The organism is Streptomyces sp. NPDC051364, from assembly GCF_040682115.1.
Lineage (GTDB): Bacteria > Actinomycetota > Actinomycetes > Streptomycetales > Streptomycetaceae > Streptomyces.
On the sequence record NZ_JBFBAH010000033.1, the window covers coordinates 1 to 53,842 of the forward strand.

Here is a 53,842-nt window from a genome sequence, read left to right on the forward strand (position 1 = left end):
CAGCGCCGACGCCGTCAACACCGGCGATGCGACCGCTGTGGGCGGAGACGGCACCGGCACCGGCGGCCAGGTGAACAAGCAGACCATCAAGGACCAGCTCAAGGACGAACTCAAGGCGAAGCTCGGCAAGTGAGGACGGACAACCCCATAGCTCCCCGGGCACACTCCACGGGGAGCCGCCCGACACAGCGGACGCGGACGCCGGAGAGGCGCACAACCTCTCCGGCGTCCGCATGCCCTGCCGCGACCCCCCACATGCAAGGGTGCTCGGGGCCGATGATTTCACCACCCGCCGAGCGCAGTTTCGAAGGGCACGAGTCTGTCTGCCTGCTTGCGTCCCGTGCCGGCGAAAGGTCGGCGCCGCGCTGGACGGGCGCCGCCGCGGCGGCGTGGAGGGCGGCCGTGCGCAGTTCGCGGCGGGCGGTCTCGGCGTCACCCGGCAGGACGGTGCAGGCAGCGGCACCCTGCGTGGCGTCCAGGAGCAGGGCGATGACGTCGGGGCCGGGCTCCGAGTGGGTGCGTACGTGAACGCCGAGCAAGCGCGGTACCCACCTGGCGAGCTGGTTCCGGATGTCTTCGCAGAGCCGGGATCCGGCGTCGTCGGGCGCCGCCCGGACGATGATGTCGTCCATGCCTGCCATGGTGGCTGCCCCCACCGACAATGCCACGGTCCGCGGCCTGGCACTCCTGATGGTCGGGGCGTGGCCGTCAGGAGGTCAGGGTGCCGGGGTAGGTGTCCCCGGCGAGGTGTGCCTGCATTTGGGCGATCGGGCCTGCGACGCGTCAGCGGTTGAGGCGGGCGCGCCGGGCGGCGGCGAGGTCGAGCACATCGTCGATGGCGGTCCGGGGCGGACTGCCGAGGTTGACGGTGTGGCTGCGCAGCATCGAGACCAGGTGCCGACGGGGATTCGGCGGGGATGCCTCGGTCGAGAGCGGCGGCGAGCATATCGGCGAGCTCGCGCGTGTGGTGGGCGAGGGCGTCGGCGGCCTGCCGGGCGGCCTCGGCGGGGCGGTTGCGGCGCGTGAGCTGCTGGGTGAGGGTGGCGAACGCTTCCCCGGGTAGGGCGCCGTGGAGTTGCTCGGCGTCGAGCTCGTCGGCGAGGCGGCGCAGCATGGCGGCAGCGGTGGCCCGCGGGAGATTCGAGCGGACGTCGGCGGCCGGCGCCACTTTGAAGCGGCAATGGCACATCCGTAAGCGGAGCGGCCTGCACGCCCTCCGCTCCGAGTGACATGAACAGCGGAATCGTCAGGACTGCCGCGCCGATCCATGCCCGTAATCGCTTCATTTGTCGCCTATCTGGATTCGTTGACGATCTTTCACGCCACTGCCCACTCTGCCCTCTTCGCCAAACGGGCCGTAGCATCGACCGATGCGGAAGATCGACACGCTGATACCGGAGCGGGGGCAGCCTGACACCGTTGCCCTGCACGCCCACGACCCCAACGCAATCGCCCGCTACGTCCTGGACACCGGCAACGCCTGGTGGCGCCGCCGGATCTGCGCGCACGCGCTCGTCGGCCGGGTCCCGGAGGCCCGAGTCCCCGGCCTCGTCGACCGGATCCGGGACGAGGACGAGACGGCCGAGGTGCGCATCGCGCTCCTCGACCTCCTCGCGGGCCGGACGGAGCTCCTGCCCTGGCTGCTCGACAAGGAGCAGCGGGGGGACGATTCGTGCGGCGTCGCGGAGGCGGCCCTGAAGGCCCGTGGCCTGCTCGGCGACCGAACCGCCGCCCCCGGCCTGTCCACGCTGGCGGCCTCGTCCTGGCAGCGGTGGCGGGAGATCGGGGAGGCCGGCCTCGACGGTCTGGTGGGGCACCACGGCGCCGAGGCGGTCCTGGCCGAGCTCGGCGAGGACCGGCCCGAGGACCGCCGCTTCGCGCTCCGGACGTGGCACCACGCGGGGCAGGACGTGACGCCGTACCTGGCCGACCCCGACCGCGGCATCGCGCACCTCGCCCAGTCGCTCGTCGCGGCCCCCGGCCGACTGCGCGCCTTCCTGGACGAGGGCCCCGCCCCCGAGGCCGCCGTACGGGCCGCCTGCGCCCTCCATCAGCTCACCGAGGACGCCGCGGAGACCCGCCGGATCGACGAGCGGCTCGGCAGCCCGCGGACCGAGGTCGACGGCCTGGACGAGGAACTGCGCCAGGCGATCGTCCACGAGTACGCCCCCTGGTGCGAGCGGCAGAGCGATCCCCGATGGCTCCTCGAGGCCCTGTGCACCGAACCGCCCGGCCGCCCGGACCTGCCTGACCAGCTCGCGCGTGCGACCGCCGCGTTGACCGCGGCCGCTCTCGCCCCGGACCCGCCGGTCTCCGCCGGGGACCACCACCAGCAGGGCGACGGCACCTATCACGTGATCTCGTGCGGCGACGAGGACATCTACGTCAGCACCCTCGGGCGCTTCGTCACGGGCCACGACGACCGGCACCCCGCCCGCCGGGCACTGGAGGAAACCGGTTTCCGCTGGATCGACGGAACCACCGGCCGCATCCGGGTCACCGACCTGTGCGTGTACTACTTCGGCAGACGCGAGCCCCTCGACGTCGACACCCTGCTGTTCTACTGGCAGGACTGAGCCGACAGGACCGAGAAGGCTCCGCACACCGGATCCGGGGTGCGGAGGGTGCGGAGCCTCCTCGGACGTCCTACCCGCCGAGACCTACCGCAGGCGGGCCATCAGACGTGCCAGACCAGGGTGATGAGCCCACTCTTGGCATCAGAGCGCAGTACCCACCTCCGGGCGCAACGCAAAAGCCCTCCACAAAGGCATCCAGGCCCTGGCGCAGCACAACGAGCCGGAAGAGCGACCCGTCACCAGCCCCGCCACGTCAAGCCCGTCACCAGCACAAACGACACTCCCCGGCCAGTGACAACAGACGGCTCCCCAGGGACAACAAACTGCAGATTCGCAGTGAGTCGGTCGTGACACCTTGACCTGCAACGACTGAGTTGCGTGACAGCATCTGAGCGCGCGATGGGCCGAGTTGAGTGCTGTGGGGTCACAGGCCGTGGGCGATGGGGTGCAGCGGTTCGTACAGCGGAAGTTCGGCGCCGCTGGGGAGTCGGATCGCAGTCAGCTTGCCCCAGCGCTGTTCGCTGACCGGGCGGGTGATCTCGACGCCCTTGGTGCGGAACTCGCCGAGCTGGGAATCAAGGTCGCCGCACATCAGGTAGAACTCGTGCTGGGGCGGACCATCGGTCGGGTGCACGGCGACTTCGGCCGGGGGCAGCTTGAAGATGAGCCAGCCGCCGCCCGCGTCGACGCCGGGAAAGTCGAGGACGTCACGGATGAAGGCACGGTCCGCCTCGGCGTCCTGGCTGTAGAGGATGACATGTGCACCGCTGATCATGGCTAGCCCCTGTCCATCGACGTGCTGACGGTCGTGTCCCCGGCATCCTGGCACGCCAAGGTCAAGAAGATCCTCGGCTGGGTTCGACGACACGGCGACTGAGTTGAATGTCAACGGAGTGCGCCACGAAGTACCACGTAATCGAGTGGAGGTGAAAGGCCGGCACCGCCGGGCCGTCGCAGCGGTCTGGTGAAGCTGGGGCAGCCTGATCCGGGGAACGCCGGGAAGGGTGGCAAGCGGCCCCGACAACGGCGGGACGTACTGGGACCACCGGACGGCGCGGGTCTGTGGAGCCGTGCCCCTCCTGCCACGTCCGTAATCAGGCCAACCGTCAGGTCAGGGGTGTGGAGCGGAAGGCGTCGAGGCCGGCGGGGGCGGGGCTGCGTTCCGGGTCGGGTTCGAGGTTGGGGTGTCCGGCGCCCAGTACGTACACGGGGGTGCGGGATGTGTTGTTCAGGCCGAGTCGTTCGACGACTGCGGCGTCGTGGAAGGCGCCGGTCTGGAACGGGCCCAGGCCGAGGGCGGTGGCGGTCAGCGCGAAGGTGTGCCCCAGGTGTCCGGCGCCCAGGAGACTGACGCGGTAGCAGCGCGGCGAGCGGTACTTAACGCGCATGCGCTCGATCACAGCGACCAGGAGGACCAGGAACGCGGCGCCGCCGAAGTGGTCCTGGCCGGCGCACAGGTCGATCGTGTCCTGGCGGGTGAAACCCTTGCTGAGCAGTTCCAGGCTGTGTTCGAGGCTGTTGTAGTGGTACATGCCGGCGGGAATGCCGGTGACGTTGGTGATGGCCATAGGCGTCGAGTTCCTGGCGGGCGCCGCCGGCAGGGCTGGTGCGGCGGACCACTGCGCCGAGCTCGTCGGAGTCGACGTAGTCGACCGGGGCGAAGCAGACCTGCAGCAAGGTGGCCAGGGTGGGCAGGGTGACGGGGCGTCGTCGAAGTCGCGGTGGGTGCGGCGACTGTAAAGGGCTTCGCCGAGTGGGGCGGTCAGGTGGACGGGGTAGCGGGGCAGCAGGACGCGGTCGGCATCGGGGTAGGCGGTGAACAGAGCGGGTAGCTTGTCGATCTCTGGCGGGTCCTGGGAGGCCAAGCTCGCGGCGGTATGAGTGTCCTGCGTGGCGTAGTGGAAGAAGGTCGCCTCGGGTTCCCAGGATCGCCACTGGTGGACGATGCGGGCGTCACGGTCGGCCTCGGCGCTGTGCTCCTCCAGCAGGAGCCCGTGCTCGCGCAGGGCGGTGACGGCGTGCGCGACCGTCGTGCTGTCCAGCGTGGTCGTAGGCCTGGGCAGCCACCGTCGTTCCCTCACAGGACCGCGGGCGCGGCAGACTTACTGACCAGCCACTTCGGGCAGGCCACACGTCAGCCCGGAGCACTTTCACCGGAATACACCCTTCCGGCAGAGCAGCCATGACGCCCACTCTGCATGCCTGCGATCATGGAAGATCCAGAGAGGGCATGACCAGGGGCCATCTCCATGGTCAGGCAGCCGTCCAGGAGTCGTCGAGGCGGCGCCGTCGATGACCCGGATGGCGCGGCGGAGCATGCGGTCCACGACGCCAGGGACCGGTTGACGGCGCCGAGTCGATCCCACGACCGCGTGGCCGGCCGGGCCGGAGGGGTTCGCAGGCGCGCTGCCCTGGACAGGATCGACGCATGTACTCCGTGAAGACCGTCCTGACGGCCACCGCCGCAATGCTCCTCGCCCTCGCCGCTCCGGCCGCCGCAATCCCCGCGGCCCCCACCACCCCGGCCCGCCCCTCCGTGTCCGCCGCGCCACGCCCCTGCGACGGCGCCGCGACCTGCTACGTCAACGTGACGGTCGCTCAGGTCTGGGTGAGCCCCGGACAGGTCCGGCCCGTGGACGCTCCGGCGACCACCAATCCCGCCGACATCCGAGGCTGGTTGACAACCATGTCCCTGGACGAGCGGCGTGAGGTCGCCGGGGAGACGCAGGCTCTCCACGGCGTCCCGGTGACCGTCGACCGCACCGAGTGGCACGGCGGTCTGCTCTGGGACCACGTATGGGTGCACGGCCAGCCCACCCCAAGGGACGAGGCAGGACGGGGCGCCTACCCCGGCTGGATTCCCGACCGGCAACTGACCTCGGAGCACCGGCGCCCGCCCGGCGGTACGCACGAGGAACGCGTTGCCCGCCCCACGGCCCGGGGCTTCGCCACCGCCCAGGCCGCGCTTGCCCGCCGTCAATCCGGGCAGGCGGGCGAGTACTCGTACAACACCTCCTTCCCGGTGAAGGCCGGTCCGCTGCCCGGAGTCGTCACCGCCTACTCCCCCAGCGGTGGCCCGCTGTTCTTCCGAGCTGACGACCTGGCGAGGGTGCCGGCCGCACCGAGCGGCGCGGACGTGGTCGCCGCCGCACGCGCCTTCCTGGGTCTGCCCTACCTGTGGTCGGGCACCTCTGGATTCGGCTACGACTGCTCCGGTCTCACCGGCCAGGTCTACTCCGCCCTCGGCGTGACGGTCCCCCGGGACGCCCAGCCGCAGTTCGAGGCGGGCGGCGGGCAGGTACCTGCCGGCTCGGCCGCGGGGGTGCGGATCACCGGTACGGAGGACCTCAGGCCCGGCGACATCGTCGCCTTCCGCCCCGCCACCGGCACCGAGGTCACCCACGTCGGCATCTATTCGGGGACGAGGAACGGCGAACCCATGATGATCAACTCGCCTCGGACCGGTGACCCGGTCAAGGAGGAGCCCATCGGTTCCACCGGCCGCGTCTACGTGGGCGCCACCCGCTTCCTCACCCGCTGACGCGCGTACGGCACTGCCGTACGGCGAACCCTGGTTCGTCGTACCACTCCACGATCTGCGGCCAGTCGGTCTCCTCGGCGGTGGGGGCGTCGGCGTGCAGGGCGGCGATGGCGGCCTGGGCCTGGTACTTGCCGTGCCGGTCACAGGCCAGCGCGCCCCGCAGGATCCCGATGCCCCCGGCGATGGCGGCCGTGTAGGCCCTCCGGTATCACGCGGCGCAGCAGGTCGGCCCGCCGGCCGCTGCCTTCGGCCTTCGTACGGGCGATGTCGTCGGCGACCGCCTGATGGACGGCAGCGGTCATCCAGCCCATCTGCGGCAGAGTCGCAGTCTCCCGACGGTCGGGCAGGGCGCCGCTCACCGCGGCCGCCCGCACTTGGTAGTGGCTGTTTCAGCCACATCCAGGTGGTGCATGCCAACGACTTCGACGCAGCGGCGTAGTTGGCGGCGGGCGAGCGGGAGCTGCCTTCGGGCTCCTGGACGTCGGCGGCCGCATCGTCATCCCACCCGTTGGCGTGGTGGCAGGCGGGACTGCCACCACGAAGGGACTGGTCTTTTGTCGCGCTTACCGCGTGGGCGTCCTTCCAGCCGGCGAAGTCCGAGGGGGACTCCTTCAGCCCGTCCCCGTCTGCGGGGCAGCGCTGGCGCGGATGGCGGAGATGACCGTGCTGGCCCAGTCGGCGGGGTCCGGGGTGTCCAGCAGAGCCGCCAGACGGGCGATATGGGTAGCGCGTTTGTCCACCGGCATGGCCAGTGCGGCTCGCAGGGTGTCCACCAGGTCATGCGGAAGCAGTGGGTCGGTCAGTACAGCCGCGGTGCCCAGGTGCTGGGCGACTCCCGCGTGGCGGGAGAGGATCAGGACGCCCGGGCGGTGGGCGGCGTGGTGTGCGGTGATGTACTCCTGGGCGGTGAGGTTCATTCCGTCGGCAAGCGAGGTCACCCAGAAGACGTCGGCCTCGAGGTAGTGGTCGACGACTTCGGTGAAGTCGAGGGTGTGTGGGATGTACTCGACGGGCTGCCAGCTGGCTGTGCTCCACCGCTGGTTGATGCAGGTGATGGCGTTCTCGAGTGCGGTGCGGGTCGTGTCGTAGGCGTGGATGCCGGGCTCGGGTGGTGGGCAGATCAGGCGGTAGCGGACCTGTTGCCGGAGTGTGGGCTCGTCGGCGAAGAGGGCGTCCAGTGCGCGGATCTTGTGGACGGGGGCTTTGGCGTAGTCGAGGCGTTCCACCGACAGCACCAGCTGGATGCCGTCGTTCTTGTGGTGCGGTCGGGACCCGGCCCGGGACCGGGAGCGGGCGAGGCGGGTGACGGCGGGGCGGTCGATGCCGAGCGGGTGCACGCCGATGTGCGGGGCGGGCACCGCAGTGCCGGCGAGGAGCCGATGGAAGTTGTCGGCGCAGTCGGGGGTGTGGAAGCCTGCCCAGTCCAGGCGGGCGAGTGAGTCGCGCAGCTGGTCGGCTGCCGGGATGCGGCGGAAGACGTCGGGGTGGGGGAAGGGGGTGTGGTGGAACAGGCCGATGGTCAGGTCGGGGCGGTCGGCCTTGAGAGCGGCGGGTACGAGCCAGAGGTTGTAGTCGTGGAGCCAGACCGTCGCGCCCTGTTCGGCGAGGGAGGCGATGTGCCGGGCGAAGGCGGTGTTGACGGCTTCGTAGTCGGCCCAGTGTGCGGGCCGGTGCCGGATGAGCTCGGGCTGGGACATCAGGGCCGGCCAGAGGGTCTCCTTGCACGTGCGGTGGAAGTACCCGGCCCACCGGTCGGGTGGCAGCGGCAGGAGAGAGAGCGTCGGGATGCCGTCAGCCTGGGGCGGTGCAGGCATAGGTGCTTCGCCAACGTGGGCGGCGGCCCATACGGCGTCCAGGTGCTCGTCGGCCAGAGCAGCCAGCAGGGTCGGCAGGATGCCGTTGGGGCTGGGGGGCGGCCGCCATGCTCCGTCGAGCCAGCACACGGGCGGGCGGTGGTAGCCGACCACCACCGAGCGCTTCGGCGGTCGGCCCAGGCGTTCGATCCCCTGCAGCACGGCGGCCGCTCCGTCAAGGGCCGAGTGGTGGACGCGGTCACTGGCAGGGACCCGCGCGGTCAGCGCGGGTTCCGCGTTGGCGACCACAACGGCGGGCGTGCCCAGGCGGAACAACGAAAGGTCGTTGAGCGAGTCCCCGGCCACCAGCATCGCCCGCCGGGGCCACCCGAGCGTCTGGGCGAGGAGCTCCAGCGCACGTCCCTTGCCGGCTTTGGGCGGCAGGACGTCGAAGTACCGGCCCGAAGCGTACGACCAGGAGCATCCCAGCGCCTCCACCACACGGATCAGCTCATCGGACAGGGCCTCGGGGGCAAGATAGAAGGAGCAGCGGCCTTCCTGGGGTACCTGTTCCTGGTACACCAGGTGCGGGAACGCCTCCAGCGCCGCCCGGACCCGTCCGGCGCCCGGCCATCCGGCGCGCAGCCGTGCCTCCAGGGGTCGGGCGTGCGCCATGCGGGTGGCGTCGACGATGGTGGACCCGACGTCGGCGATGATCCAGTGCGGGGGCGGCAGCAGGGGGTCGTCGCGAAGGAGGGCCCGGACCGATGGCAGGCCGCGGCCGGTCGCGAAGACGACCGTGATGTCCAGGTCCCCGTTCAGGGCGTCGAAGAGCCGCCGCCGGTCGTGTGGGCTCCCGCCCAGCAGGGTGCCGTCCAGGTCGGCGGCTAGCACCCTGGCGGCGCCTGACGTTGCCCTGCGGGCACTCACCATGCGGGGTCGTGGGTCACCGGGTCGATCACACGCGTCCCGTCACAGGCATCAGCATCCGGCGGATCCGGCGGGGCGTCCTGCAGGTCCCGGATCGCCTGACCGAGCCGCGCCATACGAACATCCGTGCTACTCAGGAGCCGGGTCACCAACTCCCCGGGCGCCTTGAGTGCAGAAGCCACCAACTCGTCGATGACAGGACCGGTCTGGGACACAGCACCTCCTACAGAACGGGGCAGCAGGGTGGGCCTCTCGGGCGCCGGACACAGGAGACACCCATCAGGCGCCCTGTACGTCCGTTTCCTGACCATATACACAGTTCCTGCTCGCCGGGGCGCGTCCAGCCGCGCCAGGAGGAACTGGACGGCCTGCTTGGCCGAGAGGTGGCCCGTTCTGCGCGCGGAACAGCTGAACCTTGTCGGATGGACGCCCCAGAGTGCACCGGCGATGCCGGTGGCTTAGCTTCGCAGTGTGATGCCGCGTGCCGTCCGGCCGCGACGCGTCCAGGCAGTCGAGAGGACACTCCATGGCAGTCGTGATGACCTTTTCCTGGCCCGAGATCACACCCGACGTGTACGACGCGGTGCGCCAGAAGGTGCGCTGGGAAGAGGACGCACCGGACGGGTGCGTGCTGCACTCCGCCTGGTTCGTCCATGGCGGCCTCAACGTGATGGACATCTGGGAGTCGGAGGACCACTTCAACCGGTTCATCGAGGCCAGGATCGCCCCCGTACTCAAGGGCGAACTGGGCGTGCAGAGCGACCCCGAGCCGAAGTTCTACCCCCTGCACCGGCGCTTCGTCGCCCCTGGCGTCAGCGGAGGCGGCTCCTGACGTACGCCTTCCACGCCAGGGGGACGCGTCAGCTCCGCGACGCATCACGGAGGGGCCAGCTCCTACCTGATCAGGCACTGACAGCGAAGCCGCCGATCATCAGCGCCAGTCCTCCGCGTGGTGTTCGTGCAGGAAGGCATCGAGGGTGCGGGGCGGGCGGCCGAGGATGTCGATGACGGTGGTGTTGGGGGTTTCGGGTCGGGTAATGGTGAGTTGCTGGATCTCCGTCACGTGGTCGGCGAGCCAGGTGGGCATGTGGGCGTTGCGGATGAGGTTGTCGCGCAGCGCGTCCGGGGTGAGGTTGACGTAGCGGATCTGGTTGCCGGTCAGGGCGGTCAGTCGTGAGGCGAGTTCGGGGTAGGAGACGGCTTCGGGTCCGGTCAGGGTGTAGGTGCCGCCGGCAATGTCGGGCCTCGTGAGGACGGCGGCGGCGACGTCGCCGATGTCGCGGCAGTCGATGTAGTTGCAGGGCGCGTCGCCCGTCGTGCCGAGGATGACGCCCTGGGCGACGGTGGGGGCCAGGCGCAGGAGGTTCTGCATGAACGCGTAGGGGCGCAGGATGGTGCAGGTGAGGCCGCTGGCACGCAGGTGTTCCTCGATGGCGTGGTGTCCGCGGGAGATGGCGACCGGGGAGTCGGGTTCGGCGGCGGGTGCGGAGATCTTGACGATGTGTCCGATGCCCGTGTGGGCGGCGATGTCGATGGCGCGGGTTTCGAGTTCGACCTGTGCGGGGCTGTTGGCCATGGCGAGGAAGAGCCGGGTGGCGCCTTTGAAGGCCGCGCGCAGGGAGTGGGGGTCGGTGGCGTCGGCGTACTGAACCTCGACGGGCGGTTGGTGTGCGCCGGTTATGCCGGGGACCGGCCTGTGCGGGGTGCGAGTCAGTGCGCGGACGGGTGTGCCGAGTGTGACGAGGCTGTGGAGCAGGGCGTTCCCGGTTGCTCCGGTCGCTCCCATGACAACGATCATCGTGTGCTCATTCCTTGGTGACTTCCCGGCGGCGGGTGCTGCCGGGGTGGGCTCGTGGGGCGGGTGGGCCCGTGGGGCGGGTGGGCCCGGTGCCGGGATGGGCTATGCCGGGGATGCTGTGGCGGTGCTGCGCCAGCGCAGGGTGACGATGGTGGTGGCGAGGGCTGCGGAGACGGGCAGGTCGATGCGCAGGCGCTCCAGCCACGGGGTGGTGGGTATCGGGGTGTGGGCGGGTAGCCATTGGGCGGTGAACCATCCCAGCAGGGCAGCCGCGCCGACGGCGGTGATGACGAGTGCGGCGGTCAGGGCGACGCGCGGCGTGGTGGTGGTCCACCGTCGGGGCTGCCCGCCGTGCTGCAGCCAGGTGCCGACCAGGAACGCCACCACGGCGGAGGCGCCGGCGATGGATGTGCAGGCGGCCACGGCCAGGTCCTGCTGCCCCGTGACGACTCCGGCGGTACCGGCCATCAGCGCGGGGGCGGCGTAGGCGGTCAGCACCTCGCGCCACAGGGTGAACGGCCGGGAGGCACCCCGGTCTCGGCCGGTTTTGTCCTTCGTTGCGGGCATGCTGGCCTCTTTCTCGTTCGTGTAAGGGAAGCGAAGGGTTGCGGTGGGGGCGTCAGGGCTACTCCCAATATAATTAGGCAGCTAATTATTGCCCCAAAAAAAGAGGCCGGCCCTGCCCGGAGGGCGGGGCCAGACCAGCCGACAGCCGGGTCAGTCAGCGGCCAGGGCCGCACTGCCGCGCACGACGCGGGCGAGCAGATCCAGGAACACCGCACGCTCCTCGACGGAAAGCCCGCCCACCATCGCCTCAAGCCGCCCGAAATGCTCGGACGCCATGTCGCGCAGGCGCTGCGCCCCGCGCGCGGTCAGGACGGCCACCGTGCCCCGGCCGTCCTCCGCGGACGGGCGACGGGCGATCAGGCCCTCGCGCTCAAGGCCGTCCAACAGGCCGGTGACCGTGGCCCTGGAGACACCGAGGTCGGCTGCGAGGCGCGAGGGGGATTTCTCCCCGCCGTGGTCTTCGAGGTCGGCGAGCAGGCGGTAACGCCCCGTCGACAGGCCGAACCTGGCAAAGTGCACCTCGGCCGCCCGGCCGACCCTCGCGCCCGCCGAGATCAGCCGCACCGCGACCAGCACCGCCTGCGGATCGACCTCCAGGCCGTAGTGCTCGACCTGCCGCCTGGCCTGGTCCAGCGTAGGCGCCTCGCCATCGGTATCGTCCCTCATCACGCAGATAATATGGCAGCTAATCACTTGGGTTGTCAAGGCACCTGATCTCCGGCCTTGGTACTGGTGGGTGCCGGTCGAGAAGGGCGGGCAGGTCCTGGGCAGGTCCCGACGGCGGGCAAGGGCCGCCACCTGGTCCGGGTGCGCCTCGGGGAGCTCCGCCTCGCCGCCGAGGCGGACGAGGTGGCCGGCCCGGACGAGGTGGCCGACCGCGGAGGCGGTCACCCGAGGCCGGCGCAGCAGGGCCTCCGTCAGCCGGTCCGCCGCCGCCCCGGCGCCGATCGCTCCCCGCAACTCCGCCCGGACCGCCTCCGGATCGGTGCGACCTCCACCACCGCTCGCGACCGCAGGCCCTCCCCCGCGTCTGCCGCCGGGACCGGGCCGGTCCCGGTCGCCCACCGCCAGAACGCCAACGGCACCCGCAGCCGGCTGCCCGCACTGCCGGCCCGAGATCGCCCTCGGAGTGCTGGAGTGACCAGGGACGGCAGGGTGGAGGGATGAGCCCTGACCTGCGCGTGATCGTTTACCGCCGGACGTCCGGAGCGGGCGCCGCGTCGACGGCGAGGGCCTCGGCCTCGCCGGCCCCGGCAACCTACTCGAATGCGGGCGGCGGGCCGGCCTGGACCCCGACGACGTCCACCTGGACGATGCACTGCTGATCGAGTCGCGCGGTTGGCGGGCCGGCCGCGTGGGCCCTGGACGCCGGCGAGGAATAGGCGCAGCAGTGCCGGCCACCACCCGGTGATCGTGCAGGTTCAACAGCGGGGAACGCCCGCTCCAGAGGAGCCGCGTGCACCCAGGCCGGACGTCGGTCCATCGGGCGGTTGGGCGGCCCGGTGCTACTGCCGCCAGAGCGCTCCGGTCACCGGGAAAGCCGGCATCGACATGCTCACCCATACCAAGTCAATGCCGATCTATCCTGCCGATACCGTCATCGACCATCTCTTCCCTCCCTACATCGAAGAAAAGGTGCAGGAACTCCACGAATGGTTCGAGTACTAACGGGGATGAGTAAAACGGCTGGAGCGTCAGGAAGCCGCAGCAGTCTGGTGCAGGCGGGACCGCAGGCCGAGCAGGAGCGCGGCGGTCACGGCCCAGGCGGCCAGGGTGACGAGCGGGCCCGTGACGTGGGCGCCGTGGAAGTAGCTGAGGTCGGTGATGGCACGGACGGCTGCCCCCGGCGGCAGGAGCGCGGAGACGGCATGCGCGGCCGGCGGCAGGAGATCCGCGCTGATGGCGGCACCACTGGTGGAGTTGCCCACGGTGAGCAGCAGCAGGGTCGCGGCGGGTACCCCGACGGGACCGAGGTACGTCCCCAGCAGCTTGGTGGCGAAGGCAGCGGCCGCGGCCAGCAGCGTGAGGGTGAAGGCCAGAGGGACGATCGGGGCCGGTACGGCACTCAGGACGGGCCCGGCAAGGATGGCGGCCACGGTCCCGATTGCGGCGGAGACAGCGGAGAGCAGCCAGAACCGGTGACGCAGGTGGAGCAGGCCAGCGAGGCCCAGGGCGTTCTGGGCGAGGACGAATCCTGCGAGGGTCACGCCGAAGGCCAGGTAGAAGCCGGCCAGGCCGCGCGAGTCGTAGCGGGTCAGGGGCACGACGTCCTGGGTGGTGACCTGCCGGCCCGCGCCCTCGGCGTACGCACCGACGAGGCTCTTGACGGCCGAGGTGGTGGACGGGCCGGCGGCTCCGGCGACCTCCAGGTGCAGCCGGCCGCCGGGGCCCTCGCCGAGCGCGGCCGAGACCTCGTGCCGCTCCAGGGCTCGGCGGGCGGCCGTGGCGTCGGCGGCCGGGTGCACGTCGACGCTGTGGCCGAGTGCGCCGCTCATCCGGTCTGCGAGTTCCTGTCCGGTGACGGCGATGGGGACGTGGTGGGGCTGGGGGTCACGCTGCAGGCCGATGTAACAGCCGATGAACGCGGCGGCCAGGACCAGCGCGATCACGGCAGGCTGAAGCCAGGCCCGCACGGGCGGGCGGCGGCGGGCGTCGGGGACGGGCGGGGTGGGGGCTTCGCCCACCTCGGCGGGCGCAGGGACAGCCGGGAAGGATGTGATGGGGGATTTCATGGAGGGTCTTCCTGGCCCGGTCCGGCGGTGGCGGACTGCGGGCGGCCGGGGTGAATGAGTCAGGCGGCGGACGGGACGCCGCCGAGCCCCTGCCTGACACTGCGGGTGAGGTCGTCGGCGAGGACTTCCCGCTCCCCGGCGGCCAGGCCGTCGAGGGCGAGGGCCGCGACGAGGGCGGGGTCGATCTTCTGGCCGGCCGGAATCCGGGCGGCCATGTCGGTGTCCATGTAGGCGACGTGGAGCGCGGTGACCGCGATGCCCCGCGGGGCCAGTTCCTCCCGGATCGCGTCGGTCATCGCCCAGCCGGCGGCCTTGGCGGCGGCATAGGCACCGACTCCGGCCGGGTGGAACCAGGACAGGACGGAAAGCACGTTGAGGACGGCCCCGCCCCGGTTGCCCTCGATGACCGGGACGAACGCTCGGGTGGCGGCCAGGGGGCCGAAGAAGTTCGTCTCCATCTCCAGCCGTACCGCGTCCCAGTCACCCGCAACCAGCGGGGTGCCCGTCATGATCCCGGCGTTGTTGACGAGCAAGGTGGCGTCCGAGGCGATGCGGGCGGCCTCCCGCACCGACCGTGGGTCAGCCAGGTCCAGGTGCAGGGGTACGACGCCGGGCAGGTCCACCGACTCGGGGCGGCGGGCGGCGGCGTAGACCTTGGCCCCGCGCTCGACGAGCTGGGCAGCGAGATGGCGGCCCAGGCCCCGGTTGGCTCCGGTGACCACGGCGACGGCGTCCTTCAGTTCCATGACATCTCCCAAGGGGTGGGCGGCCGGGGCATACACACTCATCCCGGCCCATTTAGATTACATTCATAATCTACACCCGGAGTAGGATAGATGCCAGTCGTCATCCAAATGAGGAGGTGCCCATGGGCCGCGTATCGCAGGCGCAGGCGCAGGAGAACCGCAGGCGGGTCGTGGAAATGGCATCGCGGCTCTTCCGCGAACAAGGCACGAGCGTGAGCGTCGCCGACCTGATGAAGGCGGCCGGCCTGACCCACGGCGGCTTCTACAAGCAGTTCGCCTCCAAGGAAGCGCTCATCGACGAGGCCGTCACGCACGCCTTCGACGAACTGGCCGAGCGGCGCGCCACCGCACTGGAGGACAACGACGGCGAGCGCCTCGCGGCCCAGCAGGCGATGATCGACGGCTACCTGTCCGCCCGGCACCGGGATTCCCCTGCCGCCGGCTGCCCCGCCGCCGCGCTGGCCACCGACATGGCCCGCGACCCGGGGGACCTCGGGGCGCACCGCACCTACGCCGACGGCGTGTCCGATTTCGCCGACTGGCTCGCCACCGACGACCAGGACGGCATCGTCCGGCTGTGCACGATGCTCGGCGCGGTCGTACTGGCCCGCGCCACCCAGGACACCCCGCTCTCCGACAAGATCCTGGACGCCGCCCGGACCGCACTGACCCCCGCGCCCTGACGGAACGGCACAGAACCGGGGGACCAACAGAGCACCGCGGCCGGGGGCGAGGCATGAAGAAGGCCGCCGACCTCGGCTTCGGGCACGAGAAGTACCCGCTGCCGGGCCGCCGGGTCCGCGACCTCGCCTCCGGTACGGAGGGCGAGCTGATGGCCGTCGTCCGCGAAGAGGTCGCCACCCACACCGGCCGATGCTGGACCCGGGGCGCCTACATCCGCCCCGAAGCCGGCGGCCGGGAACTGCCGACCGCGGTGGGCAACATCGAGCCCCTCACAACCGACTGAACCACCCCGTACCCCGGCGGATGACCGAGGAGGCTCCGCGTGCGCTCATGGTGATCGTCGCGTCGATGACGCGCACCTTGAGCCGGCGGTTTCCAGCGATCAACCGCGGCGGCCTCCCCATCCGCCAATCCGGCGCGAGCGCGCATCGATCTTCACAGGCAGCGAGGTCGGGAGGGTGTCCAGGTCCTTCGCCAGACGACGATCCTGGACGCTGGCTCTGTACACAGGAATGGGCGTCGTTTGTTGACGGCTTCGGGAGCCGCCGCGCGTGTAGTACGCATGATCAACGTCGATGAGTTCGGGCGTACTTGCAGCCCATCGGGCGTTTGTCCGTGCCGGTGCTCAGCTGCCTCCCACGAGCCCGCCACTCGGTTTCGGTCTGAACCCGGTCTTGGTGGGTCAGCGGGCCAGGGAGACTGCGAAGGGCTTGAAGCCGTGTCGGCGCAGGATGTGGGGCACGATCAGGATCATGGCCTCGGTGGCGCGGGCTGTGGTGATGCCGCCGAGGTCCTCGATCCATTCGGGCTGCCAACCCAGGTCACCGAGTAGCCCGGTGACGGTCTTCTTCGCGCGTTCGTCGTCGCCTGAGAGATAGGCGGTCGGTGGGGTGGCCAGGGTTTCGGGGGCGGTCATGACCATGAAGAGCATGGTGTTGAGGGTCTTGACCACACGGGTGTCGGGGAGCGCGGCCTGGAGCTTCTCGGCGAGGCTGCTGCCGGGATAGCACAGATCGCCCGGCAGGCCGTCAGCGCCGTCCTGGGCGGGGTTGGAGACATCGATGAGGATCTTGCCCGCGAGTTCGGTGCGCAGGTCGGTGAGGCGCTCCAGGGAGCCGTCGCCGGGAGTCGCGTTGATCACGATGTCCATGGTGCGGGAGGTGGTGCGCTGGTCAGCGAAGGCGATCCGCGGGGCGAGCCCATTGGTGCGGGCGGCGGTACCTTCGGGGCTCCGGCTACCGAGGGTGACGTGGTGTCCGGCTGCGGAGAGCTTGCCGGCGAGGTTGGTGCCGACGCGGCCGGCGCCCAGGATGCCGATGTTGGTCATGCGGTGATGCTCCTTGCGGTATCGGATGGGAAGAGCGGAGACGTCCGGTCAGGCGATCGGCGAGAGGATCTTGAGGGCGGTGGCGTGGATGCCGGGGGCGGCGGCCAGGAAGTCGCGGCTGCCCGTGTTCCAGGGTTCGCCCGCCAGGTCGGTGACGGTGCCTCCGGCTTCGGAGACCAGCAGGGCACCGGCGACCAGACCGGAGCGGACGTCGGAGAACTGCCAGAACGCGTCCATGCGTCCGGCGGCGACGTGGATGAGTTGCATCGTGGCGGGAACGGACACGCGCACGACCAGGCCGTTGATGAGCATGGCGGTGACGGAGTCACCGATCCGCCGGAAGGTGCGCTCGTCCTCGCCGGGCTTGGCCTGGCCGGTGCCGATGAGCGCGGCGCCCAGGTCGGTCTTGGCGGACACCTTCAGGGGGCGGCCGCCCAGGCGGGCACCGCAGCCGGCGACCGCGGTGTAGGTGTCGCCGGTCAGCGGCAGGTGGACGACGGTGAGTACCGGCTGGTTGTCGCGGACCAGGGTGGCGGTGACGGCCCAGTCGTCCATGCCGTGGACGTGGTTGATGTTGCCCTCGGCGGGGTCGACGACCCACCACTCCCCGGGCGGGAGCGCGCCGCCGGCCAGCTCGTCCTCGGCCCACTGCGACCCCCGCCGGGCCCGCAGCAGCGGTTCCCGTAGCACGTCCAGCACCGCGTCGTCGTTGGCGTGGATCTCGCCGACGACCTCGTCCAGACTCACGCCCCGGGCGTGCGAGGTATAGCGGTCGCGCAGCGTGACGCCGGCGGCCTTCACCGCAGCGGTCACGTCGGGCAGGAGCGTCGCGCCGGCGCCGAAAGGCATGGCTGTGCTCATGGTGGGCTCCCTGGGGGATCGGTAGAAGCGGGACGGTTGTCTCGCACCCGCACTTCGAAGGTAGGGCGCCAGATCATTAACGACAAGTGCATGCTTGTCACTTGTAGAGTTACTGCCATGCAACTGGACCTGAACCTGCTCACCGCCCTGGACGCCCTGCTGGAAGAGGGCAGTGTCGCCGGCGCGGCAGCACGCCTCCACGTCACCGCACCGGCGATGAGCCGCTCCCTCGGCCGCATCCGCAAGGCCACCGGCGACCAGATCCTGGTCCGCACCGGCCGCTCCATGGTCCCCACCACCCGCGCGCTGGCCATGCGCGCCCAGGTGCACGCCCTCGTGCAGCAGGCCCACCAGCTTCTCTCCGCGCAGCAGGAACTCGACCTGGCGGCCCTCGACCGGGTGTTCACCGTGCGCTGGCACGACGCCCTGACCGCCGCTTGCGGCACCGCCTTGACCACGGCCGTCCACCATCAGGCCCCCGGTGTCCGGCTGCGCCTGTCCACCGAACCCGGGAGGGACGACGCCGAGCTGCGCCGGGGTGAGGTCGACCTCGAATCAACCTCCAGCGCTCCGACGCTTCCCGACATCCGCCACCGCCTCGTCGGCAGGGACCGGCTGATCGTTGCCGTCCGTCCAGGCCACCCGCTCACCGAGGGCCCCCTGAGCCTGGAGCGTTACGCAGCTGCCGAGCACCTCACCGTTTCGCGGCGCGGAAGCCTGCGCGACCCGATCGATGACGCCCTGACCACACGCGGCCTCGAACGACGCGTCGTCGCCGCCGGGCCCACCGCCGCCTTCGCCCTGCACCTCGCCCTCGACACCGACCTGGTCGTCACCCTCCCCGACGCGGTCACCCGCACGGCCCGGGAACAACTCGGCCTGGCCACGCTGCCGCCACCACTCCCGCTGCCCGACGTCCCCCTGTACCTGCTGTGGCACCAGCGCTACGACAACGACCGCGCCCACACCTGGCTGCGAGACCTGGCCACCGAAACCGTCCAGGCACTATTCCCACCGCCGGCCTCCTCTCAACAGCCCCTCACCAACCGGACCGGGCAGTGACGGATACGCCTGGGGAAAGGCCTGCCAGCTGACTCCCGTTCTCGGGTTCTGGCTCAAGTTCTGTGGGCCGTGACGCTTCCCGCGCCGATGGCGCAGATCGGCCAGCGTGGCCAGCCTCCGCGGCAGTCCCGGAAGTGCGCGGTGCTGACGAGGGCGACTTGGTCAGACAGACGCTGGCAGACTGACGGCACATCGAAGCTCCGGTTCAGCAGGGCGACTTGATCGGTCACCCGCTCCAACCGGAGCTTCGTCGCGTACGAGACGGGACGGCCGACAGGCGTCACACCACCGTGACCTGCAGGTTCACGCCACCGCTCGGACTTTGAAACAGCCCTGCCGGCTGACCCCGACGCAAAACTCAGTCCGTCTTCGCGAGCCGCGGCTACGACATCCATCGCCACCAGGTTCGGGCCTGCGGCGTCTCTCCGGCCATCGCCCGTTGCAGCACACCTCATGGCAGCGGCCTGGGCGCATATCGGTGTTGTCAGAGGGAGGCCTGATGTTACTCCCGGCCAGTCACATATCAGGGACGAGGGAAGACATGCCATCGCCATTGGAACGTCTCCAGGCGCTGCTCGGTGAGCCGGAGGAGGCGTGGGGCCGGCCGCGCCGAGAGATCTGGGAGCACTCCGAGCGGCACCTCGGTCTCACGCTGCCTGCGGACTACAAGGCCTTCATGGACGTGTACGGGCCGGGAACCCTCGGCGGGTACCTCCACCTGGACCGGCCGACGGGTCTCATGACCCCTGCCGAACTCGAGGACTTCTGGTCCCTGGAGGCCTGGCGCGATGCACGCAGAGGGTGGGAGGACCTCTACCCCTTCCCCTTCCACCCCGACCCTGGTGGGCTCATCCGCTGGGGCCACGACGAGCACAGCAGCGAGTACTACTTCCTGGCCAGCGACCCGGACCCGGGCAGCTGGGAGATCGCGGTCGGCAGCGAGTGCGCGGAGTGGTACCGCACCAGCGGCACCTTCACCGACTTCCTGACGCGCTGCTTCGACGGCCTCGACCGGGCCCCGTTCATGGACCGCGCCTGGCCCGAGGCCAACGCCCGCTACGAACCCTTCGACATGTAGTGCTATGCCCGGCAAGGCTTGCCATGCAGGGGTTGTCAGGCTGCTGATTGTGGGGATCTGCCGCCACAGCGGATGCCTTTCTCGCTGCGGCTGCCGGCGCGTTCGCATCGTAGGGATACGAGAACTGAAGCGTGACGACTGCTCAGATTCACTGACCGACGACACCCACCAGTCGGCGACCAGTGAAACTGCGCAGCACCCAACCAACCTGCGCAACTGGACCCGGACGGCCAAAATCGCAGGCCAGAGGACTGACGAGCCCAGACCCTGCGCAGCTTCAGTGAACCAAGTGCCGAACCAACCCACTCAACCAAACTACACAACCCCAGGTCAGCGGCGTGACGATTGCTCAGTTCAACGAACCGCCGACACCAGCTCAACGCCCCACAACCCGGCGAACGCCCTCGTCAGGTTAAGGGGCCCCGACAGCTACTGTCGGGGCCCCTCACGCGATCAGACTGTGGCTACAGCACGGCGACCGTGAACGGTGCGTCCACCGCGGAGCCCGCGCTGTCGGTGAGCACGATCGTGATGGTGTCCGGGTCATTCGCGCACCAGGGGTGCGCGCCACCGATGGCGGTGATCATCGCCCGGTTGTTGTTGACCGTGGCGACGATCGCCGCGTCCCTCACGACGATGTCGGGGTCCGATACCTTGACGCAGAAGACCCCCGTGTTGTTGGCCTGAGCGGTGCTCCTGCGGGCAGACGAGACGTTCTTCTCCGCCAGGAGCAGGCCGACCTGGGACACCTTCGCCGCGGCACGGGCGTGCGGGGCGTACAGATCAACCGCTGAAGCGGTACCGGCCAGGGCCGGCACCGATGCCACGACGGCGAGGACGAGCGCAAGGACAGGGCCGGCGGGCGGCATGGAGATTCGCATGATCATTCCTTCTCGGCCGTTGTGCGCCGCGGTAACAGCGACCGGCCGGATAGAACCGATGGGGATCGCGGAGTCACCGTTCGATGAAAGCGCGGGCAGCGTTTTCACCCACGGCCGGTGCGCGGGCCGTCAGGGAACGTAGAGGAAGAACGGCGAGTCGGCCGCGCCGCTGTTGCTGCCGGTGAACACGGTCAGCGTGTCCACCGCGTTGCCGCACGCCTGGGTCGGGTAGGTGGTGACAAACACGGTCCACCCCCAGGGAGCAGTGCCCTCGATCGCGTACAGGGTGGCCACCGGCGTGCTCCGGTCGACCTTGATCCCCGTGGCGTCGTCGAACGTCACGCAGTACTCACCCGTCTTGGGCTTCGTAAGCGACTTGATCCCCTTGGAGTACAGGCGCGAACCATCCGTGTTCACCAGCGCGGACGCCTGCGCGTGCGGAGCTTTCGCCTTGACGGTCGAGTCGTCCGCGATCGCGACGCCGCCGACCACTCCTGCGGCCAACACGCCGAGCGCGGCAGCCGTCCCGACCAGTCCCCGACGAGTCCTGATGGTTTTGAACATGACTCTCCTCTGTGGCCGTGCCCGATAAGGCAGCTTCGTCACTCATCACACGCAAGCGGACACGAAGAGTGATGAATAGAGGTTGACGGATCGCCCACCCGAAGGAGTCAAGGAAAGCACTTCAAACCCGGTCCAGGGGCATGACCTGCGGTTTTCTATGCGCCAGCGCACCCCGGCGCACGACGCTGCAGCAGATGGACTCCGAGCAACTGCCGACCTGCCGAGCAAGCCCGTGCGCTCCTGAACCCCAACCCGCCCACGTCGCCCAACAGCTGAGCACGGCACGGCGTGCCTACACGAGCGACAACAGACCTTCAGCGGGAAACGACAACACCCTTCACTCCGGAGACGAAGTCCCAGCGGCGGGCCTTCACTTCAGCTCCTTGGCGAAATAGGCCGCTGCCCGGCGCAGGACCTCCCGCGCGCCCGCGCGAGTTCCCACTCCTTCTCCGCCTTGCACAGTCGGCCGTTCTCCGCGCGCAGCCGGGCCAGTTCCTCGTCACGGCTCTCCACGCTCTGCTTGGGCGGGCTGTGATCGCGGCCCGCGTGCTCGTCGGCTTGGCGCACCCAGCTCCGCAGCGTCTCGCCAGTCACCCCGACATCCGCCGCGACCGCTGCATACGTGCGCTTCCCGCCCGCTGCGCGATACAGCGCAACAGCGTCGTTCCTGAAACGAGCAGCAGATGTTCACCACTCCGGGAGGCATCGCGGGCGGCGACTGTTCGATTTTCGCGGAGTGGGTTCTGGCGCAAATGAGTTGTGCAGGCGGGACCGTTGACTGCGCGGACGGCTGGACCAGTAAGAATCAGCCCTCCCCCTGGTCAGCCGTCCGAACGGTCAATTCCCGCGCTGGGCCTTGTCGAGGACCGACTCGAAGGCGACCTCCGAGTACTCGGTCCCCTGAATCTCGACCGCGATGCCCACGAGCGCCTTGCGGAGTGCCTCCTTGGACGAGGCGAAGACCATCTTCTGCTTGATCTTGGCAGTGTCCGGTGCCCACGAGACGAACGTGAGCTTGTTCCGCTTCCCGGCGCCTTCCTTCTCGAACTCGAAGTCGTAGACGGCCCACCGGCACTCGGCCTCTGGCAGATCCGCAATGAAGTCGTCGTACTCCGTGGAACTGGAGACCTTCTCGACGACAATCTCCGTATTGTCATTGTTGATGTTGAAGATGACGTATTTGTGCGTCTTCTTGAGCTTCAACGCCTGGTATTCCTGCAGGCAGACGTCGTTCACCGCGACACCTGATGACATGACTTTCCTCCACCGATGGGCCGACACTGACAGCGATCACATCGTATCGGACCGTCACATTCGGGGTGCTCGCGCCAGGTATGGATGAGGCCCGCCACCCGTCGGGCCAGCGGGCCTCATCCGCAACATGTCATGCACGCCCCTCGCTGATCAGAGGTATGCCATGGCCCGAGGAGGCACACTTGCGGCAGTAGCCACCGGCCCTCAGTGTGTGCCGGATGTGACGGACAAGCTGGCGAAGGGCCACCGCGTGGAGATCGAGGCGCGCCGACGCCACCTCCCCCGAAGACAACAGCGCGCGCGATCGCTTCCTCTACGGGACCACGTTCGGCAACGCGAACAACGAACTGGTCCGCTTCGACGGCAACGGACATCGGATCGAATATCACGGCTCGGCTTTGTGGATGGAGTTCGCTCCAATGCACCAGGACAACGCCTGGGTGGTTCTTTCAGATCATCAGACGGGTTCGCTTGGTTGTGCCCCGCGCGAATGATCTGTAAGAGCTCGTAACACGATCACGAGTTGGGCTTGTTGAGGCGTCGCCAGCAGATGAGGCCGCAGGGCAGGATGAGCTTCACCGCGTGAAGCCGCCGACCACTCCTGATCAGCTCGTCCACCTCTTCCCGGACCAACGGCAGCAACGCGTCCCAGATCGGGTTCTCCATGCGCCAATCCAAGCAACTCACCCTCTCCCACCACCACCGTATTTACGGTGCGCCCCGCACGGAGACCCGCTCAGTGAGCCCGGGGTAATGGCGGACGATAACCCCACCGTTGAACCCCCACATCGACACCCAGGGAATCCCGTGCCTGCTCTGCATCCGCACCGCCACCAGCACACATCGGGGCAACCCACTCAAGCTGTGACTACGCCGAAGCCCTGGGGCAGGGAGACACGCGTCGTGGTGTTCGGTGCGGCGCCCATCGGGTCTGTAAAAGGAACGGCTCTGGCTCACATTCGGTGGTAGCTGAGAGTGATGGCTGGGTGTCGACGGTGAAACCGGAGCTCCGCGCCATGGGACGAGTGCTCTGTATCGTCGGCAAGCCTGCGAGTTCACCACTGGCGCGAACAGGACCTTCTCCGGCCTGTTTGCACACTGCAGCGCCGACTGCCCATCAAACACCCAGGTCAGAAGGTTGACCGCACCGTCGGTTGCCAGCGTGCACCCTCTCTCACACTCCGTCACCACCGAAAGTGAGCCAGAGCCGGTTGCTGGACAGACCCGGAAGGGACATGCCAGATCGCTGCATTGAAGGGCCAAGTCAGGCATACATGTAGTTATTGGTCCAGTAGCCGCTGGCCGTGAACTCCCGTCCGCACCGATGACACGGCGCTGTGCGCCCTTCGTCGGCGAACTCGAACACGTTGTACACGCCGATCACGGTGTCGCGCAGGAGTTGCTCTTCGTGCACCTTATGGCCGACGGCGTGGGCGACGATGTCCAGCGCGGTGGGTGTTCGACCACATGGACAGCGTGACTGGCCGGAGGCGGGGATGACTGAGAAGTCGACGATGGAATCAAGGGGAAGCCTCAGCAGGCCCTCGATGTAGCGGAGTTCCACGCCGGGAGTTTTGACTACAGGTCCCTGGTGCGGGAGGAGTGAGATGGCCCTCCGCATCTCGATGTCGTCAAGCTTGATGCCGGCCCGGGCACCGCTCCTGCGGTACTGGGCTTTCAACTGCTCGAGGGTTGTGGTGTCCATCGTTCATCCCTTCGGTTTCGTGCGCGCAATTAGGGCCAGGAGGGGGCGATTTGACTTCTGTGCGCGCCGGACAGCCGTGCTGGTGGCTCTCACCGGCGCCTGTTTAGCTTGTGTCGCTGTCCAGAGCCAGATGTAGTCGCGCCGCTCATTGGGAATGACTGCTGCGACGATGCAAATGGGACCGAACCTCGGAACCACGTGATAGTTCGCGACAGTCGCGACTGGATCTCTTCCGTTCTTCCAGTACATACTCCACGGCTCGTCTCGGATCTCGGCGAAGAAACGCAGGCCGCCGTCAACCGGGTGACAGCCTCCGACCCCGCGGCGGCTTGGAGATCGGCGGCTTTCACATGCCACGAAGAAGGTGCCGGGCCGCAAGAGATGCCTTGCCGTGGACACATTGGGCCTGGTCATCGCTGTCGTCATGCTGACGGCCTCCGCGCACGAGAACGCCGCGGGCAAGACCCTGCTGGACGGCGTGCCCGAGCAGGCCGACACGGTGCGTAGAGCCCTGGTCGACCAGGGGTTCAAGAAGAGCGCCGTTCCGGGCGCAGCCGAATTGCTGGCGGCTACGACCGGTCGAGTTTCAAGCACTGGAACAGCGGGGGGCGTCCGTCGCTGCGGACGCGACGACGGACTCGCGTATGGCCCTGAACCAACCTCATGTCACCGAGATGCTGTTGCAAGTAGGCGTGGGTCTACTGCCGGGCACCGATCACAACATCATGGGGCCAGAACTGGCGACCTCGATGTCATGCCCAGATTCGTTACCTCCAGCCTGTCTTGAACGGGGTTCGCTGGACCCGGGAGAAACGGCGAGCGAACGGGCGGCCGGCATGTCGCCCGGGCCCCTGACGGGCTCTTCTCGCTGGCTGCACTTGTGCGCGGGCCACCCATGGGCCTGGCAGTCGAACGCTTGGCGGAGCCACTGCTCACCGTTCTGGTGGGGCCGCTGGACTCCGACGCAGATTCAGGCCGACCGACGTCGCCGTTCCCACCTCTCTATGAGCAGAGGTTGCAAACGGCCCCGGCCGAAGCGGAAACGCGCTGCCCATGCGAAACCGGGGACCGATTCATCTGGCCGTCGGCGGCATACGGAATCGCATCTGTGTACGCAGACGACGGCAACACCGAAGAGCTGACGTTCATCGAGATGGCCGCCTGAGGTCACCGGTCCGGCCTAACGGCCGTAACCGGCTACATGCTCGTGCGTTGGACGCGAGCACATGCCGTACTCCCTGCGGCAGGCCCACTTCTTAAGGAGATCTTGATGTCGCGTATCGCAAAGGCCGTAGCGGTTGCCGCCTCAGCCGCTGCCGTCCTCGCTGGCGGCGCTGGTATGGCGGCCGCGGACGCCACGGCCGAGGGCGCTGCCGTCGGCTCCCCCGGCGTTCTGTCCGGCAACGTCGTCCAGGTGCCTGTCCACATCCCGATCAACGTGTGCGGCAACTCCGTCAACGTCGTCGGCCTCCTCAACCCGGCCTTCGGCAACGCCTGCATCAACAAGAGCGGCGGCGACAAGGCCGACCACCACAAGGCCGACCAGCACGGCGAGCACTGAGCATCACTGGCTCCTGACCTGCCAGCAGCCACCGTGCCGGAGCCAACAGATCAGGCCACCCTCTGAACCAGCCGCATGGCTGAGGGGAGTCGCCACTTGGGTGACTCCCCTCAGCCATGCCCCCTACCCGCGTTGAGGGCGAACGAACGGGAAGGATGACGGCCCAGCCGCGCCTCCGAACTGCCTGCCGCAACAGCCGCCGCCGTCGTGGAACCGACGGTGAAAGTGGTCACCGTCCCCTTCGACATGGGAACGGCGAACCGTCACGGCACGGTGCAGATCACTCTGGCGCCGGGGCGTGTCGGCGAAAACACCGTGGAGGCTGTCGTGTTCAGCGCGGACGGCGGCATCTCCAGCGTCCCCGAGCTACGGCTTGCCCTCACCCAACGCGACCAGGGAATCGGCCCGCTCGACGCCAAGTTCAAGAACCAGAAGGGCTACTGGGCTGCGTACGCCCTGAGGCTGCCCATGGCCGGTGTGTGGACCCTGGACATCACGGTTCGCACGACCGACATCGACCAGGTCACCGTCGGAACGGGGCTCCACATCGCTCCGTAGCCGCACGCCGGGCACCTCATCCGTGCGAACCCGATCACTCCATATCGGGCGGGATGCAGGGAGGGCGCTTCGTGACCTGGTCATGGGGGCGTTGGGCTTCGCGGCCGGGCTGGTCATCTTGATCGGCGCCGGTGGGGCGGCTTGCTGCGGCGTCCCTGGCGCCGGCCCAGCGCCCTGCATGTTCATCGCGGCCCTGCTGCCCGCACTCGGCACCTGTTTCCGCGGGCACCCAAGGGATATTGACCGGTGACCAGTCAGCGGCCCGTGCGGGCCGTGGGGCAGGGCAAGACCGTTACCGTGGCGTAGATCCGGGCCGCGGTGCGTATTGAGCCGGCGGGCGCCCAGGGGGCGCAAACGCGCACGTCAGCTGCGCAGCGTGCTCCTGTGATCAGGGACTCAACCCCTTGGCTGAATCGCATACGCGCGATAGCGTCAGGGCGACATTTACACATAGAGACGACGGCGAGACGGAAGCCCGGTGAGAATCCGGCATGGTCGCGCCACTGTGTGCTGCGGCGACATCCCCCGGGTGGCGTCGTGGCGAGTCAGACCCGAGGACCGTCGTCCTGCACCACCATATGGGACGCGTTGTTCCCCGAGGAGGTTCCATCATGGCCGAGGCTATCGCTTCCGCTGCCATATCCACCCCCGCCGGCTCCCTGTCGGCTCCGCTGCCTGTGCGCGCGGTCCTGCCCTGGGCGCTCTTCGTCGGTCTCCTGATGCTCGTCGCCCTGTACTTCGTCGGCGCCGAGCAGGGCGCCACGGCCGTGTTCGCCGGCGAGGGCGTGCACGAGTGGGTGCACGACGGTCGTCATCTGCTCGGTTTCCCCTGCCACTGAGAGGCCACGCACATGTACGCCTCTACTGTCAGAGGTCTGCTGGTCCGCGGCATGCTCGCGGGCCTGATCGCCGCACTGTTCGCCTTCGCCGTCGCCTACGTGGTGGGTGAGCCGCCGGTACGGGGTTCCATCGCCGTCGAAGAGGCCGCGGCCGCCCAGAACGCCGCGAGCGCCCCAAGTGGCCACACCGGCCACGGCGGTGACGCCGCGTCGGGCGAAGCCGCCGAGGAAGAGGAAGAGCTCGTCAGCCGTCCGGTCCAGTCGACCTTCGGCCTGGCCACCGGTGTCCTGGTCTACGGAGTCGCGCTGGGCGGCATCGCCTCGCTCGCGTTCTCGTTCGCCCTCGGCCGCGTCGGCGGGTTCAGCCCGCGGGCCACAGCCGCGCTCACCGGGGCGGGCGCGTTCGTCCTCGTCTACCTGGTGCCGTTCCTCAAGTACCCGGCCACCCCGCCGGCGGTCGGCAACCCGGACACGATCGGCCAGCGCACCACGCTGTTCTTCCTGATGATCCTGCTCAGCGTGCTGCTCGGGGTGGGCGCGATCATCCTCGGGCGACGGCTGGCACCGCGCCTGGGCAACTGGAACGCGACGCTGGCCGCGGGCGGTGGCTTCATCGTCGCCGCCGCCCTGGCGTTCGTGTTCCTGCCGGACAACAGCGACGCCGTCCAGCCCGGTTTCCCCGCCGCCCTGCTGTGGGAGTTCCGGGTCGCCTCGCTGGCCGTTCAGCTCGTGCTGTGGACGGTGTTCGCCATCGTCTTCGGCGTCCTCGCCCAGCGGCTCCTGGCCGCACGCACGGATGCCGACCGTGCTGGCGCCCCGGCGCCGGCTGCAGCGTCAGCGCTCGGCTGAACGACCACCGCGACCGCCGGCAACGGCCCTGCCACCCCAGTGCTGGGGCGGCAGGGCCGTTCGCTTGCGCGCGGTCGTGCGTCAGCCGGAGGCTGGGGTCAGCTCACGTGCTGGAGAGGCGAGGCGTCCGCTCCGGGCGAGGACCGCGACGGCGGCTGCGCAGGCCGTCTCCGTGCCGGTAAGGGCTAGCCAGGTGATCCACAGCGCCTGTCGGCTCGCGGCGAAGTCCCAGAGCGCGCCGGTCGCCAGGTTGCGGAGGGTCATTCCGAGACCGGGGACGGTGTTGTGGAGCCCGTAGTGGGTGGCGACCAGGCGGTTGCCCGACAGGGCCACGACGGTGTCCCTCTCGAAGGGGTAGACGATGGCACTGCCCACCGCGAACGGGACGACCGCCGCCGTCAGGGAGAGCAGGGATGCGTACGGCACGCCCGGCGGCGTGAAGGCCAGCGGAACAAAGGCCGGTCCCACGGCGGTCAGCCCCCGCACCAGGGCCTGTGCAGCACCCGGACCGGGACGCCCAGTTCAAACATCGTCCTGTCGGCGTCCGACCTCCCGGGCGCAGTCGGGCGCAAGTCGCCCCTCTCCGGCGGAAGCGAGAGCCGTGCGTGGAGTGCGCTGACGTTCGCGTCGCGCAAGAGCGCATTGCCGTCCGCGACTCGAAGAACTCCGACGGCCCGGTCCTGATGTTCCGGCCGGCGTCGTTCGCCGCCTGATCGACGGCGTCCGCGCCTGACTCTCAACTGCCTGCACGACCCTGCACCAAGACGGCCCGCGTCCCCCAGTCCGTAGCTGGGGGACGCGGGCCGTTCTTGTACAGCCGTACCCGCACGGCCCACCGCGTATTCGCAGCCCTTCAGCGAGGTGTCTCTTCGCCAGCGTCTACTGCGCGGGCCGCAGCGAGCGCAGCCGCCCCGCAATCCCGTACGAGTCCAAGCGCAATGCCCTGATGTCGGTGATCAGGTCCCGCCACGGCTCGTACGTAGCGTCCACGCGCTCGCCTGAGGCCTCCAGGTAGGCAAGAGCTACGCCGTAGCCGTACGCCTCGTTCCGCGCGGGGAGGGGGCGCAGGAGTACGCACTCCTCAAGGAACACCGCGGCCCGCCAGAAGGCGTCCGGGTGCTCTTGGTCGAGCCGGGGCGGGTCGACCCGGTGGCGGGCCGCCATCCCGACGAGGACGCTGAGGTCGTTCACGGTCAGGTCGGTGCGAAGGATGTCCTCCTGACGCGCCAGGAGCCACCGGTAGTCGACGAGCAGTTCCACAGGCTCAGGCCGCCCGCGGGGTCTCGTGCGCCGGGGCCTGCGGGAGCCCGCCGAAGTCGGCGTCGAAGCGGTCCAGGATGCCCGGTGCTGCGATGACCCGGCGGAACGCGGCCGTGGCGGTGTCGAGAGCCTGCTCGTGCTCCTTCTCCGCCGCCACCTTGGCGAGATAGTCCTTCATGGACATGCCAGCTCCGTCGGCCCGCGCAACCCTGGGGCTGCCGCTGCACCTCAACGGCGGCGGCCGCCAGGCCTGCGACCTGACCCAGGCCGACGATATCGCCGAGGGCACCTTGCGTGCCCTGGCCAGCCCGCGGGCCCACCCGAGACGATCATCATCGGCCCCTGATGGGGATATTGGAATCTCCTCACCCTGTGCTGAGGATGGCCTCGGAGTAACTCACGTTGACTCCTCAGACGTGCACGTGCTGATCCCGGACAAGAGGGCTCGCCCGGTGGTTGGGTGGCTAGGCACGACGGCCCGGAAGGGCGCCGGGGCGAGCGAGGCTTCTCGCAAGGGGACTCAGGGTTCGATGACGAGTTGTTCGATGAGGTCGTCGCGGAGTGTGAACCGGTAGCGCAGATCGATGGTGCCGCCGGGGAAGTTGCCCTCGAGGTGGTGGGTGGCGATGTAGTGGGTTGCGTCGGTCTGCTGGGCGTCGGTGAGGTGGATGGTGTAGGTGAATTCGGTGACGGATCGGCCGAGCCACTCCCCGATCGCTTCGGTGCCTTCGTAGGTGGCGCCGTCGTCGATCACCGTGGCTCCGCCGGTGAACGCCGTGATCGCGGCAGCGGCGTCGTGGGCGCGATGCGCTTTCAGGTAGTGGGTGATCACTTCGGGCAGGAGATCAGGGGTGGTGCGGGGCTGGTTGTCGTACATGACGCTCCTTGGGGTGGTGGCGGCTTCAGACGGTGGGGGTGGTGCCGCCGTCGATGACGTGTTCGGCGCCGACGATGGCCGAGGCGCGGTCGGAGACGAGGAAAGCGACGAGCTCGGCGACCTCCTCGGGCCGGTTGGGACGGCCCAGCGGGATCCCGCCCAGCGAGTCCATGAGCCGGCCCAGCGCCGCTTCCTGGGTGATGTCTGCGTCACGCGCGATCCGGGCGACGAGGTTGTCGGCAGCCGAGGTCTGCACGAAGCCGGGCGAGACGGTGTTGACGCGGACACCGTGCGGGGCGACCTCGTTGGCCAGGCCCTTGCTGTAGGTGGTCAGGGCGGCCTTGGCGGCGGCGTAGGCCAGGGTGCCGTTCCACAGCGGCATGCGGCGCTGGATCGAGGTGACGTGCACGATCACGCCCTGGCCCGTGGCGATCATGTGCGGCAGGAGTGCGCGGTCCAGGCGGACGGCGGCCAGCAGGTTCGTGTTCAGCTCCCTGGCCCAGTCGTCCTCGCCGAGCGCCGCGAACCCTCCGGCCGGCGCCTCGGAGCCGCCGAGGGTGTTGACCAGGATGTCGACGCCTCCCACGCGGGCGTCCACCTCGGCGGCCACATGGGCTGCGCCCTGGGCGGTGGACAGGTCGGCGGTGATGAACGCCTTCTCCTCGACGTCGTCGGGGCGGCTGCGGGCGGTGACCAGTACGGTGGCGCCGGCCTGGGCGAGACGTCGGGCGATGGCGGCTCCGGTGCCCTTGGTGCCGCCCGTGACCAGAGCGCGTCGGCCTTCGAGGGATTCGCTGATGGATGTGGTCACGGTGTGCTCCGTTCCCGGGTACGGGCGCAGAAGGCACCGCTCCCGTCATTACTGCTAAAATAGAAGCTACTAACTTTGACTTTAGCAGTAACTGAGGGGATGGTCGCCGTGGCGAGCCGGATCAGGCTGGAGGACCGGGAGTGCCCGCTGTCCACGACGGTGGAACACGTAGGCGAGTGGTGGACGCTGCTGATCCTCCACGACGCCTTCGACGGCTACACACGCTTCGATCAGTTCCAGGAGAGCCTGGGCATCTCCTCCAGCATGCTCACCACCCGGCTGAAAACCCTCGTCGCGGACGGGCTGCTGGAGCGTCAGCCGTACCAGGCCAGCCCCGTACGCCACGAGTACGTCCTCACCGAACTGGGGCGCTCCCTGCGACCGGTGATCGTCGCCCTGGCCGCGTGGGGCAACTCCCGCCTCACACCGGCCGAACGCAGCATGATCCTCGTCGACGCGCACAGCGGCGAGGAAGTCGAGCCCGTCGTCGTCGACGCCAAGACCGGCCGCCGACTCGACGACAGCGGCACCTACGTCTTCACCGCAGGTCCCGCAGCCAGCGACGCCATGCGCCACCGTTACGCGACACGACCGACCACCCCCGCGGAGGCGTAAGACTGCCCCCGGACACGCACCGAACGTCCTTGAGCAGGGTCGGGACGCAATGGTCATACCTGATCGACCAACCAGCACCGACTGGCCGCCAGCATGACGCATGCCCATCATCCCCAGCCGTTGAAGTCCGGATCAAGCGAGGCGAGGAGCAACACCGGTCGTTTCGTTTCCAAGAATCGCCATCAGCTCGGCCGCAGGACTGACCGTGCCCTGGCTCGCCGTCGAGCACACCGGCGAGAAGTTGTTCGTCGCCGTCGACGGATGCATGAGCGATAGCCCCCGGCCCGCTCTGTGCGGCGTTCGATACCCGCCCCGCCTCATCGGTCGGCACTCGACAGCAGGACCGTGCACGGCAACCGTGATCGGTCGGCACTGCGAGGCGGGCGAGATCCTGGCGGCCGATTGGGCATCCGCGGCCTGGCTTCGCGGCCCACCCGGCAAGAAGGCTAAGGGCGCGTCAGGTTCGCCCCTTGGGGGGCGGGGGGTCTTGCTGAGGATGGCCGGGAGGCCCTCCGCCCATGGCTCGACGGTGAGGTCCCGAAGTACTCCTGCAGGCCGTCGTCGGCACCCGGGCGGCCGCCCCCATTCCCGCGAAGCAGTCGCCGGAGGTGATGGCCGGGTCCACCGGGGCAACCCTGCACGGCCTCACGGTGCTCAGCCTGCCGGACTGGTCGTAAAGGAACCAGGCGGCGGGGCGTGCCGCGCCTGCGGTCTGTTCGCGGAACGCCGTGAACTCGCCCGACAGCGCCAGGCCGTCATCGCCGCCAACGCGGAGCTCCAGGAGCGCGAGCTGATCAAGCTCACCTCCCTCGCCGCCGTTGGGGGCGGCGGCCGCCGACCGGGTGTTGCTGGTCGATCGGCGGCACGCGGAGGAGGGTGTCGCCGTGTTCAGGCGCGGGCTGCCTGCCTGATCAGGTCGGCAACGGCGTCGGGCTGGGAGACGTACACGGAGTGGCTGCCCGCCACTTCGACGGTCTGGGCTCCGATCCGCTCGGACATCGCGTGCTGGGCCGGCGGCGGGATCATGCGATCGTCGGTGGCGATCAGGTACCAGGCGCGCTTGGTGCGCCAGGCCGGCTGGGACACCGTCCCACCCAGGGCTTCCATACCCCAGGGAACCTGCGAGTCGGCCATGAACTCGGCCTGGGCGCGGGGCAGGTCACCGGCGAAGGAGTCGGCGAACTTGTCCCGGTCCAGGAACAGGAAGCCCTGGTTCGGGGGCAGGATCGGGGGGACCGGGGCTCCCGGCGGCGGGTCGGCGATCAGGGTGCTCACCGACTCGCCCTTGTCGGGGGCGAACGCGGCGATGTACACGAGCGAGGTCACCTTGGGGTGGTTGCCGGCCTCGGTGATCACAACTCCGCCGTAGGAGTGTCCGACCAGGGTCACCGGTCCCGGCATCCCGTCGATCACCTGCTGGGTGGCGGCCACGTCGCCTTCCAGCGAGAGCGTGGGATTCTGCACGATGGCCACGTTGTAGCCGTCGGCCTTGAGGGCGTCGTACACACCCTGCCAGCCGGAACCGTCCACGAAGCCGCCGTGAACAAGCACGACGTTTCCGCGCGGTGCGATGTCGTTCATCCATTCTTCCGGTGTCCGTCGGGCCGCCTGGACCGGCAGCTCCTGTGATGAACGCTACGAATGCGGGCGATTTCGCCGCTTCCGTCATATGACGTAGCTGCGGCCGGCGCGGGGATGTGCGGGGCGTGTCATCGCTCGTTGAGCTGTTTCAGCGCGTCCCGAAGTGCGGCCCGGGAGGTCACGCCGAGTTTCGGGAATACCTGGTAGAGGTGGGTGGAGACGGTGCGCGGGGACAGGGAGAGCTTCTCGGCTATCCGTTTGTTGGTCAGGCCGGCGGCGGCCAGTCTTGCGATTTCCAGCTGCTGCGGTGTCAGGGCGGCGGCTGTCCCGGGCCGGTAAGCCGTGCGCGGAGGGCTGCCGCAGGCTCGCAGTTCCTGGTCGGCCCGGTCGGCCCAGGGGGTCGCACCGAGCCGCCGGAAGATCTCGGCTGCGACGGTCAGGTGGTGGCGCGCCTGCGCGCGCGATCGGCTGCGACGGAGCTGTTCCCCGTAATACAGGCGGATTCGAGCCAGGTCGAACGGCCACCGCTCGGCCCCCTTCACGGCAAGGGCGGCCTGAAAGCCCACGTGCTGGTCGTCGTCGGCCGCGAGGGCGGCGGAGGCGTGCACCAGCATCCTCAGGCGTGGGGACACCACCTCCAAGCCGGCGTCCCGCGCTGCGGCAACGTGGTCACGGGCTGGGCCGTGACGGCCGGTTCGCACGGCCGAGTCAACCAGATCCATCACCGTCCACACCGCCTGCGGGGCGAACTCCGGCAGTGTCCCCGGCTCCGCGATGACCGTCGCCTGCCAATACGCCTCCTCGAAGTCCCCCTGCCCCAGGGCGGACAGGGCCCTGGCGTGAGCGGCATAGGCGCGCACGGTATCGGCACTCCGGGGTCCGGCCCACTGTTCCATCTGGTCGGTCAGACCGCCGGTCTCCGCATGGTCACCGCATGCCGCGGCCCTGCAGGCGAGCAGGTACTTGCCGGCCCAGGCCAGCATCGGATAGTGGTACTGCTCGCACAGTTCCAGTCCTTCACCGACGAATTGCCGCAGGTCCGACCACTGTCCGGTCAACCACCCGTGATTGCCCAGCAGGAACAGGGCGTCGATGGCGGGGGTGACGTGTTCGCCCCTCCGGCCGCCGGCCACGACGCGGTGCAGCCCTTCCTCGCATCCGTCCAAACGGTCCACGTACGCTCCGGCAATCGCCACCCGGACGATGTGCAGCGGGTCGGATTCGTGCGTCAGCTCCGCGATCGCCGCATCCAGCACCGCCAGATCGAACGGGCTCGTGCGCGCCGGGTCGGCGAACGTGCTGCGCGCCGTCACCAGCAGGACCGGAGCATCCGGACACGCGGCCACGGCTGCGTCGAACGGGGGCCACAGCTCGGGCCGACCACCGAAGAAGCACACCAGCAACAGGGTGTGCAGCGCCTCCGCCAGTGTGGCGTCGGCCGGGTCGTACGGTTCTGGCCGCAGGGTGATGGCACCGCACAACAGGCTGTACGCCGTGTCGATGTCTCCGGAGCCGTTCAGCAGGTACGCCGCCCCGGCCACCGCCATGGCCGGCGACCCCTCACCGGGCGCCGTACGGCGCGCGTCGTCCAGCAGGTGGGGCACGTCCCGCAGGTCACCGGTGATGTTCGCGCCGGTATAGGCCGCTTCGGCAAGCCGCCGGGCCCGTTGCGGACCAGCCGGGGTCAGTTCGGCGGCGCGCAGCAGTGCGGCCACCGCGGCGGACCCGTCGCCGCGGCGGGCGATCACGGCGGCGGCCCGTTCCAACAGCGCGGCGACCTTCTCGTCCGGGGCTTCCACGGCTTGGGCCAGATGCCATGCCTGACGCTCCGGAACCTCCTGCCAGGCCCTGGCCAGCGCACGGTGGGCGCTGCGGCGCTGATCGCTGGTCGACAGCTCCACCACCGCCGCCCTCGTCAGCGAATGCCGGAACATCACTCCGTTCGGTTCGTCGACGCGGACCAGCTGGGCACGCTCGGCCGACCCCAGGTGTTTGAGACTGCACCGCCCGGCGGTGGCACGCCGCAGCACCTGGAGGTCGCCGGTGCCGTCCAATGCGGCCAGCAGCAACAGGTACCGCGTGGCCGCGGGCAGACCGGTGATACGGAAGGCGAACGCCGATTGCAGCCTACGGCTGAGCGGCAGACGCTCGGGCAGGGCCGCGGACGCCGCCCGCTGCGAGCCGCTGAGCCCGACCGGCAGCTCCAGGAGCGCCAGCGGGTTGCCCTGCGCCTCTGCCATGAGGCGCCGCCGGACCCGTGGGGCGAGCGCCGGGAAGCGCTGGACCAGAAGGTCCTCGGACGCGGCGGCGCTGAGGGGACCCACGTCGTGGACGGGCAACCCGCTGTGGTCGAAGAACCCTTCCGCCCCCTCCCGGGCCGTGCACAGCATTCCGACGCCCCGGCCGGCGAGTCGGCGCGCGACCTCACCCAGCACCACGGCACTGACCGGGTCCAGCCACTGCGCGTCATCCACGACCAGCAGCGTGGACATGCGGCTCGCGAAGTGCCCGATCATCGACAGCACGGCGTCCACCACCGCCTCGGATTCGGGTGCCGGGCCGTCCCGCCGCCCCAAGGCGACGGCCAGCGCGTCTCCCGGGACGATCGCCGGATGTTCGGCCATGGCCGCCTCGATCAACTGTCCGAGGCCGCTGTAGCTCAGCCGCGCCCTGTACTCCGCACCGGCGGTCACCGCGACACGCATTCCTCGGGCAGAGGCTCGGGAGGCTGCGGCTGCCACCAGTGCGGTCTTGCCGACGCCCGGCTCGCCCAACAGCAGCAGCGGCCCACCGCCCCGCGCGATACCGTCCAGGAAGGCGTCGATCCGGTCCAGGTCCGCCGTACGCCCGACCAGCGGTCCACCGGCTTCGAACACCACGCTGTCCCCTACGTACGAAGGTGGCATCTGAGGCGTCCTAGGAGTTCCCGGCGGCCACGAAGGCAGACACCTCGCGGGCGAACCGCTCCGGCTCTTCCAGGTGGCCGAAGTGATCGCTGCGCTCCAGAACCAGCGGCTGGGCGCCAGGAATCAGCTTGTGCAGTTCCTCGGCCCACCGGACCCCGCATACGACGTCGTGGCGTCCCGCCACGACCAGTACTGGCAGCCTCAGCACGCCGAGCGCTTCGCGGTCGTCGACCACGTCGGGTTCGCCGTGCTCGTCCTGCCCCGATATACGGCTCGCCCGCAGGGCCCCCTGAAGCCGGCCCCAACGCTGCGCATCCGCCCAGTAGTCCGCGACATAGGCCGGCACGATCCCCCTGGCGGCGGCCACCATGGCCTCGTCGTCGGCGATCGTCGGAATCGTCGCGAACGCCTCCATCACCGCCTGTAACTCCGGGCGGCCGGCATGCCGGGCGGCGAACTCCCCCGCCCTGAGCATCATCTCCTCGCCGAACTCGGGGCCGGTGACCGGCGCGCTCTCGTACAACACCATGCCGGCGAGCTGATCGGGACAGTGCAGCGCGTGGTACCGGGCGACGAGCCCGCCGCGCGAGTGGCCCAGCAGGTGTACCCGGTGCGCGGGCAAGTGGCCAATCATCGCTGCCAGATGTCGGCCATGGCGGGCCCGGTGTAACCGTGGGGGTGGGCGGCGAGCCGGTCCGAGCCGCCGCCCGTACCGGCCGGTTCCAGGTACACCATGGTCAGACGCTTCTCCAGCTCCGGCGCACGAAGGTACTCCCACTCGATGCCGGGTCCACCGGGGTGCGCCACGCACACCGGTCCCGTTCCGTGGGCGTGGTAGCGCAGGGTGAGGCCCTCCACCGCGAGGGTGTGGACGCCTTCGGCCAGCCGGCCGGTAGGAGGCGGCACCACGAGTGCTCCCGATCTTGAAGGTGGTTCGGTGACATCGGCGCCTGATGGCGGGCCAGCAGGAGTCCGAGGGCTCCGGTCTGGCCGGCCTGAGCCCGGCGGGTGAGTTCCTCGTCCGTGGGCCCCGCGGGCGGGTTGAGGGGTGCCATGTCTCCGAGCGCCTCCGTCGTGAGCCGTCACGAACCTTGTCCTGCATGGGAGATGAGCCCGATTCTCCCACTCGGCGATACGAGCAGGGTAGACCGCGGACTTCACCCACGTCGCCGCGTTCGCCGGTGTCGGCTACGCCGCCTTCGTCGTGGACACCTTCTCCCGCCGCATCGTCGCCTGGTCAGCGGCCACATCGAAGGAGACCAGGCTCGTCCTGGACGCCCTCGAGATGGCACTGTGGCAGCGCGAACGGGACCCCGGCCCACCTCGACTCCGTCGCCGCCCAGACCCGCGCACAAGCCTGTCCGGGCGATCTCCGTCGGCCTGATCTGGCCGACCGGGTGACTTACGGGCGCGGCCGAACGCCTGTCACGGGCAGCCTGGCTAGCGTGGACGAGCGCCTCCCGTCCCCGTACCCGTCCCCGAGCCCCCGCGGAGCAGGTCCATGACCACCACCCCCTTCACCTCGCTGACCGGGAACTACGCCCTCGACCCGGCCCACACCCAGATCGGATTCGTGGCCCGGCACGCGATGGTCACGAAGGTCCGCGGCGCGTTCAAGGAATTCGAGGGCAGCGGCTACTTCGACGGCGAGGACCCCTCCAAGTCCTCCGTGTCCGTCACGATCAAGGCCTCGAGCATCGACACCCGTAACGAGCAGCGCGACGGCCACCTGCGCACCAACGACTTCCTCGACGCGCCGAACTTCCCCAACCTCACCTTCGCATCCACCGGTGTCGAGCAGCTCGACAGCACCCACTTCCGGCTGAGCGGAGACCTCACCATCAAGGACGTCACCCGGCCGGTCAGCATCGACTTCGAGTTCCAGGGCAGCGCCACGGACCCGTACGGCAATCTGCGCGTCGGATTCGAAGGCTCGGTGCCGATCAGCCGCAAGGAATACGGCATCACCTGGAACGCCGCGCTGGAGGGCGGGGGCGTCCTGGTCGGAGACAAGGTGGTGCTGGAGTTCGAGGTGTCCGCGATCCGGCAGCCCTGACCGGACCGGCTGATCAGTGCAAGCGAAGCCGGTCGGCGGCCCGGACCGCGCATTGCTGGACGAGCACACGGCCATGCGCGGGGGCCATGCGCGGGGGCCGGGGACCGGATGGAACCTACACGAAGCGGGATCGCTGCGGAGCTTGGTGAGGATCTGCCAGTTCTTCAGGTGATCGCAATCATGTTCGACCGCGGGCTGGCGGCTGCGCTGGGCGAGTTGGCGAACGCGGGCCGGACTCCCGGGAACTCCGACGTGCTGGACGTCGTCGCGGAGGGCGACTTCGCCCATCTCCGTTCGGTGGGTGTCTTCGCAGGTGCCGACTTCGTGTTCCACGACCTTTCCGGGTGGCGGCCGGGGAAGTCGTCGAGCACTGGGGCGTCATGGTCCCGCGGTGAGCGGAACCGCCGGCCGTCCGAGTACGTGGCGCGGAGGGGCGCTTTCGCAGCTGGCGACGGCCTACCAGGGTCAGAGGGTCAACGGTTGTTCAAAGCCGCGGAGTTGAACGTCTCCCGGTAGGTGCGCGGCGGCACCCCGACGTGTGCCTTGAACAGGGTCCGGAAGTTGGCCGGCGTGCCCAGGCCGCAGCGCCGGGCGACAGCTTCGACCGTCAGGTCGCTCGATTCCAGGAGCTCCCGTGCGAGGCCGAGCCTTGCGTCGAGCAGCCAACGCATGGGCGGCCGACCAGTGTCGGCGTGGAAGCGACGGATGAGCGTGCGGCGGGACGTGCCCGCCCGGCGCGCCAACTGGTCGACGGTGAGCGGCTGGTCCAGGTGCTCAAGGGCCCACTCGTACACCAGCGCCGGTCCGTCGGAGGCGTCCTCGGCCACCGGCAAGTCGGCGAACTGTGCCTGACCGCCGGTGCGGTGCGGGGCAGTGACCAGCAGACGGGCCCGCTGGTTCGCCAGACGGGCGCCGTGATCGCGACGGATGAGATGCAGGGACAGGTCGAGGCCGGCGGTGACGCCACCGGAGGTCAGCACCTGGCTTTCATCGATGTACAGCTCCTCCGGCTGCACGGTCACCTGCGGGTACTGCCTGGCCAGCACTGCGGCGTACTGCCAGTGCGTGGTGGCCCGGAGACCGTCCAGCAGACCGGCGGCGGCGAGGGCGAACGCCCCCAAGCAGATGGACACCATTCGGCTGCCCCGGGCCGCCGCCTCCGCGAGCGCGGCGGTGACCGCGGCGGAGGGCGGGTCGGGCTCCAAGTACCCCGGCACTATCACGGTGTCCGCGGTCTCCAGGGCATCCAACCCGTCGGCGACGGACAACACCGCGCCGCCGTGCATCGAGACCAGCCCGGGCCGTTCCGTGCACACCGTCAGCGAGTACGGCCCGTCCGGCCAGCTCCCGAAGACCTGCAACGGAATCCCGATGTCGAGTGCGAGGACGTTCTCGACCGCCACCACGACCACGTGGTGGTTGCCGCCGAAGGCCTGAGCTCCCATGGCACGATCCTATCGCTGAATGGCATCCATGCCACTCACTCCCTCGCTCTGGCCGCGCTTACGGTCATTTCATGACCGATGGAGGCCTCTTTCCTGCCGTCGCTGCCGGGCGTGGTGGTGGCGCAGAGGGCCGGCGAGGACGCCTCAATGGTGCGACACCGACACCTGTCGCCTCCCTGCCACCCCGGCCACGCACGACGTACTCACGACGAACGCGCACCGCTACCAACAGGGGCAACGCCATGAGCGCCAAGCTGCATGCGGCCCAAGCCGCGATCGAAAGGGCTCGCGCCCCCGCCGCGGCGATCGACGTCCCCGATGAACATCGCCGTCGTCGACGGCGGCGGACACCTGGTCGCGTTCGCCCGCATGGACGGGTCGATGCTCGGTTCGATCGAGATCGCGCTGGTCAAAGCGGGTTCAACGACCGCATCACGGACACGACCTTCCGGTGGCTGGACGACGCCGTCAACTTCAACCGGACCAAGGACGTGAAGGCCCGCTTCGCGGAGATCCTCGCCGACCAGCTCAACCCGCAGGACGTGATCGACAAGATGGTCGAGATCATCGGCGCCGAGCACGGGAAGTACCGGACCGTCTGGCCGCCGGCGACAGAGGAGCTCATCAAGGAGGTCCAGGAAGCAGCCTGGACCCGCAGGTGTGATCCGGCGCCATCACCAGGCGCACGCCACGCTCGTCACGCAGGCACCGCCGACCGGCAAGCCGTCGATCAACGTGCCGAACAAGTGGCCGCCCAGATCTGCTCATTCGCCACCCGACTGCACGCACTCCGCTTCAGTCGTACAGTCCGAACGAAAGAGCCCCACCATGACCACTGACGCACCCCTGCCCGTCTTCGAGCAGCTCCGCCTCCCCGACACGGGCCTCACCCGGGACGCCTACACCTACGTGGCCAGGGCCACGCCAGACTTCGTCTTCCATCACAGCGTGCGCAGCTACGTCTTCGCCCGCGCCCACGCCCAGAACCAGGGCTTGAACGCCGGTACCGACTACGACGACGAACTGCTGTTCCTCAGCTGCGTCCTGCACGACATCGGGGTGAGCGAGGAGGGCAACGGCGACCAACGATTCGAAGTCGACGGCGCCGACACCGCAGCAGCCTTCCTCCGCGAACGCGGTGTCGAGGAGCGGCGCATCGCCATCGCCTGGGACGCCATCGCGCTGCACACTTCGGACGGCATCGCCGGGCGGAAGGGCACAGAGGTGGCACTGACGCAGGCCGGCATCGGCACCGACATCCTCGGAATCCGGCGTGAGGAACTTCCGGCCGGCCTCGCCGACGAGTTGCACGCCCTGCTCCCCCGCATGGACCTGGCCTACGCGCTGAGCGACGCGATCGTCGCCCAGGCCACGCCCAAGCCACAGAAGGCGTCTCCGCTGACGTTCCCGGGAGCGCTGCTGCGCCACCATCTGCCCTATGGCGCTCACCCTGACTGGTACGACCTGCTCGCTGCGGCAGGCTGGGGCGACAAGCCCGTCGGCGCAACGGCCCGGCGCCGCGCCGAGACGCCCGAGCAGGTAGGGGCCATGTTCATGGAGTACCTGGAGGCGGGTGACATCGAGGGCCTGGTGTCGCTGTACGAGCCGAACGCCCACTTCGTCCCCACCCCCGGAACCCACCTGGTAGGCACCGAGGCCATCCGGCAGGCCCTGCAACAGCTGATCGACACGGGCGCCCGCCTCAAGCTCGAACTGCGCGACATCCGACAGGTGGACGACGTCGCCCTGGTATCGAACACCGCCACCCTCACCGGCGTCGGCCCCGAGCCGGTCATCTCCACCACCACGGAGATCCTCCGACGCCAGCCGGACGGCGGCTGGGCCCACGTAGTGGACGACCCCTTCTTCAGCTAGTGCCGCGTCAGGCAACGTTTGCTCGTCAAGGAGCGGCGTCCGGTGCGTGCTCTCGGCGTGCCGGCCGCAAGCGCTCGTACTGGACCGTACTTGAGCTTTCGGCCGGTGCGGCGAGAGTGCGTGCCGGGCGTCGCGACGGGGCGAACGTTGCCTGACGCGGCACTAGAGCGTGACTCTTGGATCGGCTGGTCAATTGCTCGATTGTGGTCTGTACCGCCAGCGATCACTGGTGTGCCGTGATCACCAGGCACAGCGTGACTGCCCAACAGCCCAACGCCCAGTTCTCGGCCTTGCCGGCTTGCCGGCCGAGCGTGTTCGACGTTACCGCTGCCCACAGCCGTCGACCCGCAGCAACACTTCGGGCACCGCCGTCCCGGCGGTGATGCCGCGTCAGCCCAGCGCGCGGTCGAGGTTGAAGGCGGCGCTGATCAGCGAGAGGTGGGTGAAGGCCTGGGGGAAGTTGCCGAGTTGTTCTCCGGTCGGGCCGATCTCCTCTGCGAACAGACCGAGGTGGTTGGCGTAGGTGAGCATCTTCTCGAAGGCGAGCCTGGCCTCCTCCAGGCGGCCTGCGCGGGCCAGCGCCTCCACGTACCAGAAGGAGCAGATCGAGAAGGTGCCCTCGGGGCCGTGCAGGCCGTCCGGGCTGGCGGTCGGGTCGTAGCGGTAGACCAGCGAGTCGGAGACCAGGTCCGTGGTGAGCGCATCCAGGGTGGAGAGCCACTTGGGGTCGGTGGGGGAGACGAACTTGGCCATCGGCATCATCAGCAGCGAGGCGTCCAGCACGTGGTCGTCCAGCCCCTGGACGAACGCCCCTCGCTCGGCCGACCAGCCGCGCCGCATGATCTGCCGGTAGATCGCGTCGCGGGACTCCCGCCAGCGGGGCAGGTCGGCCGGCAGACCGCGGCGGTTCGCCATGCGCATCGCGCGCTCCAGTGCCACCCAGCACATCAGCCGCGAGTACACGAAGTTCCGCCGACCGCCCCTGGTCTCCCAGATTCCCTCGTCGGGCTGGTCCCAGTGCTCGCACAGCCAGTCCACCACGGCACCGACCTCGTCCCAGCGGTCACTGCTGATCGGCTGCCCCCATTTGTCGTAGAGGTAGATCGAGTCGATCAGGGCTCCGTAGATGTCCAGCTGGAGCTGGCCGGTGGCGGCGTTGCCCACCCGGACCGGTGCGGAGCCGAGGTAGCCCTCCAAGTGCGGAAGCTCATACTCGGGCAGCTCGGTGCGCCCGTCGATGCCGTACATGATCTGCAACGGACCGCTCTCCCCCGTGCCCCGCATGATGCCCCGCTCGGAGAGAAACCCCATGAACGCCTCGGCCTCCGAGGTGAACCCCAGGCGCAGCATGGCGTAGACGCAGAAGGCGGCGTCGCGGACCCAGACGTACCGGTAGTCCCAGTTGCGCTCGCCGCCGATCTGCTCGGGCAGGCTGGTGGTCGGTGCGGCGACGATCGCACCGGTCGGCGCGTAGGTGAGCAGCTTCAGCACCAGCGCGGAGCGGTTCACCGTCTCCCGCCACCGCCCGTGGTAGCGCGAGCCGGCCAGCCAGTGGCGCCAGAACCGGACGGTCGCGTCGGCCTGTTCCTGGGCCTCGGCGCGCGGGCACGCCCGGGGCGGGGTGTCGTCGCCGATCTGGTCGAGGGCGAATACGTTGGACTCGCCCTCGAGGAGCTTGAAGTGCGACCACACGTCCAGGCCGTCGGTTTCCAGGGGTGCGGTGGAGGTCAGCGCGAGCGTCAGTGACGGGGAGCGGAACACCGCCGTGTGGTCTTCGAGGTGCGTGGTGTGCGGTTCGGCGCCGTAGCCGAAGCGGGGGGCGATCCGCGCCCTGAACGGGAGGGTTCCGCGGACGCAGAGCACCCGTCGGATCAGCCGGTGCCGGGCGGCCTCGCGGGACTCGTCGACCACGGGCATGAAGTCCTGGATCTCCGCCACCCCGTCCGCGGCGAAGAACCGCGTGATCAGCACGTTCGTGTCGGGGAAGTAGAACTGCCTGGTGCGGGTCGGGACCTCGGCAGCCAACTCGAACGACCCGCCCCGGTCGGCGTCGAGGATGGACCCGAACACGCTGGGCGCATCGAAGCGCGGGCAGCAGTACCAGTCGATGGTGCCGTTCGTGCCGACCAGGGCGGCCGTACGAAGATCGCCAATCAGGCCGTGATCGGAAATCGGGATGTACCGGCCGCCGTCCGCCTGCACGAAACCAGCCGTGTCGAACGCCATACCGGCCTCCCAGCTGCTGCTGCCCGGGCCTGGAGATGAAGCCTTGCCTTTCATGCTAGACCGCTACTCGAGGCAGGGGTCTGACGGAGCCGTCCGGACAGGACTCGGCGGCCGGCTCGCTTCAGTGGCTTCTTGGTCGGCTGCACCGCCCACAGAGGTGAGCTCCCGCAGGCGTGGAATCGTTCGGTTGGGACTGCGGTCCCCGATGTGGTTGAAGACCAGCAGCACGGGCGGGCGCGGCACCTGCCCGTACTCGGCGCGGACCGACCAGCGGGTGCGCCACATCGGCCGGCCCTTGCCGTCGGTGTCCTTGACCTGTCGGCGGAAGAACCGGTGGTACTTCGCCGGCCTGGCCGCGATCTCCTCAGCGGTCTCGTGACAGTGGTCGACCTCGATGAACAGCAGCGGGACCCCGGACCGAGGGACGGTGAGCACGATGTCGGCCTTGGCGCCGCCCTGCCCGGCGCGGCCCACGGGTCGGGGGATTCAGCGGTCCCGGTGGGCGGGAGAGCGGCTGCGGGCGCTGCGGCGCCGGCTCCACCACCCAGTGGCTTCCAGGTCACGAGTGCGGCCGCAGGCTCAAAGGCCGCGCCCGAAGGACCCGGCGAAGGGCACCACTGCCGCGCGGCCAGCTCGGTGATGCTCGCGTCGCGTTCTGCCGCGCGGGCGCAGGCTACTCGCGTCCGGCAGACGACACTGGACCCATGACCGAGCACCGCTTCACCCTCGACAACACCAGCGCCACCATCGCCCCGGCCGCTGTCCGCCCACCCCACTACCTGCACAACCTCCGATACAAGAAGCCGACGGAGGCCCCCGAGGGGCACGCCCTGCGCGCTCTGTCCGACCTCACGGTGGTGACCTGTGCCTGCGGCCTCACCACCCCAGCGCTCCCGAACGACGACGCGCGACTCGCTTACGAGGAGCACCGCAACGAGATCCGTGACCAAACGGCCTGAGCGCCGGCTCAGCGGCCGATAGCGTCGCGGACCAAGCCCTGCGGCATCACGCGGCGCAGCAGGTCGGCTCACCGGCCGCTGCCTTCGGCCTTCGTACGGGCGAGTAGGCGCGGTTGCTGCGGGAGTCGTAGGCCTTGTCGGCTCGGACCCGGTCCGGGCGCTTGCGCGGTCCGCCGAGCCCGAGCCGTGGCACTTGGATGGCTTCCAGGACGGGTTCGAACCGCGGGGAGTCGCCCCGCTGCCCGGCCGTGACCACGATGGACAAGGGCTTCTGCCCCTCTTCGACCGCGAGGTGGATTTTGGTGGTCAGTCCGCCGCAGGAGCGTGCGAGGCCGTGATCGGCCGGCTCGACGGCGATCCCGCGCCGGGCGGCTCCTTCTGGAGGTCCCCCTTTCGCCTCCCCGGCGGCGTGCCGCTGGGCACGGCAGACGGTGGAGTCCACGTTGACGTCCCAGGTCATCAGGCCCTTCGCGTCCGCCTCGGTCTGGCCACACCCACCGGTACCCGCGCCCCCTGTGCCGGCCAGTCCGGTCGGGAAGGGCCGGGGCAGCAAGTGGAGGAGGACGGCTTCGATGTCGGCGCGGGCGGGGGCGCTGGTGGCAATGAAGCTGCGGAGGGTGATGCCGTCCATGCCGGTGGCGGTGGGAACCGCCCGTCACCCGTGTGGAAAACCTGCAGGTCCCCTCCATATAGGACCCGATCCGCCCTATATGGAGGTCATGCTTCCGCTAGGACTTCTCGGGACAGGGCGTGTGCCCATGAGGAGCTCCGCCCCTTCGCTCACCTACGCCTCAAGGAGTCATCCCCATGGAGCCTCCCGCCATCGCCCCGTGCCTGGGTGTGTCCGACACCCAGGCGGCCGTCGACTTCTACGAGAAGCTCGGCTTCACCGCCCTGCCCGCCGGCAACGACCCGGACGACGACCTGCGCATCCTGCTCTTCGGCGGCGAGTTCGCCCTGATGGTCTACCGCGACGAGCACCTGCGCAGCTGGCTGCCCGTACTGAAGGACACCCCGGTGGGCGCGTTCGGCATGTTCTACCTGGCCGTCGACGACTTCGACGCCTACGTCGAGCGGATCCGGCCGCTGGTCACCGTCCAGAACGACGCCATGGAACACCACGGCCAGAAGCTCTTCTACTTCACCGACCCCAACGGCTACATCGTCGCCGTCACGCAGAAGCAGGCCTGGTGACCACAATGACGAAGAACACTGGACAGGCCCCCGCGGGCATCGTGAAGTGCGCCGCCTTCTGGGGCCATGACGGCAAGGCGCTCGCCGCCTTCTACGCCGCCGTGTGAGAGGGTGCGCGACGTGAAGTCAGTAGGCGAGCCCCACCGGGACCCGCCGCGCGGTGCGGGCGGTGGGTGTGCGCGGCATGGCGAAGGGGCGTCCGGTTGCCCCTTCACCATGCCGCGAGGTGCCGCCCCGCCCCGGCAACGCCATCCGGCGGAAGCCGCCTCCGGCTCCGCTCGTGACCTGGAGGACGGTGCCGGCCGAGCGGTGCGAGGGGCGTGGGCGCAGGGTATGTCAATGAGTCAGCGAGTACGCGCCGGGGCGAAGGGGATTCCCGAAGCCATGCCGCGGCGGCCGACCATGACGGACTCGCCGAGGAAGCTCACGCCGATGGAGAGCTGGAGGGGGCGTGCGTTCTCGTGCATGCCCATCTTCACCGCCAGGACACTGAAACCGGCCGTAACCGCCAGGGTGCCGATCACGGTGAGGAAGGTGCGGCCGGTGTACCGCTGCCACAGGACACCTCCCTTGTCGATGAGTTGAACGGTGGCGCCGCGGAGTGCGCCGAGTGCCGCGCCGAGGACGGCGCCGGTAATGGCCCAGGTGAGGTCGGTGCCGGTCAGATCCGTCATCTTGACGAGGGACAGGACGCCGATCCCGGTCAGGATCGCCGGGGCCGCGAAGAGGTCCCTTGCATTGACCGGTTCACCGATCATCCGCTTGATCACGACCGCGATCACGACCACCACGATGATCGCGGCGAGTAGCCAGGGGTTCACGCAGATACCACCCATCTTTATGGCATGACTAAGCTAAAAAGAAGTTAGCCCAGACGTGCTATAACGGCAATGTGCCAAAGATCGTCGATCCCGTAGCCCGCCGCAGGGCGGTGGCGCAGGCCGCCCTGTCCGTCGCCGCCCGGCAGGGGCTGGAGCATGCGTCGCTGCGCAACGTCGCCGATGAAGCCGGACTCGCCATCGGCTCCGTCCGCCACTACTTCGCCGACCACGACGAGTTGATGACCTTCACGATGCGGGAGCTGAGCCAGCGCATCAGCGACCGCATCCGCACCCACGCCGAGCGGCTCCTGGCTCCATACGGCTGCACCGACCGCCAGGCCGCAACAGAAGAGCTCCTGGCCGAGTTCCTCCCCCTGGACGAGGCCCGCCGCCAGGAGGCCGCACTCTGGCTCGCCTTCACCTCCGCAGCACACACCCGCCCCGAGCTGCGGCCCTGCGCAGCCGAGATGCAGACCGACCTGCACACCCTGATGTCGCGCGTGCTACACGAAGCCCGGTGCGCCGGTGGGCTGCCGGCCGGCATGGACGTCGAACTGGAAAGCACGCGACTGGCCGCCCTCCTTGACGGACTCACTCTCCAGGCGACGCTGCTGCCGGACCGCTATCCGCCGATGCTGCTCCGGCAAGTGCTGCGGCGGCACCTGGACGCCCTCAAATCCGACAGCTGACCTCCGGCCAACGCGTTCAGCGCGCACGCCTCGGAGACATCAAGGGCTAACCGATCACCCGGCCGGCACTTCGCCGGGCGCGCTGCCATGGTCGGCCGGGCTGATCCGCGCGTCACCATGCCCGCTGTTCGCGCGCTGGTCCGGTCGTTCGTCGACGTCTGTACGACGCGCATCTGGGCAGACCGCGGCCTAGTTGGGCGATCTCCTGATCCCTGACCCAGGGTGCAAGCAGCGACAGGGGGCGTATGGGAACATCCCCGCGTGCACGGGGAGCAGGCAGACCGACCTGGGGTTTTACGGCCGGAGCCCCCCAGGAGGTGGCGCGACGTCGTTATGGTCGAACGCCGCAGCCCCGCCATCGGCTGAGGCGCCACCGCTGATCGACCCGGGCCCGCCACCCGGGAGACGACTCAGGGGCGGGATCCGGTTCAGGGCTGGTGCCACTCCAGGTAGGTGAACTCGTCCGCCGGGCTCGCGGGGGACGACCAGCTGTTCGAGAGGACCGTGATGTTGACGGTCGCGGACTTGGTGATGGCGGCGGTGGGCGCCTTGACGAGCAGCTGCTCGGTGCCGTACTCGATGAGCTCGGCGAGCTTGTCACCGAAGTAGACCCGAGAGTCCTGGCCGAAGTAGATGCCGTTGACCTGGGCTTGGTCGCCGGCCCGGCCACTGTCCGGGCTGATGCTGGTGACCAGCACGGCGGCGGGGCCGCCGTAGGCGAACTGGCCGCGCGGGACGGCCGGGGAGGTGCCCAGACTGCTGGTGACCCGGATGTCGACCACGCCGACGCCCTCGGGCGCCCAGGCGATCATCACGTCGTCGCGGAAGACGTAATTCCTGGTGCTCGACACCGTGCCGAAGTCGACCACGACACCCTGCTCGAACCCGCTGCCGACGATCTCGATGGGGGCGCCGGCCGTGCCGACGGGGGTGACGAGGGTCACCACCGGGCCCGACTGCACGTCAGGCGCGCCGAGGAGGCCCAGGTATGTGGAGTTGGCGTGCTGGAAGGCCACCTGGCCCATGAAGTCCTGGGTCGACTTCTTCACCACGTTCGGGTCGAAGGGGTCGTAGGTGTTGTTCAGCTGGTCGTCCTTGCCCGGCTGGACGTAGATGTTGGGACCGGGGAGGCCGGCGAGCGTCGAGATGACGGCTTTGACGGCGTCGTCCGCCGCCGGGCCCGGAGGACTCGGGTACCACTGGTCGGCCACCGCAAGGTTGTTCCAGGCCTGCGGCACCAGGTCGTTCATGTTGTAGTGGCGCTCGTTCGCCTGCCATTCCAGGGAGTCGACGTAGGCGGCGAACTCCTCTCCGCCGGCGGTGGGGGCGGCGAAGGTGTGCAGCTCGAAGTTCGGCCTCCCGTTGGGCCAGGTGAGCGTCTGCAGGTACGGGGCGACCATGGTCGCGATACAGCCGCCCAGGCTGTGGCCGGTCACATAGACCGTCGGGTTCGGCTGCGCCTGCCCCAGGGCGGTGATGAGCGCCTGCGCCAGGGTGACACCCGCCGTGCTCATGGTGACGACCTGGGTGAACGCCTTCATCGCCCCCTTGGAGACCGGGACCGGGGACGACATCCCGACGAGGTTGAACGGGACCACCGTGCCGACGTCGAGGTCCTCCAGCAGATCGGGCACGTTGCCGACGGTGCCGCGGATCACCACGGCGAACGAGTTTGAGCCGTTGGTGTTCTTGGCGAGGTAGGCCATGTTGGCGTTGCCCGGACTCATCGCGAGCCAGCAGAGGACCCAGGTGCCCTGGGTCGCGAGCGAGGTGTCGGCCAGTTGCCGGTTGATGCCGAGGATGATCCGGGTGCTCTGCTCCGCGAGGGTCTCGCCCGAGGGGCGCGGGGTGGCGCCGGTCGCCGCGATCGCGGAGAGCGTCATGGTCACCTGTGGGACGGTCGGCTGATTCGCATCGGTCGCCATGCTCGCTCCTCTGGGATCACCCGGTCCGGCCGGAGCAGGTACGCGTCCAACCTACTTTTCGCCGGGGAAACCCGACGGGAGGCGGGTCCCGGGTTCACGCGATCGGGGCAGCAGCCCCGGAGGAGGGTTGTTCCCGTCCGGCGGGGACGCTCCAATAGTCCGCTGTTCCGGCCGGCAGTCGGCGAGCACGAACGGTGCCGGCGACGGCTGGCCGCGTCGACGATCGACGACGCGGCCCGCGCGGTGCGTTTCCGCGTCCACGCGCGCCGGTGACCCGGGCCGGGCGGACCCCATGGAGCGTGAGGGCACACACCCGCTGGGGGTCAGCCGATCAGGCGCGGCAGTGGAGCATTTCCAGCGGGGGCGTGAGGAAGTCCGCCCAGAATTCCGCGCCGAACGTGCGCACGCCGGCCTCCGACACCGGGATCGGAACCCGGGTCAGGTCGCTGAATCCGGCCACCCTCAGGGAGTCCTCGTACACCTCGCCGCGCGGGCGGTTCGCGATGAACGAGACCGGCGGATCGAGGAGCGCCGTGGTGCGGACCTGTGGGCCGGTCTCGGCCTCTCCGTCGTGCCGCGTCTCAGCGGAACGCGCCGACGTTGCGGGTGGCCCAGTCGGCGAAGGGGCGAGCGGGGCGGCCGAGGACCTGCTGGACGGCCGGGCTGACGCGTAGTTCGGCCTCGCTCGGGGCGCCGAGGATGTCCAGGGTGTCCTCCGCGAGCTCCGCCGGCATGCTTCGGGTCATGGCGGCCTTGGCCTCGCCGCGGGTGAGATCGTGGAACCGCAGGGGCGAGCCCAGCGCTGTGGCGATGGCCTGCGCCTGCCGGCGCGGGGTGATCACCTCCGGGCCGGTCAGCTCGTACACGCCGCCGACGTACCGGTCCTCCAGCAGGCAGGCCGCCGCGACCTCGGCGATGTCCACCGGGTCGATGATCGGCACCCCGACGTCACCGAACGGGGCGGCGACGACCCGCTGCGCGCGGACGGACCCGGCCCACCACAGGGCGTTGGAGGCGAAGCCGCCCGGCCGCAGGATCGCCCACTCCAGGCCGGACTCCCGAACCACGTCCTCCAGAGCACGCATCGCGATCCGCGTCGCGCCGAAGGGCCTGGTCGCCACGCCCTGTGTGGAGAGCAGGACGACCCGGCGGACCCCGCCGGCCGCAGCTCGGGCGACGATCTCGGCTGGGCCGGTCCCGGGACCGTGCAGGTCGCCGGAGAGCAGCAGGAACAGCGCCTTCGCCCCGGCGAGCGCGGGCTCCAGGCCGGCGGGCTCGGCAAGATCGGCCGCCAGGTGGCGGACGCCGTCCGGCACGGGCGCCGCGTGCCGCGACACCGCTGTCACCTGCTCACCCGCCTCGGCCAGCGCCCGCGTCAGCGGCCAGCCCACGTTTCCGGTAGCCCCGGTCACCACGATCATGATCAGCTCCTCATCCGACGTCATGTGTGGTTCTGACGCTAGGACTTAGAGCTAACTCTCAGTAAGGACATACCCAGAGGTAAGCTCCTCACATGACGGGAAGCGCGCAGCTAGGACACGGCGGCACGGGAAGGCGGTATGACGTGTTTCACACCGACTGCCCCGCGCGCGACATGGTCGACCACGTGACCAGCAGATGGGGCATCTGGGTGCTGATCTCCTTGCAGAGCAACGATCTTCGGTTCTACGAGCTGCGCGAGAGCATCCAGGGCATCAGCGAGAAGATGCTCGCCCAGACATTGCGCGCGCTGGTCCAGGACGGCCTGGTGTGGCGGACGGTCGAGCCGACGACGCCGCCTCAGGTCACCTACGGGCTCACCGAGTTCGGCAAGGACGTGAGCGAGCCGCTGGTGGAGCTGTTCGACCGGATCACCCGGTGGCTGCCGCCACGCACCGCTTAGTGCTGTGACCGAATGGCTGGCCGGGTCGATTTTGGGCCCGCGTGCCGGTACCCGCTTCCGGGGTGCCGTGCGTGCCCGCCATGCACGGGGCCGTATGGCGGCGCTCCGTCGGGACCGCCGAAATCGCCACGGTCACTCGGCGATTGCCCGGGTGAGCACGACCACGGCGACGAAGCTGCGGTACAGGCGGATCGGGTCGGTGTCGGTGAGGTGCACGGTCAGCTCGTCTTCACGCACTGCACCATTGATCCACGTCGCCATCTCGGCCAGGCCCGCATCGCGGAACTGGATGGTGAGCGTGGCGGGGAGGTCGATGGCGGGCACCGCGGCGTGCGGCAGCCGCGTCACCGCCTCCTGGGCGGCCTCCCGGATCACGTCGCGGGCCTGTGCTGGGTGCATGCTGTCGGCGGCGAAGCGAGACACCGACGTCTTGACCACGGCGGCACGAATGCCGGGACAGAACGGCTCGATCTCCTCGGCCGTGGTTCGGTCGCCCGTGATCAGCACCACCGGCACCCGGTGCCCGAGTGCGACCAGCGCGTTGATGCCGCTCTCGCCCGCGGGCACTCCGTTCAGCCGGACGCCGGCGATTGCCTTCGGGTTGTAGGTGTGCGACAGGGCCGAGACCGGACCGGCCATCGACCCGTGGTAGGAGACGAGGAAGACGCCGTCGAACGAGGCGTCGAGGCCCTGCATCATGTACAGCGGCTTGTGACGGCCAGAGAGGTACCGGGCTCGGCCGGCGAGCTCGTCGGGGCGGAGGTTGGCCATCGCAGAGTGCGAGTCGTTGACGAGGAACTCCCTCGCGCCCCCGGCCTTCGCGCCCTCGATGGCGGCGTTCACCTCGCCCTGGAGCAGGCTGCAGGAATAGCCGTACTGGGCACCTGAGGGCCTGCACTGGTCCCAGTCGACAACCCCCGCGGTGCCCTCCATGTCGGAGGAGATGAAGATCTTCACGACGCATCCCTTCAACATCGCGTGCCGACCACCGAATTGAACAGCGAGAGGGTCACTCCCCTGGGCCGGACGCCCGGCAGGAAGCGGTGCCAGGCGCCAGTCCGACTGTCGGTCTCCATCTGGCTGCCTGCGCCAGAGTTTGCGCCCGGAGGCGCGCGTGTTCGATGGACTTGTGCGTGAAGTGGCCGAAAGCGTCCGGCCGCGTATCCGGTCTCGGCCCCGCGAGCGCGTTGCGTCCACGCTCGCCGGAGGCGGTGCCCACGGATCGACTGGCGGTACGACGGGCGCCGCACCCTGCGCGTACCCCGGCGAGAAGGCGGCGCCCGGAGCGGGCGCGGGACTGGAAACCCGGGCCACGGCCGGCCCCGGAGCAGGCTCGGGCCTTGGTGTCGGAGCCGAATCCGTACCCGGGGCCGGGGCGGTACGGCGGCGGCCGCGGTGGTGACGGCTGCGTCGGCCTGATCCACGCCGACGCCCGCCGCGTGCGTGTCGGCCAGGATCCGGGCTACGTCGACACCGGACGCATCCAGGCGGCCCATAGCGGCCGTGATGTCCGGCCAGGCCGGGAAGGCCACTCGCGTCGCGCACCAGGCTCTCCGGCAGCGTGGTGCGCAGCAGGTTGGCCCAGCCCAGGGTCTGTCCGGCAAACGGGTGTAACTCGGTTGTGTTGAGTTAGCGCTGTGGGCCGGCGACGGCGGCGAGGGCGCCAAGCGGTCCGCTCGCCCGGTCTGCCCGGTCTGCGCCCAGGCGATGCCGCCGGTCTCCACCGGCCGCACCCGCCGCTGCTGCACCAACCGGTGCGGTCGCAGAGCCCCGGGGCTACGCCAGCGGGGGTGGCTTCCCAGCCCGCTGCCGGACCTGGCCACCGCCACGTGACTGCCGCCGGCCCACGCCGCCATCGCGGTCGTCTCTCCAGCGGTTCCGTCACCCCGATTCTGGCCTGGATGCGTACTTGAAGGGTTCGAGCACGGACAGGGGCCTTGAAAACCCGCTCGGGCGGGGGGAAAGTCATCTCAACGAGCAGGCTGAGCAAGGGAGTCGGACGATGAAGACGCGACACCACGACGCACCCTGGGGCACCACTCGCATGGCGCCCTACGCCGAGACCGCCCCGATCCCGTCGCTCACCCCGGTGATCGACCGCGAAACCCAGACCGCCGTCATCATCGACGGACACGGACGCACGATCACGCTCGGAGATCGCCTGGCCAGCTTCAACCCCTCGAACTCCACGTCCACCAGCAGCAGCACCAACAACTCCACGAGCACCAGCGGCTACGAGGGCTCGTCGGACTCCGACGACAACTCGGACTCGGACTCGGACTCGGACCACCACTCCCGCTGATGACGACAGCTCGGAGCGGATCGGTGCTGGTGCTCACCAGCCCGCACGACGTGACCGCCGATGTGGTCCTGCGGATCCTCGCGGATCGCCGGGTTCCGGTGGTGCGCCTTGACCCGGCTCCCGATCTGCTGGCCGGTGCTGCTCTGACCGCCTCGTACCGCACCGGCGATCAGGGCGGCACGCTGCGCACGCCGAGCCGCGAGCTCGACCTCACCAGGGTTCGCTCTGTCTGGACCCGCCGCCCCTCCCCCTTCGAAGGGCCGGCCGGACTGGACGCCGAAGAACGCAGGTTCGCCGCGTCGCAGTCCCTGTGGGGCGTCGGCGGTATCCTGGCGTCTCTTCCGGGCGCCCACTACGTAAACCATCCGTGGGACAACCGGGCAGCGGAGTACAAACCGGCCCAGCTTGCCGCCGCGCAGCGTAGCGGTTTCCCGATCCCCAGCACACTGATTACCAACGACCCCGACACAGCACGGGAGTTCGTTGCCCGCCAGACCGGCGGAGCCGTCTAC

58 protein-coding genes and 6 pseudogenes (1 of these 64 cut by a window edge) are annotated in these 53,842 nt (G+C 69.5%); 28 read left to right on the plus strand and 36 right to left on the minus strand.

Going from position 1 to position 53,842, the window contains the following annotated elements:
- Positions 1–110 precede the first annotated feature (110 nt).
- Positions 111–632, minus strand: a complete 522-nt coding sequence (locus AB0M76_RS36380) for a hypothetical protein (RefSeq protein ID WP_365957028.1) — start codon at positions 630–632, stop codon at positions 111–113.
- A gap of 738 nt (positions 633–1,370) precedes the next feature.
- On the opposite strand from AB0M76_RS36380, the gene AB0M76_RS36385 reads away from it, so the two are divergent.
- Complete coding sequence (locus AB0M76_RS36385; protein WP_365957029.1) at positions 1,371–2,576, plus strand: hypothetical protein; 1,206 nt, start codon at positions 1,371–1,373, stop codon at positions 2,574–2,576.
- Between the two features lie 424 nt (positions 2,577–3,000).
- Here AB0M76_RS36385 and AB0M76_RS36390 read toward each other — a convergent pair whose 3' ends face one another.
- On the minus strand, positions 3,001–3,351 hold the full coding sequence (locus AB0M76_RS36390; protein WP_365957030.1) for an extradiol dioxygenase: 351 nt from the start codon (positions 3,349–3,351) through the stop codon (positions 3,001–3,003).
- A gap of 331 nt (positions 3,352–3,682) precedes the next feature.
- Positions 3,683–4,657: a SagB/ThcOx family dehydrogenase gene (locus AB0M76_RS36395; protein ID WP_365957031.1), complete on the minus strand. Its 975-nt coding sequence runs from the start codon at positions 4,655–4,657 to the stop codon at positions 3,683–3,685.
- Between the two features lie 347 nt (positions 4,658–5,004).
- Here AB0M76_RS36395 and AB0M76_RS36400 point away from each other — a divergent pair, with 347 nt between their 5' ends.
- Entirely contained in the window at positions 5,005–6,117 is a 1,113-nt protein-coding gene (locus AB0M76_RS36400) for a C40 family peptidase (protein ID WP_365957032.1), read from the plus strand.
- Positions 6,118–6,151: 34 nt separating this feature from the next.
- Here AB0M76_RS36400 and AB0M76_RS36405 read toward each other — a convergent pair.
- The 3 genes and pseudogenes from AB0M76_RS36405 to AB0M76_RS36415 form a co-directional block, all read right to left on the minus strand.
- Positions 6,152–6,310: pseudogene (locus tag AB0M76_RS36405) on the minus strand (RNA polymerase subunit sigma-24); the annotation flags it as partial.
- A gap of 418 nt (positions 6,311–6,728) precedes the next feature.
- Positions 6,729–8,804, minus strand: coding sequence for a trehalose-6-phosphate synthase (locus AB0M76_RS36410; protein WP_365957033.1), 2,076 nt, complete (start codon positions 8,802–8,804; stop codon positions 6,729–6,731).
- Positions 8,805–8,836: 32 nt separating this feature from the next.
- Complete coding sequence (locus tag AB0M76_RS36415) at positions 8,837–9,055, minus strand: hypothetical protein (protein WP_365957034.1); 219 nt, start codon at positions 9,053–9,055, stop codon at positions 8,837–8,839.
- Between the two features lie 311 nt (positions 9,056–9,366).
- On the opposite strand from AB0M76_RS36415, the gene AB0M76_RS36420 reads away from it, so the two are divergent.
- Positions 9,367–9,672 (plus strand): hypothetical protein, encoded by a 306-nt coding sequence (locus tag AB0M76_RS36420; protein WP_365957035.1) that lies wholly within the window; start codon positions 9,367–9,369, stop codon positions 9,670–9,672.
- A 99-nt stretch (positions 9,673–9,771) separates the two neighbouring features.
- Here AB0M76_RS36420 and AB0M76_RS36425 read toward each other — a convergent pair whose 3' ends face one another.
- The 3 genes from AB0M76_RS36425 to AB0M76_RS36435 form a co-directional block, all read right to left on the minus strand.
- Complete coding sequence (locus tag AB0M76_RS36425; protein WP_365957036.1) at positions 9,772–10,626, minus strand: NmrA family NAD(P)-binding protein; 855 nt, start codon at positions 10,624–10,626, stop codon at positions 9,772–9,774.
- 114 nt (positions 10,627–10,740) lie between these two features.
- Entirely contained in the window at positions 10,741–11,205 is a 465-nt protein-coding gene (locus tag AB0M76_RS36430) for a hypothetical protein (protein ID WP_365957037.1), read from the minus strand.
- A gap of 150 nt (positions 11,206–11,355) precedes the next feature.
- Positions 11,356–11,871 carry a MarR family transcriptional regulator gene (locus AB0M76_RS36435; RefSeq protein ID WP_365957038.1) on the minus strand — a complete coding sequence of 172 codons (516 nt, stop codon included), beginning with the start codon at positions 11,869–11,871 and terminating at the stop codon, positions 11,356–11,358.
- Positions 11,872–12,612: 741 nt separating this feature from the next.
- Between AB0M76_RS36435 and AB0M76_RS36440 the strand changes: the two genes are divergently transcribed.
- A complete protein-coding gene (locus AB0M76_RS36440; RefSeq protein WP_365957039.1) occupies positions 12,613–12,873 on the plus strand; it encodes a hypothetical protein in 261 nt (86 codons plus the stop codon).
- Between the two features lie 26 nt (positions 12,874–12,899).
- On the opposite strand, the gene AB0M76_RS36445 is transcribed toward AB0M76_RS36440, so the two are convergent.
- Both AB0M76_RS36445 and AB0M76_RS36450 read right to left on the minus strand, forming a co-directional pair.
- The gene (locus tag AB0M76_RS36445) at positions 12,900–13,937 is read right to left on the minus strand and encodes a hypothetical protein (protein WP_365957040.1); all 1,038 of its coding nucleotides are present in this window, start codon (positions 13,935–13,937) and stop codon (positions 12,900–12,902) included.
- 59 nt (positions 13,938–13,996) lie between these two features.
- Positions 13,997–14,683, minus strand: a complete 687-nt coding sequence (locus tag AB0M76_RS36450) for an SDR family oxidoreductase (RefSeq protein WP_365957041.1) — start codon at positions 14,681–14,683, stop codon at positions 13,997–13,999.
- Positions 14,684–14,805: 122 nt separating this feature from the next.
- Here AB0M76_RS36450 and AB0M76_RS36455 point away from each other — a divergent pair, with 122 nt between their 5' ends.
- Both AB0M76_RS36455 and AB0M76_RS36460 read left to right on the plus strand, forming a co-directional pair.
- A complete protein-coding gene (locus AB0M76_RS36455; RefSeq protein WP_365957042.1) occupies positions 14,806–15,366 on the plus strand; it encodes a TetR family transcriptional regulator in 561 nt (186 codons plus the stop codon).
- Between the two features lie 53 nt (positions 15,367–15,419).
- Entirely contained in the window at positions 15,420–15,650 is a 231-nt protein-coding gene (locus tag AB0M76_RS36460; protein WP_365957043.1) for a hypothetical protein, read from the plus strand.
- Between the two features lie 399 nt (positions 15,651–16,049).
- Here the strand turns inward: AB0M76_RS36460 and AB0M76_RS36465 are convergent, their stop codons facing one another.
- Positions 16,050–16,694 (minus strand): NAD(P)-binding domain-containing protein, encoded by a 645-nt coding sequence (locus tag AB0M76_RS36465; protein ID WP_365957044.1) that lies wholly within the window; start codon positions 16,692–16,694, stop codon positions 16,050–16,052.
- Between the two features lie 48 nt (positions 16,695–16,742).
- Entirely contained in the window at positions 16,743–17,555 is an 813-nt protein-coding gene (locus tag AB0M76_RS36470; RefSeq protein ID WP_365957045.1) for an inositol monophosphatase, read from the minus strand.
- Between the two features lie 117 nt (positions 17,556–17,672).
- On the opposite strand from AB0M76_RS36470, the gene AB0M76_RS36475 reads away from it, so the two are divergent.
- From AB0M76_RS36475 to AB0M76_RS36485, 3 genes and pseudogenes are all read left to right on the plus strand, one after another.
- Positions 17,673–18,617, plus strand: coding sequence for a LysR family transcriptional regulator (locus tag AB0M76_RS36475; RefSeq protein ID WP_365957046.1), 945 nt, complete (start codon positions 17,673–17,675; stop codon positions 18,615–18,617).
- Positions 18,618–18,949: 332 nt separating this feature from the next.
- A pseudogene (locus AB0M76_RS36480) lies at positions 18,950–19,096 on the plus strand (IS5/IS1182 family transposase); the annotation flags it as partial.
- A gap of 74 nt (positions 19,097–19,170) precedes the next feature.
- Entirely contained in the window at positions 19,171–19,695 is a 525-nt protein-coding gene (locus AB0M76_RS36485) for an SMI1/KNR4 family protein (RefSeq protein WP_365957047.1), read from the plus strand.
- A gap of 464 nt (positions 19,696–20,159) precedes the next feature.
- Here the strand turns inward: AB0M76_RS36485 and AB0M76_RS36490 are convergent, their stop codons facing one another.
- From AB0M76_RS36490 to AB0M76_RS36515, 6 genes and pseudogenes are all read right to left on the minus strand, one after another.
- Positions 20,160–20,576 carry a hypothetical protein gene (locus tag AB0M76_RS36490; protein WP_365957048.1) on the minus strand — a complete coding sequence of 139 codons (417 nt, stop codon included), beginning with the start codon at positions 20,574–20,576 and terminating at the stop codon, positions 20,160–20,162.
- Positions 20,577–20,705: 129 nt separating this feature from the next.
- The gene (locus AB0M76_RS36495) at positions 20,706–21,140 is read right to left on the minus strand and encodes a hypothetical protein (RefSeq protein WP_365957049.1); all 435 of its coding nucleotides are present in this window, start codon (positions 21,138–21,140) and stop codon (positions 20,706–20,708) included.
- A 344-nt stretch (positions 21,141–21,484) separates the two neighbouring features.
- A pseudogene (locus tag AB0M76_RS36500) lies at positions 21,485–21,791 on the minus strand (transposase); the annotation flags it as partial.
- Positions 21,792–21,977: 186 nt separating this feature from the next.
- A complete protein-coding gene (locus AB0M76_RS36505) occupies positions 21,978–22,394 on the minus strand; it encodes an actin depolymerization factor/cofilin-like domain-containing protein (RefSeq protein ID WP_365957050.1) in 417 nt (138 codons plus the stop codon).
- Positions 22,395–22,910: 516 nt separating this feature from the next.
- Positions 22,911–23,060 (minus strand): hypothetical protein, encoded by a 150-nt coding sequence (locus AB0M76_RS36510; RefSeq protein WP_365957051.1) that lies wholly within the window; start codon positions 23,058–23,060, stop codon positions 22,911–22,913.
- A gap of 598 nt (positions 23,061–23,658) precedes the next feature.
- Positions 23,659–24,099, minus strand: coding sequence for a hypothetical protein (locus AB0M76_RS36515; protein WP_365957052.1), 441 nt, complete (start codon positions 24,097–24,099; stop codon positions 23,659–23,661).
- 358 nt (positions 24,100–24,457) lie between these two features.
- Between AB0M76_RS36515 and AB0M76_RS36520 the strand changes: the two are divergent.
- The 5 genes and pseudogenes from AB0M76_RS36520 to AB0M76_RS36540 all read left to right on the plus strand — a co-directional run.
- Positions 24,458–24,631, plus strand: a pseudogene (locus tag AB0M76_RS36520) (transposase); the annotation flags it as partial.
- A gap of 807 nt (positions 24,632–25,438) precedes the next feature.
- On the plus strand, positions 25,439–25,660 hold the full coding sequence (locus AB0M76_RS36525) for a chaplin (RefSeq protein ID WP_365957098.1): 222 nt from the start codon (positions 25,439–25,441) through the stop codon (positions 25,658–25,660).
- Between the two features lie 219 nt (positions 25,661–25,879).
- Entirely contained in the window at positions 25,880–26,218 is a 339-nt protein-coding gene (locus tag AB0M76_RS36530) for a hypothetical protein (RefSeq protein WP_365957053.1), read from the plus strand.
- A 611-nt stretch (positions 26,219–26,829) separates the two neighbouring features.
- Positions 26,830–27,057 carry a CbtB-domain containing protein gene (locus AB0M76_RS36535; RefSeq protein ID WP_266671178.1) on the plus strand — a complete coding sequence of 76 codons (228 nt, stop codon included), beginning with the start codon at positions 26,830–26,832 and terminating at the stop codon, positions 27,055–27,057.
- A gap of 12 nt (positions 27,058–27,069) precedes the next feature.
- Complete coding sequence (locus AB0M76_RS36540; RefSeq protein ID WP_365957054.1) at positions 27,070–27,906, plus strand: CbtA family protein; 837 nt, start codon at positions 27,070–27,072, stop codon at positions 27,904–27,906.
- Positions 27,907–27,987: 81 nt separating this feature from the next.
- Here AB0M76_RS36540 and AB0M76_RS36545 read toward each other — a convergent pair whose 3' ends face one another.
- Positions 27,988–28,332 (minus strand): hypothetical protein, encoded by a 345-nt coding sequence (locus tag AB0M76_RS36545; protein ID WP_365957055.1) that lies wholly within the window; start codon positions 28,330–28,332, stop codon positions 27,988–27,990.
- A gap of 179 nt (positions 28,333–28,511) precedes the next feature.
- Between AB0M76_RS36545 and AB0M76_RS36550 the strand changes: the two genes are divergently transcribed.
- Positions 28,512–28,619 carry a DUF397 domain-containing protein gene (locus AB0M76_RS36550; protein WP_365957056.1) on the plus strand — a complete coding sequence of 36 codons (108 nt, stop codon included), beginning with the start codon at positions 28,512–28,514 and terminating at the stop codon, positions 28,617–28,619.
- A 166-nt stretch (positions 28,620–28,785) separates the two neighbouring features.
- Here AB0M76_RS36550 and AB0M76_RS36555 read toward each other — a convergent pair whose 3' ends face one another.
- The 4 genes from AB0M76_RS36555 to AB0M76_RS36570 all read right to left on the minus strand — a co-directional run bounded on the left by AB0M76_RS36555 (position 28,786) and on the right by AB0M76_RS36570 (position 30,854).
- Complete coding sequence (locus tag AB0M76_RS36555; RefSeq protein WP_365957057.1) at positions 28,786–29,166, minus strand: toxin Doc; 381 nt, start codon at positions 29,164–29,166, stop codon at positions 28,786–28,788.
- Between the two features lie 4 nt (positions 29,167–29,170).
- A complete protein-coding gene (locus AB0M76_RS36560) occupies positions 29,171–29,350 on the minus strand; it encodes an antitoxin MazE7 (protein ID WP_365957058.1) in 180 nt (59 codons plus the stop codon).
- 336 nt (positions 29,351–29,686) lie between these two features.
- Positions 29,687–30,043 (minus strand): nuclear transport factor 2 family protein, encoded by a 357-nt coding sequence (locus tag AB0M76_RS36565; protein WP_365957059.1) that lies wholly within the window; start codon positions 30,041–30,043, stop codon positions 29,687–29,689.
- A gap of 25 nt (positions 30,044–30,068) precedes the next feature.
- On the minus strand, positions 30,069–30,854 hold the full coding sequence (locus AB0M76_RS36570; RefSeq protein ID WP_365957060.1) for an SDR family oxidoreductase: 786 nt from the start codon (positions 30,852–30,854) through the stop codon (positions 30,069–30,071).
- Between the two features lie 99 nt (positions 30,855–30,953).
- Here AB0M76_RS36570 and AB0M76_RS36575 point away from each other — a divergent pair, with 99 nt between their 5' ends.
- Together AB0M76_RS36575 and AB0M76_RS36580 are read left to right on the plus strand one after the other, a co-directional pair.
- Positions 30,954–31,469 carry a helix-turn-helix domain-containing protein gene (locus AB0M76_RS36575; protein ID WP_365957061.1) on the plus strand — a complete coding sequence of 172 codons (516 nt, stop codon included), beginning with the start codon at positions 30,954–30,956 and terminating at the stop codon, positions 31,467–31,469.
- A 214-nt stretch (positions 31,470–31,683) separates the two neighbouring features.
- Positions 31,684–31,872 (plus strand): annotated as a pseudogene (locus AB0M76_RS36580) (diaminopimelate decarboxylase); the annotation flags it as partial.
- 485 nt (positions 31,873–32,357) lie between these two features.
- On the opposite strand, the gene AB0M76_RS36585 reads toward AB0M76_RS36580, so the two are convergent.
- The 3 genes from AB0M76_RS36585 to AB0M76_RS36595 all read right to left on the minus strand — a co-directional run bounded on the left by AB0M76_RS36585 (position 32,358) and on the right by AB0M76_RS36595 (position 37,058).
- Positions 32,358–33,050 carry an alpha/beta hydrolase gene (locus tag AB0M76_RS36585; protein ID WP_365957062.1) on the minus strand — a complete coding sequence of 231 codons (693 nt, stop codon included), beginning with the start codon at positions 33,048–33,050 and terminating at the stop codon, positions 32,358–32,360.
- A 128-nt stretch (positions 33,051–33,178) separates the two neighbouring features.
- Positions 33,179–35,929, minus strand: a complete 2,751-nt coding sequence (locus AB0M76_RS36590) for an AAA family ATPase (protein ID WP_365957063.1) — start codon at positions 35,927–35,929, stop codon at positions 33,179–33,181.
- A 37-nt stretch (positions 35,930–35,966) separates the two neighbouring features.
- Positions 35,967–37,058 carry an alpha/beta hydrolase gene (locus tag AB0M76_RS36595; protein WP_365957064.1) on the minus strand — a complete coding sequence of 364 codons (1,092 nt, stop codon included), beginning with the start codon at positions 37,056–37,058 and terminating at the stop codon, positions 35,967–35,969.
- Between the two features lie 60 nt (positions 37,059–37,118).
- On the opposite strand from AB0M76_RS36595, the pseudogene AB0M76_RS36600 reads away from it, so the two are divergent.
- A pseudogene (locus AB0M76_RS36600) lies at positions 37,119–37,340 on the plus strand (DDE-type integrase/transposase/recombinase); the annotation flags it as partial.
- A 117-nt stretch (positions 37,341–37,457) separates the two neighbouring features.
- Positions 37,458–38,012 (plus strand): YceI family protein, encoded by a 555-nt coding sequence (locus AB0M76_RS36605; RefSeq protein WP_365957065.1) that lies wholly within the window; start codon positions 37,458–37,460, stop codon positions 38,010–38,012.
- Between the two features lie 473 nt (positions 38,013–38,485).
- On the opposite strand, the gene AB0M76_RS36610 is transcribed toward AB0M76_RS36605, so the two are convergent.
- Complete coding sequence (locus tag AB0M76_RS36610; RefSeq protein WP_365957066.1) at positions 38,486–39,457, minus strand: helix-turn-helix domain-containing protein; 972 nt, start codon at positions 39,455–39,457, stop codon at positions 38,486–38,488.
- 369 nt (positions 39,458–39,826) lie between these two features.
- Here AB0M76_RS36610 and AB0M76_RS36615 point away from each other — a divergent pair, with 369 nt between their 5' ends.
- From AB0M76_RS36615 to AB0M76_RS36625, 3 genes are read left to right on the plus strand one after another with little or no spacing between them, the layout of a single operon-like run.
- Positions 39,827–39,952: a hypothetical protein gene (locus tag AB0M76_RS36615; protein ID WP_365957099.1), complete on the plus strand. Its 126-nt coding sequence runs from the start codon at positions 39,827–39,829 to the stop codon at positions 39,950–39,952.
- Complete coding sequence (locus tag AB0M76_RS36620; RefSeq protein ID WP_365957067.1) at positions 39,949–40,296, plus strand: hypothetical protein; 348 nt, start codon at positions 39,949–39,951, stop codon at positions 40,294–40,296. The genes AB0M76_RS36615 and AB0M76_RS36620 overlap by 4 nt, the downstream gene beginning before the upstream one ends.
- The gene (locus AB0M76_RS36625; RefSeq protein ID WP_365957068.1) at positions 40,286–41,332 is read left to right on the plus strand and encodes a nuclear transport factor 2 family protein; all 1,047 of its coding nucleotides are present in this window, start codon (positions 40,286–40,288) and stop codon (positions 41,330–41,332) included. Before AB0M76_RS36620 ends, AB0M76_RS36625 begins: the two co-directional genes overlap by 11 nt.
- Before the next feature lie 390 nt (positions 41,333–41,722).
- Here the strand turns inward: AB0M76_RS36625 and AB0M76_RS36630 are convergent, their stop codons facing one another.
- Both AB0M76_RS36630 and AB0M76_RS36635 read right to left on the minus strand, forming a co-directional pair.
- The gene (locus AB0M76_RS36630) at positions 41,723–43,558 is read right to left on the minus strand and encodes a glycoside hydrolase family 15 protein (protein ID WP_365957069.1); all 1,836 of its coding nucleotides are present in this window, start codon (positions 43,556–43,558) and stop codon (positions 41,723–41,725) included.
- Positions 43,559–43,621: 63 nt separating this feature from the next.
- Positions 43,622–44,032, minus strand: coding sequence for a hypothetical protein (locus tag AB0M76_RS36635; protein WP_365957070.1), 411 nt, complete (start codon positions 44,030–44,032; stop codon positions 43,622–43,624).
- A gap of 230 nt (positions 44,033–44,262) precedes the next feature.
- Here AB0M76_RS36635 and AB0M76_RS36640 point away from each other — a divergent pair, with 230 nt between their 5' ends.
- Positions 44,263–44,517, plus strand: a complete 255-nt coding sequence (locus AB0M76_RS36640) for a hypothetical protein (RefSeq protein WP_365957071.1) — start codon at positions 44,263–44,265, stop codon at positions 44,515–44,517.
- Between the two features lie 46 nt (positions 44,518–44,563).
- On the opposite strand, the gene AB0M76_RS36645 is transcribed toward AB0M76_RS36640, so the two are convergent.
- Complete coding sequence (locus tag AB0M76_RS36645; RefSeq protein WP_365957072.1) at positions 44,564–45,148, minus strand: transposase; 585 nt, start codon at positions 45,146–45,148, stop codon at positions 44,564–44,566.
- A 176-nt stretch (positions 45,149–45,324) separates the two neighbouring features.
- Here AB0M76_RS36645 and AB0M76_RS36650 point away from each other — a divergent pair, with 176 nt between their 5' ends.
- Positions 45,325–45,711: a VOC family protein gene (locus AB0M76_RS36650; protein ID WP_365957073.1), complete on the plus strand. Its 387-nt coding sequence runs from the start codon at positions 45,325–45,327 to the stop codon at positions 45,709–45,711.
- A gap of 344 nt (positions 45,712–46,055) precedes the next feature.
- On the opposite strand, the gene AB0M76_RS36655 is transcribed toward AB0M76_RS36650, so the two are convergent.
- Positions 46,056–46,532 carry a DUF1453 domain-containing protein gene (locus AB0M76_RS36655; protein WP_365957074.1) on the minus strand — a complete coding sequence of 159 codons (477 nt, stop codon included), beginning with the start codon at positions 46,530–46,532 and terminating at the stop codon, positions 46,056–46,058.
- A gap of 71 nt (positions 46,533–46,603) precedes the next feature.
- Between AB0M76_RS36655 and AB0M76_RS36660 the strand changes: the two genes are divergently transcribed.
- Complete coding sequence (locus AB0M76_RS36660; protein WP_365957075.1) at positions 46,604–47,221, plus strand: TetR family transcriptional regulator C-terminal domain-containing protein; 618 nt, start codon at positions 46,604–46,606, stop codon at positions 47,219–47,221.
- Between the two features lie 428 nt (positions 47,222–47,649).
- Here AB0M76_RS36660 and AB0M76_RS36665 read toward each other — a convergent pair whose 3' ends face one another.
- From AB0M76_RS36665 to AB0M76_RS36675, 3 genes are all read right to left on the minus strand, one after another.
- Complete coding sequence (locus tag AB0M76_RS36665; protein ID WP_365957076.1) at positions 47,650–49,146, minus strand: IPT/TIG domain-containing protein; 1,497 nt, start codon at positions 49,144–49,146, stop codon at positions 47,650–47,652.
- Positions 49,147–49,477: 331 nt separating this feature from the next.
- A complete protein-coding gene (locus AB0M76_RS36670; RefSeq protein WP_365957077.1) occupies positions 49,478–49,606 on the minus strand; it encodes a hypothetical protein in 129 nt (42 codons plus the stop codon).
- A gap of 121 nt (positions 49,607–49,727) precedes the next feature.
- Positions 49,728–50,567, minus strand: coding sequence for an NAD(P)H-binding protein (locus AB0M76_RS36675; protein WP_365957100.1), 840 nt, complete (start codon positions 50,565–50,567; stop codon positions 49,728–49,730).
- A gap of 92 nt (positions 50,568–50,659) precedes the next feature.
- Here AB0M76_RS36675 and AB0M76_RS36680 point away from each other — a divergent pair, with 92 nt between their 5' ends.
- Entirely contained in the window at positions 50,660–51,028 is a 369-nt protein-coding gene (locus AB0M76_RS36680) for a helix-turn-helix domain-containing protein (protein WP_365957078.1), read from the plus strand.
- Positions 51,029–51,160: 132 nt separating this feature from the next.
- Here AB0M76_RS36680 and AB0M76_RS36685 read toward each other — a convergent pair whose 3' ends face one another.
- Positions 51,161–51,985 (minus strand): M55 family metallopeptidase, encoded by an 825-nt coding sequence (locus AB0M76_RS36685; RefSeq protein ID WP_365957079.1) that lies wholly within the window; start codon positions 51,983–51,985, stop codon positions 51,161–51,163.
- A gap of 1,045 nt (positions 51,986–53,030) precedes the next feature.
- Here AB0M76_RS36685 and tgmA point away from each other — a divergent pair.
- Both tgmA and tgmB read left to right on the plus strand, forming a co-directional pair.
- Positions 53,031–53,330 carry a putative ATP-grasp-modified RiPP gene (tgmA, locus tag AB0M76_RS36690; protein WP_365957080.1) on the plus strand — a complete coding sequence of 100 codons (300 nt, stop codon included), beginning with the start codon at positions 53,031–53,033 and terminating at the stop codon, positions 53,328–53,330.
- On the plus strand, positions 53,330–53,842 hold the 5' portion of the coding sequence (gene tgmB, locus AB0M76_RS36695; RefSeq protein WP_365957081.1) for an ATP-grasp ribosomal peptide maturase. The gene runs 456 nt beyond the window's last position; only the first 513 of its 969 coding nucleotides appear in the window; the start codon lies at positions 53,330–53,332; the stop codon falls past the right edge of the window. Before tgmA ends, tgmB begins: the two co-directional genes overlap by 1 nt.

Excerpts from the sequence above, each read along its gene's own strand:
- AB0M76_RS36380 (WP_365957028.1), bottom strand. The coding sequence starts at position 632 with ATGGACGACATCATCGTCCGGGCGGCGCCCGACGACGCCGGATCCCGG.
- AB0M76_RS36385 (WP_365957029.1), top strand. The coding sequence starts at position 1,371 with ATGCGGAAGATCGACACGCTGATACCGGAGCGGGGGCAGCCTGACACC.
- AB0M76_RS36390 (WP_365957030.1), bottom strand. The coding sequence starts at position 3,351 with ATGATCAGCGGTGCACATGTCATCCTCTACAGCCAGGACGCCGAGGCG.
- AB0M76_RS36400 (WP_365957032.1), top strand. The coding sequence starts at position 5,005 with ATGTACTCCGTGAAGACCGTCCTGACGGCCACCGCCGCAATGCTCCTC.
- AB0M76_RS36420 (WP_365957035.1), top strand. The coding sequence starts at position 9,367 with ATGGCAGTCGTGATGACCTTTTCCTGGCCCGAGATCACACCCGACGTG.
- AB0M76_RS36425 (WP_365957036.1), bottom strand. The coding sequence starts at position 10,626 with ATGGGAGCGACCGGAGCAACCGGGAACGCCCTGCTCCACAGCCTCGTC.
- AB0M76_RS36430 (WP_365957037.1), bottom strand. The coding sequence starts at position 11,205 with ATGCCCGCAACGAAGGACAAAACCGGCCGAGACCGGGGTGCCTCCCGG.
- AB0M76_RS36435 (WP_365957038.1), bottom strand. The coding sequence starts at position 11,871 with ATGAGGGACGATACCGATGGCGAGGCGCCTACGCTGGACCAGGCCAGG.
- AB0M76_RS36445 (WP_365957040.1), bottom strand. The coding sequence starts at position 13,937 with ATGAAATCCCCCATCACATCCTTCCCGGCTGTCCCTGCGCCCGCCGAG.
- AB0M76_RS36450 (WP_365957041.1), bottom strand. The coding sequence starts at position 14,683 with ATGGAACTGAAGGACGCCGTCGCCGTGGTCACCGGAGCCAACCGGGGC.
- AB0M76_RS36455 (WP_365957042.1), top strand. The coding sequence starts at position 14,806 with ATGGGCCGCGTATCGCAGGCGCAGGCGCAGGAGAACCGCAGGCGGGTC.
- AB0M76_RS36460 (WP_365957043.1), top strand. The coding sequence starts at position 15,420 with ATGAAGAAGGCCGCCGACCTCGGCTTCGGGCACGAGAAGTACCCGCTG.
- AB0M76_RS36465 (WP_365957044.1), bottom strand. The coding sequence starts at position 16,694 with ATGACCAACATCGGCATCCTGGGCGCCGGCCGCGTCGGCACCAACCTC.
- AB0M76_RS36470 (WP_365957045.1), bottom strand. The coding sequence starts at position 17,555 with ATGAGCACAGCCATGCCTTTCGGCGCCGGCGCGACGCTCCTGCCCGAC.
- AB0M76_RS36475 (WP_365957046.1), top strand. The coding sequence starts at position 17,673 with ATGCAACTGGACCTGAACCTGCTCACCGCCCTGGACGCCCTGCTGGAA.
- AB0M76_RS36490 (WP_365957048.1), bottom strand. The coding sequence starts at position 20,576 with ATGCGAATCTCCATGCCGCCCGCCGGCCCTGTCCTTGCGCTCGTCCTC.
- AB0M76_RS36495 (WP_365957049.1), bottom strand. The coding sequence starts at position 21,140 with ATGTTCAAAACCATCAGGACTCGTCGGGGACTGGTCGGGACGGCTGCC.
- AB0M76_RS36505 (WP_365957050.1), bottom strand. The coding sequence starts at position 22,394 with ATGTCATCAGGTGTCGCGGTGAACGACGTCTGCCTGCAGGAATACCAG.
- AB0M76_RS36510 (WP_365957051.1), bottom strand. The coding sequence starts at position 23,060 with ATGGAGAACCCGATCTGGGACGCGTTGCTGCCGTTGGTCCGGGAAGAG.
- AB0M76_RS36515 (WP_365957052.1), bottom strand. The coding sequence starts at position 24,099 with ATGGACACCACAACCCTCGAGCAGTTGAAAGCCCAGTACCGCAGGAGC.
- AB0M76_RS36525 (WP_365957098.1), top strand. The coding sequence starts at position 25,439 with ATGGCGGCCGCGGACGCCACGGCCGAGGGCGCTGCCGTCGGCTCCCCC.
- AB0M76_RS36535 (WP_266671178.1), top strand. The coding sequence starts at position 26,830 with ATGGCCGAGGCTATCGCTTCCGCTGCCATATCCACCCCCGCCGGCTCC.
- AB0M76_RS36540 (WP_365957054.1), top strand. The coding sequence starts at position 27,070 with ATGTACGCCTCTACTGTCAGAGGTCTGCTGGTCCGCGGCATGCTCGCG.
- AB0M76_RS36560 (WP_365957058.1), bottom strand. The coding sequence starts at position 29,350 with ATGTCCATGAAGGACTATCTCGCCAAGGTGGCGGCGGAGAAGGAGCAC.
- AB0M76_RS36565 (WP_365957059.1), bottom strand. The coding sequence starts at position 30,043 with ATGTACGACAACCAGCCCCGCACCACCCCTGATCTCCTGCCCGAAGTG.
- AB0M76_RS36575 (WP_365957061.1), top strand. The coding sequence starts at position 30,954 with ATGGTCGCCGTGGCGAGCCGGATCAGGCTGGAGGACCGGGAGTGCCCG.
- AB0M76_RS36585 (WP_365957062.1), bottom strand. The coding sequence starts at position 33,050 with ATGAACGACATCGCACCGCGCGGAAACGTCGTGCTTGTTCACGGCGGC.
- AB0M76_RS36595 (WP_365957064.1), bottom strand. The coding sequence starts at position 37,058 with ATGCAGGACAAGGTTCGTGACGGCTCACGACGGAGGCGCTCGGAGACA.
- AB0M76_RS36605 (WP_365957065.1), top strand. The coding sequence starts at position 37,458 with ATGACCACCACCCCCTTCACCTCGCTGACCGGGAACTACGCCCTCGAC.
- AB0M76_RS36610 (WP_365957066.1), bottom strand. The coding sequence starts at position 39,457 with ATGGGAGCTCAGGCCTTCGGCGGCAACCACCACGTGGTCGTGGTGGCG.
- AB0M76_RS36615 (WP_365957099.1), top strand. The coding sequence starts at position 39,827 with ATGGACGGGTCGATGCTCGGTTCGATCGAGATCGCGCTGGTCAAAGCG.
- AB0M76_RS36625 (WP_365957068.1), top strand. The coding sequence starts at position 40,286 with ATGACCACTGACGCACCCCTGCCCGTCTTCGAGCAGCTCCGCCTCCCC.
- AB0M76_RS36630 (WP_365957069.1), bottom strand. The coding sequence starts at position 43,558 with ATGGCGTTCGACACGGCTGGTTTCGTGCAGGCGGACGGCGGCCGGTAC.
- AB0M76_RS36640 (WP_365957071.1), top strand. The coding sequence starts at position 44,263 with ATGACCGAGCACCGCTTCACCCTCGACAACACCAGCGCCACCATCGCC.
- AB0M76_RS36645 (WP_365957072.1), bottom strand. The coding sequence starts at position 45,148 with ATGGACGGCATCACCCTCCGCAGCTTCATTGCCACCAGCGCCCCCGCC.
- AB0M76_RS36650 (WP_365957073.1), top strand. The coding sequence starts at position 45,325 with ATGGAGCCTCCCGCCATCGCCCCGTGCCTGGGTGTGTCCGACACCCAG.
- AB0M76_RS36665 (WP_365957076.1), bottom strand. The coding sequence starts at position 49,146 with ATGGCGACCGATGCGAATCAGCCGACCGTCCCACAGGTGACCATGACG.
- AB0M76_RS36675 (WP_365957100.1), bottom strand. The coding sequence starts at position 50,567 with ATGATCGTGGTGACCGGGGCTACCGGAAACGTGGGCTGGCCGCTGACG.
- AB0M76_RS36680 (WP_365957078.1), top strand. The coding sequence starts at position 50,660 with ATGACGGGAAGCGCGCAGCTAGGACACGGCGGCACGGGAAGGCGGTAT.
- tgmA (WP_365957080.1), top strand. The coding sequence starts at position 53,031 with ATGAAGACGCGACACCACGACGCACCCTGGGGCACCACTCGCATGGCG.